Raw genomic sequence first — 56,242 nt, 5'->3', positions numbered from 1 at the left:
AGATCAAGGCACTGCCCGTGGTGGACGCCCAGCGCCACGTCATCGGCATCGTGACGGTGGCGGACTTCATGCGGCTGGCCAATCTGGACACCCACGAAGGGTTGGGGCAGCGCCTGCGCACGCTGGTCATGGGGCGCGGCGGGCAGCCCCAGACTGTGGGCGAGATCATGTCGCACCCGGTGCAGGTGGCGCGTGCAGGGCAGCACGCGATGGATCTGGTCCCCCTGTTTTCGCAGGGTGGCCACCACCACATCCCCATCGTGGATGACGTGGATCACCTCGTGGGCATCATCACCCAGACCGACCTGGTGCGTACGTTGGCCTCCGCAGTGCAGGCGCGATAGCGGGCGGCAGCTGCTTTCCTGATGAACGGGCGCGGCGCCCACGCCACAGAGGGCCCCGGCCGTGCCATAGGCAACTTACAGGTTGTCGCGGTACAATCGACAGGCTTTGCGCAGCGCTGACGCCTGTTCATTGACGCCGTCTCCCGGCCCTCTGCCTGATCTGCGCCCTGGGTGCAGCGACTCCCACCGCCCGCCATGCACCGTGTGTCGAGTTTCGACAACGCCGCAGCTGCCGTGGTGAATGCAAAAAAACCGCTCAGGCGCCGACCACAGAACATTTGCTTTGAAGAGATAGAGAAACACATGGCCAAAGAAGAACTCATTGAAATGCAGGGCTCCGTCACGGAAGTCTTGCCGGACTCGCGCTTTCGCGTCACGCTGGACAACGGTCACCAACTGATCGCCTACACCGGCGGCAAGATGCGCAAGCACCACATCCGCATCCTGGCGGGTGACAAGGTGTCGCTCGAAATGTCTCCTTATGACCTGACCAAGGGCCGCATCACCTTCCGCCACCTGGCAGGTCGTGGCCCTGGCCCGTCGTCCAGCCGCTGATCGTTTCTTTCCCGGTCCGTGGCAGACCGGGGAAGGTGTTTGATTTTTCTGGTTCGTCTTTCGCCACGTCGCGGCTCTTTGGTCGTGTTCCTTTCATCTCTTCGCCTTGCCACTTTCAAAAAAAGTCAAAAAAGCAGGCGTTGAGTCCAAAACAGGGGATTTGGCGGGTTAGAATACGAGCTGTCGGAGCGTAGCGCAGCCTGGTAGCGCATCTGCTTTGGGAGCAGAGGGTCGCGAGTTCGAATCCCGCCGCTCCGACCAATGTTTGAAGGCCTTGCGGCACATGCTGCAAGGCTTTTTTTCTTGCTCGCTTCAAGGCACCGCGTCGGAACAAACAGGTTCAGTGGCGGCGGATCAAAGCCATGTTCAGCGGGTATGTCGGCAGGCATGCCGAATCTCCGTACCATTGGCTCCATCGCCCACAGACGCCCGTAGACACTCATTTGCACCTGACCCTGCCGTGTACCGCGCACAGGTGCTTGGCCGCTACCCCCATGACCCTTTCCGCGCAATCCAAGGCCGCTGAGGCTTCTGCAACGCAGCCCCATGTGCCTGACTCCCTTGCCATGCGTCGTTACGACACCGTCGATGCATTGCGTGGCGTAGCGATGGTGTGGATGACGGTGTTCCACTTCTGTTTTGATCTGAGCCACTTCGGCCTGTGGCCACAAAACTTTCGTGTGGATCCTTTCTGGACCACGCAGCGCACCTTGATCGTGAGCCTGTTCCTGTTCTGTGCAGGGCTGGGGCAGGCCATCGCCTGGCACCAGGGGCAGGGCTGGCGCAGGTTTGGGCGTCGGTGGATGCAGATCGCCGGGTGCGCATTGCTCGTATCTGCCGGGTCGTTTGTGATGTTTCCAGCCAGCTTCATCTATTTTGGTGTGCTGCACGGCATGGCGGTGATGTTGCTCATCGCTCGCTGTACCGCTGGTTGGGGGCGCTGGCTGTGGCTGGCCGGATTGGTGGCTGTGGCTTTACCGTGGGCTGCGCAGCAGCTTCTGACGGGGGTATGGGCAGATGCCGCGCCCTGGTTCAATGGACGAGCACTGAATTGGCTGGGGCTGGTGTCGCGCAAGCCGTTCACCGAAGACTATGTGCCCGTGTTGCCGTGGCTCGGTGTGCTCTGGTGGGGGCTCGCCGCAGGCCAGTGGGCGGTGCACGCTCGCAAGGGTTGGCTGCAGTGGCGGCTACCCGTCGGGCTCACGCCTTTGGCAACGCTGGGGCGGTGGAGCCTGAGCTACTACATGGTCCATCAGCCGGTGATGATTGGCCTGCTGATGGCCGTGGTGTGGGTGATGGGGCGGACTTGAGCCTTGTGAATTAAGTGGGGATTGCGGCAAAGCCCGAGCCCATAAAAAAACGCGACCGAGGTCGCGTTTTTTGTTTCCAGAACGGCTGAGTGCCCGTTGGCTTATTCCACCTTGGCCTTGGCGCGCAGGTCTTCCTGGAACTTGGCCAGCTTTTGCTGTTGCAGCTGCTGTGCGACTTGTGGCTTCACCTCTTCGAGCTTGGGCAGCTCGGCTTGGCGCACGTCGTCCAGGCGGATGATGTGCCAACCAAACTGGCTCTTCACGGGCGTCTCGGTCATCTTGCCCTTTTCGAGCTTGACCAGCGCTTCGGTGAATTCGCTCACGTAGCTCGATGGGTTGGCCCAGTCGAGGTCGCCGCCTTTGGCGCCGGAGCCTGGGTCCTTGGACTGCTTCTTGGCGATATCTTCAAACTTCGCGCCCTTCTTGATGGACGCGATGATGGCCTTGGCGTCGGCTTCCTTTTCCACCAGGATATGGCGGGCCTTGTATTCCTTGCCGCTGTTGGCAGCCACGAACTTGTCGTATTCGGCCTGGATTTCAGCGTCCGTGACGGGGTTCGTCTTCTGGAAGTCGGCGAACAGTTCGCGGATCAGAATGGCCTGGCGGGCCAGTTCCAACTGGGACTTGTAGTCGGCCGAGGTTTCCAGGCCGCGCTTTTGGGCTTCCTGCATGAAGATTTCACGGGCGATGACTTCTTCCTTGATCTGGCCTTCGATGTCGGGCGTCACAGGGCGGCCCGAGCGTTCCACCTGCTGCTTGAGCGCTTCGACACGCTCCTTGGGAACCGCCTTGCCGTTGACGATGGCGACATTCTGGGCGGAAACGGGCAGGGCCAACGTGCCCAGCACGGCAGCGGCCACCAGGCCGGACAGGAGCTGTTTCTTCATGCGAAATCCAAAAAAATAAGGGGTTTGTTTGCCAGCTGAAATCCGGCAGCTATGGATCTGGGGCCGGTTCAGAGAACTTCAATGGCGAGGGCGTGAACGCCTTGGTCAATAAATTCTTGCAGCGCATCATACACAAGGCGGTGTTGGGCCACGCGGGTGCGTCCTGTAAAGAAAGGTGACGCGATCCGCACCCGAAAATGCGTGCCAAATCCGGTGCCGTTGGCGCCTGCGTGGCCTGCGTGGGCCGCGCTTTCGTCCAGCACCTCCAGGTGACTGGGGGTGAGGCGGTCGGCCAGTGTCTGGTGCATCTGGTCTGCGATGGAGGTCATGGGCTTTGTGCGCTTTCAGGTGGTGGGCTCATCGCCCTTGAGGTGGGGGGCGATATAGATGCCCTGGGCCACCAGGAAGACCAGCGGAAAGACATAGCCCCAGAGCTTGAAGTCCACCCACGCCTCGGTGCTGAAGTTCATCACCACGTAGGCGTTGATGGCCGACATGAACGCGCAATAGACGATCCAGGCCACGTTCAGGCGCTGCCAGACGGCGTCGGGCAAGTCCAGCTGGCTCCCCAACAGCATCTTGAGAAAGTTCTTCTTGAGCGCCCACAGCGCCACCGCCAGGGCCAGCGACATCGCACCGTAGAGCACAGTAGGTTTCCACTTGATGAACCGGTCGTCCTGCAGCACCAGTGTGAGCGTGCCGAACAGCAGGATCAGCACCAGGGTGACCTTGTGCATGGTCTGCAGGCGCCGGTCGATGGCATAGATGATGGCCATCTGCAAGGCCGTGGCCGCCATGAGCACGGCGGTGCCTACGTAGATGCCGTAGAACTTGTAGGCCCCGAAGAACAGCAGGATGGGGAAGAAGTCGATCAGAATTTTCATGGAATCTGCAAGAAATGCCGGGCTTCAGCGGTCTCCGGACTCGAAGTCCAGCGATGCCGAGTTCATGCAATACCGCAGCCCGGTGGGCGCTGGGCCGTCTTCAAACACATGGCCCAGGTGCGCCCCGCATTGTGCACACACCGTTTCGGTGCGGACCATGCCATGGCTGCGGTCCACGATTTCGGTGATGGCGCCGGGGACGGCTTCGGAAAAGCTGGGCCAGCCGCAGCCCGCGTCAAACTTGGTGACCGAGTCGAACAGCTTGGCACCGCAGCAGATGCAGTGGTAGCTGCCGTCGGCCCAGTGGGCTTCGTACTTGCCCGTGAAGGGGCGCTCGGTGGCGGCATGGCGCGTGACCTGGAAGGCCACGGGTTCGGCGCCTTTTTCGCGCAGTACGGCTTGCCATTCGGCATCTGTCTTCTGGATAGGGTGGGTCATGATGAACAGCTGATCTCGATGGAAGACGCCCAGTCGGGCGGGAAGGCGGCGTAGGCGTCGTGCCCGGGGTGCTCGGCAAACGGGCGCTCCAGCAGCCGCTGCAGGGTTTGGAGTTCGCCAAAGTCGCCAAGTTTCGCCGCACGGATGGCCTGTTCGCCCAGGTGGTTGCGCAGCACGAACTTGGGATTGGTTTTGAGCATCAAATCGGCTTGATGCGCTACATCCATATGCCTCGAATGCTCTGAATATTGTAGCAACCATTGGTCAAGGCCGGCGCGGTCTGCAAACAGGTCGCGCACGGGCTCCATGTCTTGGGTGCCCACGGCGTGCGACAGGCGGCGCCAGAAGATGGGGTAGTCCACCCCGTTCTGGGCCAGCAGCAGCAAGATGCCGTCGATGAGTGCGCCATCGCCATCGCCGGCCTCCACCAACCCCAGCTTGGCGCGCATTTGGGCTACGAAGGCTTCTGGGAAGACCGTTTTGTACGACTCCAGCACCTGCTTGGCCAGGTCCTGGTCGCCGATCAATGGCAGCAGCGCCTGCGCCAGGCAAAACAGGTTCCAGTACGCCACATTGGGCTGGCGGTTGTAGGCGTAGCGGCCTTGCGAGTCGCTGTGGTTGCACACGTGGCCGGGCACAAAAGCGTCCAGAAACTGAAAGGGCCCATAGTCAATCGTCAGTCCCAGGATGCTCATGTTGTCGGTGTTCATCACCCCGTGGCAAAAGCCCACGGCCTGCCACTGCGCCATGAGGCGCGCGGTGCGCTCGCTCACCGCCTGCAGCAGGGCGGCGTAGGGGTTGCCTGCCAGGCCGGTGCCGTCCCGGCATTCGGGGTAGTAGCGGTCGATGACGTAGTCGGCAAGCGTTTGCAGCGCGGCTTCCTGGCCGTTGGCTGCAAAGTGTTCAAAGTGGCCAAAGCGCACAAAGCTGCGCGCCACGCGGGTGACGACAGCAGCGGTCTCGATCTCCTCGCGGCGCACTTGCCCTGGGGAGCCAGTGATGCACAAGGCGCGCGATGTCGGCACACCCAGGCCGTGCATGGCTTCGCTGCACAAAAACTCGCGGATGCTGGAGCGCAATACCGCGCGGCCATCGCCCATGCGTGAATAGGGCGTGCGTCCCGCACCCTTGAGCTGGACCTCCCACCCCGAGGCTGTCTCACCGAGCAAGATGGCCCGTCCATCGCCCAGCTGGCCGGCCCAGACGCCAAACTGGTGCCCGCTGTACACGCTTGCTAGGGGGCGGGAACCTGCCAGCAGGCGGTTACCGGTGAAGGCTTGCAGTGCCTCGTCGCTGCGCAGGGCGGCTTCATCCAGCCCCAGCAGTTGCGCCACGGCGGGGCTGGTGCCTACCCAATGGGGCGTGGGCAGAGGGGTGGGGCGCAGTTCGGTGAAAAAGTCGTGGCCCAGCGCGGCAAAGCGGTGGTCCCAGGCGAGGCCGAGGTCGGTACGGGTGTCGCTGTCGGCAGTCAGGGTCATGGGCTGGATTGTCTCGCAGGCCGGATGCCCCGGCGCCCACAGGGCCATGGCAGGGCGGGGATAACCTGAACCGCGACCGCTACAACAATGCTGCCGCCGTCAGGCAGGCCTGGCCTGGCGCAGGCTGCAGCAGCTGCTGGCGGTATTGGCCTGGGGGCATGCCAAACCAGCGCTTGCAGGCCCGAAACAGATTGCTCTGGTCGCTGAACCCCAGTTGGTCGGCCACCTCGGCCAGGCTGCGGCGTGGGTCGGCCAGGTATTGGCGGGCCAGCTCGCTGCGGGTGTCGTCCAGCAGTTGCTGGAAACTCACCGACTCTGCCTGCAGCCGGCGCTGCAGGGTGCGGTCGGTCAGGTGCAGGCGTGCCGCCACGTCCTCGCGGCGCGGCTCGCCCAGGTGCAGCATGCGCGATATCTCGGTGCGCACCTTGGCGCTGACCAGCGACTGACCCAGCGGGCCCAACTGCCCCAGCTCGGCCTCCACCAGTTGTTCGTGCAGCGCCCACAGGCTCGGGTTGTGGGTGGGAATGGGTTGCAGCAGGTCGGCTTCGGCCATCAGAAAGCGGTTCACCGGCTGGCCAAAACGGGGTGGCACGCCGAACGCTGCGCGATGCCGCGTGTCGTCGGCTGGCGCTGGGGTGACCAGTTCTACGGCCAGGGGCGTGAGGTCGCGCCGGGTGAGCCAGTCGCACAGCGTCAGCAGGGTCAGCACCGCAAACTCCACCCGCTGTCGCGGTATGGGGCGTGAGGCGCCGATGTGGTTGAGCACCAACCAGTAACCGCGCGGGTCCCGCTCCATCGAGAACGCGGTGGCGTCTGAGATCAGCGCCATGTGCCGGTCCAGGTGTCTGAAGCCTTCGAGGAGGTTGGGCCCCGAGGCGAGTGCATGGCCCACCAAGTCCAGCTTGCCGTAGCGGGAGGCCAGTTGGCGGTCCAGGCCCAACCCTGGGCGGTCGTAGTGCTGGGCTGCGGCCTCCCACAAGCGGCTGACGCGGTCCACATCCACGCGGGTGTGGGTGTGTTGCAGGCTCTCCAGATCGATGTCGGCCTGCGCGCACAGGGCCTGCACCGGCAGGCCCTCGGCCGCAAACAGCTCGGCAATACCGCGCACCCAGGCGGCAGAGCTGGTGCGCTGCGGCAGCGGGTTCATGGGCAGGCCCCGGTCTCAGGGTTTACGCGCGGGTGGTGTTCTGAAGTCACTGTTTTGGTGTGATTGCGATAGTGGGTTGCAGGCCAGGCGTTTCCACAATCGGTGCCGAGGTCGGGCCCAGGCGCGAGTGTGATGCGTTCTGCAGGCCCACCCCATTCCTGAAAACCCCGAAGGAGACAAACAACATGGCCTATTTTGCAAAGAGCCTGCGCTGGGGCGCAGCCTGTCTCGCCGCCGTGATGACCACGGCGTGTGGTGGCTCTGGCGGTACGCCGCCCGAACTGCGCGAAACCCGCTACGGCATGGTGCGCGGTACGGACGACAGCGCCACCAGCGGCACCTATGCCTGGAAGGGCGTTCCCTACGCCCAACCCCCCGTGGGGCCCCTGCGCTGGCAGCCGCCTGCAGAGCCCGCCGCCTGGATGGGCGAGCGCAGCGCCACCCGATTTGGCAACGCCTGCCTGCAGATGGGCCGCATTTACGGACCAGGGGCCAACAACCGCTTTGACGACACGATTGGTCAGACGCTGAACACGCCGCTGGGCAGCGAAGATTGCCTGACCCTCAACATCTGGCGCCCGGCCACCGCGCAGGACAACCTGCCGGTGCTGGTCTTCATCCATGGCGGCAGTGCCATCTCGGGCTACACCGCTGACCCGGTGTACGACGGCGCGGCGCTGGCCAAGTCAGCCAATGCCATCGTGGTCACGGCCAACTACCGGCTTGATGTGCTGGGGTATCTGCAGTTGCCCGCGCTGCATGCGGGCAACAGTGGCAGTGGAGGCAACGCGGGCAGCAGCGGCTACACCGGCAACTATGCGTTGCTGGACGTAGTGCAGGCGCTGCGGTTCGTGCAGGGCAACATCGCCCGGTTTGGCGGCAATGCAGGCAATGTCACGTTGATGGGGCAGTCGGCGGGGGCCATCAATGCCCTGGCGCTGCTGACGGCGCCGCAGGCCAGCGGGCTGTTTCACAAACTGGTGCCGATCAGCGGGGGCATCTCCCTGGCGACCAACTTGCCCGCCGGGTCCATCCCCACACTCAACCCGCTCTCCCGCTACGCCACACAGGCCAGCCAGCTGCTCGCGCATCTGGCCGTGGCCGATGGCCTGGCGCCCGCATTGCCAGAAGCCCAGGCTTTGGTGGCAGGTTGGCCCCCCGCGCAGGTGGCCAGCTACCTGCGCGGCAAGGATGCGCGGGTCATCTTGCAGACGGTGCTGGCGAAGGGGCTGACAGGCTCCGGTCCCATCCCGGACGGTGTGGTGGTGCCGGCCGATCCGATTGCCGAGATCGGTGCGGGGCGGTATCAGAAGGTGCCCGTGCTGTCCGGCTACACGGCCGAGGAGGGCAAGCTGTTTGCCCCCTTCCTGGTGCTGTTGGGCGGCAAGCCCGGCATGAAGATCAGCGATGCCGACCGCTTCGCGATGATGCAGCGCTTTGACCCCGATGCGCCCACGACCCTGACTGCGGCGGACATTCTGGATGCGTCCTACCTGCCGGTGACGGCCCCAGGCACGGGCTACAACGCACGCACCCAGCTGCTGGGCAATGTGTTCATTGGCGCCAGCCGCGACAACCTGCTGAACGCCCTGCGCAGCCAGCAGAGCAACGTGTGGAACTACCAGTTCAACTGGGCCCAGCAGCCCGCACCGTGGAACGATGTTTACGGCGCGGCCCATGCGTTCGACCTGCCGTTTGTATTTGGCAACTTCGGTCCCTCGGTGTTTGCGAAGGCGACCAACAGCACCGCCAACCAGCCGGGGCGCCTGGCCTTGTCGCGAGCCATGATGGACAGCTTGCGGGCGTTTGTGCACACCGGTGATCCCAACAACGCCACGCTGGGCCAGACCTGGCAGCCCTGGCCCCGCAAGTTCATCTTTGATGCGGACCAGAAGGCGGTGCGCCTGAGCGTTCAATGACCCTCGCGCTGCAGATGCTGAACAGCTCTTGGCCGAATGCGGCTGGTCAGTGTGCGGCCGTGGCGGCGAGGTATGCGTTCAGCGCCTCGTCGTCCACGATGGCCACACGCCCGAAGTCCAGCGACACGATGCCCATGCCCTCCAGCGAGCGCAGCACCTTGTTCACGGTCTGCCGCGACAGGCCCACCAGTTGCCCCAGCTCCTCCTGCGTGAGGTTGAGCCGCCGGGTGCTGCGCCAGAACAGGCGGCTGAGGTACAGCGCCACGCGGTGCTCGGTGGACTGGGTGCGCCCGGCTTCGATGATGGTCATGGCCTGGCCCAGCCGCATGTTCAGATGCAGCACCAGGAACTGGTTGAACGCCAGGCTGGTCTCGCGCAGCGTTGCAAACAGCGGCAGGGGCAGGCACAGCAGGGTGGTGGGGCGCAGTGCCACCACGTGGTACCGGCGGGGCTCGGGCTTCATGGCCGAGCCCTCGCCAAACCATTCACCGTCAGGCACGCCGATGAAGGCGGACGACCGGCCCTTGCTGGTGGGGCTCTGCAGCATCACCAGACCCGACAGCACGGCATGCCAGCCCCGCACGGCGCTGCCGGCGGGCATCATCACCGCGCCCTTGTCGGCCTGCTCGGCAAACACCTCTTTGCGCAGCCGCTCCTGCATGGCGGCAGGCAGGCCCGCGAACCAGGGCTGGGCGGCGATGAAGCGTTGGGCAGAGGGGGCAGCGCAGAGCATGGGCCTGATTGTCGCTGCAGCGGTGCCTGCGGTTCAGGGTATTCCCTTGCCCTTTGTCAGTGGGACGACAAGTGTTGGCAGACATGCCTGTAGGGCGCACACTCCGCAGCGGTTCACGGGGTTCGGCGACGGTGCAGCCGTGCCGCCGCCGATGGCACGCCAGCGCGGTGGTGCGGCGTGCGTGGGTTCATCCCAGTGGCGTGCGGGGGCACGACGCGGGCGACACCCGGACGCCGGTACGCGCGCTACGATGACCGTTCCATTCACTACAACATCCAAGGAGTATTCATGCTGGGCTTGATGCAGAGTCAACCGTTGCTGATTTCGTCGCTGATCGAATTCGCAGAGCGCCACCACGGCGACGCCGAAATCGTGTCCCGACGGGTGGAGGGGGACATCCATCGCTACACGTACCGCGACCTCGCCGCACGTGCCCGCCGCCTGGCCAACGCGCTGGATGACCTGAAGCTCCAGTTCAGTGACCGGGTGGCCACGCTGGCCTGGAACGGCTATCGCCACATGGAGATGTATTTCGGTGTGAGCGGATCGGGCCGCGTGCTGCACACCGTCAATCCACGCCTGCACCCCGACCAGATCGCCTGGATCATCAACCACGCAGAAGACCAGGTGATGTGCTTTGACACCACCTTCCTGCCCCTGGTGCAGGCGGTGCACGTCAAATGTCCCACCGTCAAGAAATGGGTCGCCCTGTGCGATGCCGACAAGCTGCCGGCCGACACCGGCATCCCCGGCCTGACCAGCTACGAAGCCTGGATCGGCGCGCACTCTTCCGACTACGCCTGGCCCGAGTTTGACGAGAACTCCGCATCCAGCATGTGCTACACCAGCGGCACCACGGGTAACCCCAAGGCCGCGCTGTACAGCCACCGTTCCACCACGCTACATGCCTACGCTGCGGCGCTGCCCGATGTCATGTGCCTCTCGGCCCGCGACTCGGTGCTCCCGGTGGTGCCCATGTTCCACGTCAATGCCTGGGGCATTCCGTACTCGGCCGCGCTCACGGGCTGCAAGCTGGTGTTCCCCGGCCCGGCGATGGACGGCAAGTCCATCTACGAACTCATCGAAGCGGAGAAGGTGAGCTATGCCGCAGGCGTGCCCACCGTGTGGCAGATGATGCTGGGCCACATGAAGCCTGCGGGCCTCAAGTTCTCCACACTGCGCCGCACGGTGATCGGCGGATCGGCCTGCCCGCCCGCCATGATCCACGCCTTCAAGGAAGACTACGGTGTGGAGGTGCTGCACGCCTGGGGCATGACCGAGATGAGCCCGCTGGGCACGCTGTGCACGCTCAAGAACAAGCACCTCGTCATGTCCAAGGACGAGCAGATGAAGATCCTGCAAAAGCAGGGCCGTGCGATCTATGGTGTGGACATGAAGATCGTGGGTGGCGACGGCAACGAGCTGCCCTGGGACGGCAAGACCTATGGCGACCTGCTGGTCAAGGGCCCCTGGATCGTGGGCAGCTACTTCAAGGGCGAGGGCGGTGACCCGCTGGTGCGCGACGCGCAGGGCAGGGGCTGGTTCCCCACGGGTGACGTGGCCACCATCGACGCCGACGGCTTCATGCAGATCACCGACCGCAGCAAGGACGTGATCAAGTCGGGTGGCGAGTGGATCAGCTCCATTGACATCGAGAACATTGCGATGGCGCACCCCGCGATTGCCATGGCAGCGTGTGTGGGTATGCCGCACCCCAAGTGGGACGAACGCCCCATCGTGGCCGTGGTCAAGCGCCCCGGTGCGGAGGTCACGCGCGAAGAACTGCTGGCCTTCTACGAAGGCAAGACGGCCAAGTGGCAGATCCCCGATGACGTGGTGTTTGTCAATGCCATTCCGCTGGGTGCCACCGGCAAGATGCTCAAGACCAAACTGCGTGAGCAGCTCAAGGATTACAAGCTTCCCGGCCTGTGATCAGGGTGGGGCAATGCATGTGTGCGCATCGTTTGCGAACGCCATTTTTTGCACTGCCCCAGGCTGGTGCGCGCTCGGGGGAGCGCAGCGCCAGTCACGTGTGCGACGCTGGTAGGGGCAATCCCTGAGCATCGCTTTGTTGCAACGCGGTACGCTGCGTTGTGTCGATTTACAAGGAGACAAAAGCATGAAGTTCGCTATTAAGGCTGTAGCAGCCTCGGTAATCTTGGCAAGCGCTGGCGGGGCCTTCGCTCAAAAGGGCGAGACGGTCAAAATCGCCTGGCTCGACCCCCTGTCTGGCCTGATGGCAGCCGTGGGAACGAACCAGCTCAAGAGCTTCCAGTTCATCGCTGAAGAGTTCAACAAGAAGAACCCTGCCGGCGTCAAATTTGAAATCATCGGCATCGACAACAAGCTCAGCCCGCAGGAAACCACCAGCGCCCTGCGCTCGGCCATGGACCAGGGCGCGCGCTACGTGGTGCAGGGCAATGGCTCTGGCCCGGCCCTCGCCATCATGGACGCGCTGGAAAAGCACAACGCGCGCAATCCCGGCAAGGAAGTTCTCTTCCTGAACTACGCCGCTGTGGACCCAGACCTCACCAACAGCAAGTGCAGCTACTGGCACTTCCGTCTGGACGCAGACACCTCCATGAAGATGGAAGCGCTCACGACCTACATGAAGGACCTGCCAGAGGTCAAGAAGGTCTACCTGATCAACCAGAACTACTCGCACGGCCACCAGGTCTCCAAGTTCGCCAAGGAGATGATGCAGCGCAAGCGCCCCGACGTGCAGTTCGTGGGTGACGACCTGCACCCTCTGGCCCAGGTGCGTGACTTCTCGCCCTACATCGCCAAAATCAAGGCATCGGGCGCTGACAGCGTGATTACCGGCAACTGGGGCTCTGACCTGGCGCTGCTGATCAAGGCCGCGAACGACGCGGGCCTGAACAACGTCAACTTCTACACCTACTACGGCTCCGTCACTGGCAGCCCCACCGCCATGGGCGCTGCTGCCGCAGGCCGCGTGTACATGGTGGCTTACGCCCACATGAACCTGCCTGGCCCGCTGAACCAGATCGTGGTGGACTATAAGAAGAAGTTCAACGACGACATGTACACCGGTGCCGTGTACCACGCCTTCACCATGCTGTCCGAAGGCTTCGTGAAGGCCAAGTCCACCGACCCCGTCAAGGTGGCTGCAGCGTTTGAAGGCATGAAGTTCAAGAGCTTCAACGGTGAAGTCGAGATGCGCAAGACCGACCACCAGCTGCAACAGGGCCTGTTCATTTCCAAGTGGGAAAAAGCCGGCGGCAAGTACCCCATCGACTCGGAAAACACCGGCTACACCTTCGTGCCACTGAAGTACTACGAACCCTACGTGGCCAGCACGCCCACGTCGTGCCAGATGAAGCGCCCCTGATGTGGCGCTGGCGCTGGGACCCTGTTCCCAGCCGTCAGAACTTCGAGGCCCGACGTACTCGGGCCTTTTTTTTCCCTCCGTGATGAAAAATTCCAATGAATCCTGAGTTTTTCGTGATCTCTTTGCTGAACGGCGTGAGCTACGGGCTCCTGCTTTTCATGCTGAGTTCCGGCCTCACGCTGATCTTCAGCATGATGGGCGTGCTCAACTTCGCACACACCAGCTTCTACATGCTGGGTGCCTATTTCGCGTTCACCATCTCCGGGGTGGTGGGCTTCTGGCCAGCGCTGGTGCTGGCTCCGCTCGTGGTGTTTGTGCTGGGCGCTGCATTTGAGCGCTATGCCTTGCGCCGGGTGCACAAGTTTGGCCATGTGCCCGAGCTGCTGGTCACGTTCGGCCTGTCGTACCTGATCCTGGAAGTCGTGCAGCTGGTCTGGGGCCGCTCCACGGTGCCCTATGGCCTGCCCGAGCAACTGCAGGGGCCGCTGTTCTCGCTGTACGGCACGCAGTTTCCCAAGTCGCGTTCGTTTGTGATGCTGGTTGCGCTGTTGATGCTGCTGTCGGTATGGCTGCTGCTCACGCGCACCCGTATCGGGCTGGTGATCCAGGCGGCCCTCAAGTACCCCGAGATGGTGGAGGCGCTGGGCCACAACGTGCCGCGCGTGTTCATGCTGGTGTTTGGCGGCGGTGCCGCGCTGGCGGGCCTGGCAGGCGTGATCGGTGGCAACACCTATGTCACCGAGCCGGCGATGGCTGCATCCGTGGGCTCCATCATCTTCGTGGTGGTGGTGGTCGGCGGCATGGGGTCGCTGGCCGGGGCCTTCATTGCCTCGCTGCTGATCGGTGTGGTGCAGACCTTTGCCGTGGCGCTGGACTACTCGCTGATCCACGTCTTCAAGGCAGTGGGTGTGGCCGTGACCGACCAGACCTTTGGCTACCCCTTGCTCAAGCTCACGATTTCCCAGGTGGCGCCCATCCTGCCGTACCTGTTCCTCGTGCTGATCCTGATCTTCCGCCCCAAGGGCCTGTTGGGCACGCGGGAGGACTGAAGCCATGAATTCAACCACTCATCCTGTTTCTGGTGCCACGTCGCACTACCGGTTCAAGCCCTGGAACGTGGGGCGCTTTGTGATCTGGACGCTGTTTGCTGTCGCACTGATCGTCGCGCCCATGCTGTTTCGCAGCAGCCTGGCGCTGACCATGCTCTCGCAGATCGGCTACCTCATCATCATCTGCCTGTCGTACAACATGTTGCTGGGGCAGGGCGGCATGCTGAGCTTCGGCCACGCGGTGTACACCGGGCTGGGCTCGTTCATTGCCATCCATGCGATGAACATGGCGGGCAAGGGCAGCTTCAGCATTCCCCTCGTGCTCATCCCCATCGTGGGCGGACTGGCGGGGGCGTTCTTTGCGATCTTGCTCGGTTTTGTCACGACCAAGAAGTCGGGCACCACGTTTGCCATGATCACGCTGGGCATTGGCGAGCTGGTGGCCTCGATGGCGCTGATGTTCCCCGAGTTCTTCGGGGGCGAAGGCGGCATCACCACCGACCGCGTGTACGGCCAGTCGTTCTTCGGCATCACCTTCGGCCCTGCGATCCAGGTGTACTACCTGATTGCCGTGTACTGCTTCATTTGCACGGCGGCGATGTTTGCTTTCACCGGCACGCCGCTGGGCCGCATCCTGAATGCCGTGCGCGACAACCCGGAGCGTGTGGAGTTCATTGGCTACAACACGCAGCGGGTGCGCTACTTCGCGTTCATCATCGCGGGCTTCTTTGCCGGCATTGGTGGTGGCCTGGCCACGATCAACTTCGAGATCGTGACTGGTGCCGACAGCCTGAACGTGGTGCGCTCGGGTGGCTACCTGCTGTTCACCTTCCTGGGTGGGGCCACGTTCTTCTTCGGTCCCATCATTGGTGCGGTGTTGCTCGTGCTCGCGTCGGTGCTGCTGTCCGAGCTGTCCAAGGCCTGGCTGCTGTATCTGGGCCTGGTGTTCCTGTTCATGGTGATGTACGCACCCGGCGGCGTGGCCAGCCTGATCATGATGAACCTGCGCCTGGCCAAGTTTGGCAAGCTGCGCCAGCTGTGGACCTCGTACCTGGCCCTGGGCGGTACCGCCCTGGTGGGTGTGATGGGCGCGGCCTGCATGATCGAGATGACCTACCACCTGCAGCTCAATGCAGCGCTGGGGCCAGAGCTGACCTTCCTCGGCGCCACGCTCAACGCCAAGGGCTTCACCAGCTGGTTTGGCGCGGTGTTTGTGATGGTGACGGGCTTTGCCCTGTTTGAACTCTGCCGCCGCCAGTTTGTGCGCCAGTGGAGCCGGATCCAGGAAGAAATAGAACATGAAATCAAGCGTGGGGAGGCTTTGTAACCATGGCGGCTGACAACGCAACCTATGCGCTCGAACTGCGCGACCTGCGCAAGAGCTTTGGCAAGACCGAGATCATCCGCGGCGCCAACCTGGCCGTTGCGCCCGGTGAGCGCGTGGCCATCATCGGCCCCAACGGTGCCGGCAAGTCCACGCTGTTCAATCTGATCAGCGGGCGCTTCGCGCCCACCAGCGGCGACGTGATCCTGAACGGCCAGCGCATCAATGGCATGGCGCCGTACGAGATCAACCGGCGCGGGCTTTCGCGCAGCTTCCAGATCACCAACATCTTTCCCAAGCTGTCGGTGTTCGAGAACCTGCGCTGCGGCGTGCTGTGGAGCATGGGCTACAAGTACACGTTCCTGCGCTTCCTGTCGAACCTGCACGATGCCAATGAGCGCGCCAAGCAGCTCATGGAGATGATCAAGCTTGACAAGAAGCGCGACACGCTGGCCATGAACCTCACCTACGCCGAGCAACGCGCGCTGGAGATCGGCATCACCATCGCGGGTGGTGCCAACGTGATCCTGCTAGACGAGCCTACGGCCGGCATGAGCAAGACCGAAACCTCGCGCTTCATCCACCTCATCAAGGAAGTGACCGAAGGCCGCACGCTGCTCACGGTGGAGCACGACATGGGCGTGGTGTTTGGTCTGGCCGACAAGATCGCCGTGGTCGTGTACGGCGAGGTGATTGCCTTTGACACGCCCGACAAGGTGCGCGCCAACCAGCGCGTGCAAGAGGCCTACCTGGGATCGGTCATCGCGGAAGAGCAGGGGGCGGGACACTGACATGCTGAAAATCGAAAATCTCCACGCCTACTACGGCAAAAGCCATGTGCTGCATGGCGTGACCTTTGACGTGCAGCCGGGTGAAATCGTGGCCCTGCTGGGGCGCAATGGCTCGGGCCGCTCCACCACCGCCAAGGCCATCATGGGCCTGGTGGACTGGGAAGGCACCCTCAACTGGAAGGGGCAGGACCTCAACGGCAAAAAGGCCTACGAGATTGCGCACCTGGGGGTGGGCTACGTGCCGGAAAGCCGCGACGTGTTCCCCAACCTCACCGTGCACCAGAACCTGATGCTCGGCCAGAAGGGCAGTGGCAAGAACAGCCGCTGGTCGTTCGACGACATGTACGAGATGTTCCCCCGCCTCAAGGAGCGCCAGCACACCGAGGCGGGCGTGATGTCCGGCGGTGAGCAGCAGATGCTGACCCTGTGCCGGACGCTCATGGGCGACCCCGACCTGATCATCATCGACGAGCCCACCGAAGGCCTTGCGCCCAAGATCGTCGAGCTGGTGGGGCAGTACCTGCAGACCATCAAATCGCGCGGTATCTCGGTGCTGCTGATCGAGCAGAAGCTGACCATTGCGATGAAGATTTCTGACCGCGCACTGGTAATGGGGCACGGCTCCATCGTGTTCCAGGGCACACCGGACAGCCTGCGGGCCGACAGCTACATCCGCAAAGAGTGGCTTGAAGTTTAGCGGGGCGATCCCCCTGAGGTGCTGCGCGCCTTCCCCCCTTCTCTCGAATCGCTGCGCGATTCGGGAAGGGGGACGCAGCCCTCGCTGCGGGGCGGCCCTTGCTCGGCTGCCCTGGTCTCGGGGCGCGCCAGTTTCTAAGGTCCGGGGCAGGGCGGACGCACTGGAAGGCGCTCCGCCAACTGTGATCTATAGAGGTGCCCGGTCTTCGGTGGCGCCTTTTTTTTGCCTGCCGGAATCTGCTCTTCTGGGGATGTCTGATACCCACTTGTCCCGCCCGGGACAAATTGACACGCCAAATGGTTTTGAAGTCTCTACAATAAAAACGCACGATCGTTCTTTTTCACTTTCCAAGGAACAACAGCACCATGACCGCTGAATACAAAGTCCACGGCTCCGTTGCCGTGATCACCATGACCAACCCTCCCGTCAACGGACTCGGTCTGGCGACCCGCCAGGGCATCGTGGACGGCCTTGGCCGTGCCAATGCCGATGCAGCGGTCACCTCCATCGTGATCACCGGCGCCGGTGGTGCGTTCTCTGGCGGCGCCGACATCAAGGAGTTCGGCACCGACAAGTCGCTGCAAGAACCCAACCTGCTGTCGGTGATTGCCGCCATCGAAAACTCGGCCAAGCCCGTCGTGGCCGCCATGCACAGCGTCGCCATGGGCGGCGGGCTGGAGCTGGCCCTGGGCTGCCACTACCGCATTGCAGCGCCTGGCTGCTCGATCGCACTGCCCGAAGTCAAGCTGGGCCTGATCCCCGGCGCAGGTGGCACGCAGCGCCTGCCCCGCGTGATTGGTGTCGAAGCCGCGCTCAACCTCATCGTGAGCGGCGAGCCCGTCAAGAGCGAAATGATCGGCGCCGTGCCCGGCCAGAAGCTGTTTGACAAGATGGCCGCGTCGGCCGAATCGCTGGCCGCAGAAGCCCTGGCGTTTGCCCAGAGCGTGGCCGATGCCCGTCCTCTGCCCCTGGTGCGCAACCTGCCTTGCAAGCACCCCGAAGGCGATGCGTACTTCCAGTTCGCGCGCAACATGGTCAAGGGCATGGCCAAGAACTTCCCCGCGCCCGCCAAGTGTGTGGACGCTGTTGAAGCTGCCACCAAGAAGAAGTTTGCCGAAGGCATGCTGGTCGAGCGCGAAATCTTCATCAACCTGATGTGGACGCCTGAGTCGCGCGCACTGCGCCACTTGTTCATGGCAGAGCGTGCGGCGAGCAAGATCCCTGACGTCGCATCCGACACCCCCAAGCGCGATATCAAGCTGGTGGGCGTGATTGGCGCCGGCACCATGGGCGGCGGCATTTCCATGAACTTCCTGAACGCGGGCATCCCCGTCAAGATTCTGGAAATGAAGCAGGAAGCCCTGGACCGTGGCGTGGCCACGATCAAGAAGAACTACGAAGCCCAGGTCAAGAAGGGCAAGCTGAAGCAAGACAAGTACGAGCAGCGCATGGCCCTGCTGAGCACCACGCTGAGCTACGACGACCTCAAGGACTGCGACCTGATCATCGAGGCCGTGTTCGAAGAGATGGGCGTGAAGGAAGCGGTGTTCAAGCAGCTCGACGCTGTGGCCAAGCCTGGCGCCATCCTGGCCTCCAACACTTCCACACTCGACGTGGACAAGATCGCCGCCTTCACCAAGCGTCCGCAGGACGTGGTGGGCATGCACTTCTTCAGCCCCGCCAACGTGATGAAGTTGCTGGAAGTGGTGCGTGGCAAGGAGACCGCCAAGGACGTGCTGGCCACCGTGATGGCCATCGGCAAGAAGATCAAGAAGACCTCGGTGGTCTCGGGCGTGTGCGATGGCTTCATCGGCAACCGCATGATCGAGCAGTACAGCCGCCAGGCCGGCTTCCTGCTGGACGAAGGCTGCACGCCGCAGCAGGTGGACAAGGCCATCGAGAAGTTCGGCTTTGCCATGGGCCCGTTCCGCATGGGCGACCTGGCCGGCAACGACATCGGCTGGGCCATCCGCAAGCGCCGCGCCGTCGAGCGCGCCGACATGAAGTACAGCCGCACCGCCGACAAGCTGTGTGAGCTGGGCCGCTTTGGCCAGAAGACCGGCGCAGGCTGGTACGACTACCAGGCCGGCAAGCGCGATGCGATCCCGAGCGACCTGGTCAACAAGATGATCGAAGACCACCGCAAGGAACTCGGCATCACGCCGCGCAAAATTTCGGACGAAGAAATCGTGCAGCGCCTGGTGTTCGCTCTGGTCAACGAAGGTGCGCACATCCTGGAAGACGGCATTGCCAGCAAGTCCGGCGACATCGACATGGTGTACCTGACCGGCTACGGCTTCCCCATCCACCGTGGCGGCCCCATGCACTACGCCAGCGAAGTGGGTCTGTTCAACGTGGTGCAGGCCATGGACCGTTTTGCCAAGAACCCGCTGGACGACGCAGCGTTCTGGAAGCCCGCTCCGCTGCTGGCCAAGCTGGCCGCCGAAGGCAAGGCCTTCCAGTAAGCCGCCCGCGTGCACCCATCTACAGAATCAAAGGAATTCACATGACCTCCGCAGTGATTGTTTCCACCGCCCGCACGCCACTCGCCAAGAGCTGGAAGGGTTCGTTCAACATGACGCACGGCGCCACTCTGGGCGGCCATGCCGTGCAGCACGCCGTGTTGCGCGCCGGCATCGACGGTGCTGACGTGGACGACGTCATCATGGGTTGCGCCACGCCCGAAGGCGCCACGGGCAGCAACATCGCGCGCCAGATCGCGCTGAAGGCCGGCCTGCCCATCACGGCATCGGGCGTGACCGTCAACCGTTTCTGCTCGTCCGGCCTGCAGACCATTGCCATGGCTGCCCAGCGCATCATCGCGGGCGAGGCCGATGTGTTTGTGGCCGGGGGCGTCGAAAGCATCTCCTGCGTGCAGCAAGAGATGAACCTGCACATGATTCAGGACCTGGCCCTGGCCAAGCAAAAGCCTGAGATCTACTGGAGCATGCTGCAGACCGCCGAGCAAGTGGCCAAGCGCTACAACATCGGCCGCGAAGCCATGGACGAATACGGAGCTGCCAGCCAGCAAAAGGCCTGCGCAGCCCAGGCCGCTGGCCTGTTCGACGCCGAAATCGCCCCCATCACCGTGACCGCCGGTGTGGCCGACAAGACCCTGGGCCTGATCACCAAGCAAGTGACGGTGAGCAAGGACGAAGGCACGCGCGAAGGCACGACGGTAGAAGCCATCAGCGGCCTGCGCTCGGCGCTGCCCGGTGGTCTGATCTCGGCCGGCAATGCCAGCCAGTTCTCTGACGGTGCTGGTGCCTGCGTAGTCACCAGCGAAGAGTACGCCAGCAAGAAGGGCCTCAAGCCCCTGGGCCGTTTCCTCGGCTTTGCGGTGGCCGGTTGCGAGCCTGACGAAATGGGCATCGGCCCCGTGTTTGCCGTGCCCAAGGTGCTCAAGAAGCTGGGCCTTACGGTGCAGGACATCGACCTGTGGGAGCTGAACGAAGCCTTTGCTGTGCAGGTGCTGTACTGCCGCGACAAGCTGGGCATTCCGGCCGACCGCCTGAACGTGAACGGCGGCGCCATCGCCCTGGGCCACCCCTATGGTGTGTCGGGCCAGCGCCTCACGGGCCACGCGCTCATTGAGGGCAAGCGCCGTGGCGCCAAGCGCGTGTGCGTGACGATGTGCATTGGCGGCGGCATGGGTGCCGCCGGCATTTTCGAGGTGCTGTAAGCCATGTCCGGGCAGGCCTCGTCGCCACCGCGCACCGACATCCCCGATGTCGTGGTGTCGCCCGAGGTCTTCCTGGCCATGGGGCGTGAGGTACTGGCATCGCAGCCGTTCAGCATCCTGGTGGGGGCGCGGCTGCATGCCTTGTCGCCCGGGCAGTGCGAGCTGCACCTGCCCGTCACGCCCCAGCTGCTGCAACAACATGGTTTTGTGCACGGGGGCGTGCTGAGCTATGTGGCCGACAACGCCCTCACGTACGCCGGGGGCACCGCCATGCGGGTGCCCGTGGTGACGTCCGAGTTCAAGATCAACTACCTGCGGCCCGCGGTAGGCGAACTGCTTATCGCCCGCGCGCAAGCGGTGCACCATGGCCGCGCGCAGGCCGTGTGCCGCTGTGATGTGTTTGTGGTGCAGGCGGGCACCGAAAAGTTGTGCGCCGTGGCGCAAGGCACCATTGCCGCACTGCCACCGCGCGATGGCGCAGCGCCGGCCCCTGCGGGCGCCTGATGGTGGCAAGGGATGGGAGCATGTTTCCCCTCACTCCTGCGCCGTTTACTCCTTATTTGATAGCTGCTGGCGCATGATTTATCTGCGCCTGCGGCCGTTTTAACCCTGAAATGCCATGAGCCTACGTCCCACCGTCGATTTCCTGCTCTACCAGTGGCTGGACGCCGAGAAGCTGCAAGCCCGCGAGCGCTTTGCGGACCACTCCCGCGAAACCTTCGATGCCGTGCTCGACACCTCCGAGCGCATCGCGCGCGAGAAGTACGCGCCCTTCAACCGCGTGGTGGACACCGAAGAACCCCGCACCGAGACCGAGCCCGACGGCACGCTGCGCGTGGTGCTGCCGCAGGCCACCTACGAGGCACGGCGCGCCTATGCAGAATCGGGCCTGCTGAGCGCCGCACAGGACTACGACATTGGCGGCATGCAACTGCCCTACACGGTGGAGGCGGCGGCCAACAGCTTTTTTGCAGCCGCTTCGATCAGCATTGGCTCCAACCTGCTGACCTCGGGCAACGCCAACCTGCTCATGGTGCATGGCACCGACCTGCAAAAGCAGGTGTTTGCGCTCAATGAATTCAACGGCCGCTGGTCGGGCACCATGTGCCTGTCGGAGCCGCAGGCGGGCTCGTCGCTGTCGGATGTCGCCACGCGCGCCGTGCCCGATGGCGAGGGGTTTGAGAGCGACCCCCTCGGGCCGCGCTACCGCCTCAAGGGCAACAAGATGTGGATCAGCTCGGGCGACCATGAGCTGACCGAAAACATCGTGCACCTGGTGCTGGCCAAGATACCGGGGCCAGACGGCAAGCTGGTGCCCGGCACCAAGGGCATCTCCCTCTTCATCGTGCCCAAGAGGCTCGTGGATACCAACGGCCAGTTGACTGGCGTGCGCAACGACGTGGCGCTGGCGGGCCTGAACCACAAGCTGGGCTGGCGCGGCACCACCAACACGCTGCTGAATTTTGGCGAGGGCAAGTACCCCGTGGACGGCCAGGCAGGCGCGGTGGGCTACCTGGTCGGCCAGCCCGGCAAGGGCCTGCACTGCATGTTCCACATGATGAACGAGGCGCGCATCGGCATCGGCATGGCCGCCACCATGCTGGGCCTGGCGGGCTATTACGCCAGCCTGGACTACGCCAAGAACCGCCCCCAGGGCCGCCCCGTGCAGGGCCCCAAGGACGGCGCGGCGGCCGTGGTGAAAGACGCCGCCCAGCCCCAGGTGCGCATCGTGGAGCACGCAGACGTCAAGCGCATGCTGCTGGCGCAAAAGTCGTATGGCGAGGGCGCGCTCGCGCTCAACCTGTTCTGCGCGCGGCTGGTGGACGAGCAACACACGGGCGATGCCGCTGCGGCCGACGAAGCCCGCCTGCTGCTGGAGGTGCTGACCCCCATCGCCAAGAGCTGGCCCAGCGAATGGTGCCTGGAGGCCAACAGCCTGGCCATCCAGATCCATGGCGGTTACGGCTACACGCGCGACTTCCCGGTGGAGCAGTACTGGCGCGACAACCGCCTGAACATGATCCACGAAGGCACCCACGGCATCCAGGCCATGGACCTGCTGGGCCGCAAGGTGCTGATGGAAGGGGGGCGCGGCCTGCAACTGCTGGCCGGGCGCATCAACGCCACCATCGAGCGCGCCATCCAGGTGCCCGCACTCGCTGCCCACGCCAACGCGCTGGGCAAGGCGCTGCAGGACGTGGGCGCCGCCACCAAGGCCGCCTGGGCCACAGGGCAACCGGCCGATGCGCTGGCCAACGCCGTGCCCTACATGCAGGCCTTTGGCCACACGGTGCTGGCCTGGGTGTGGCTGGACGTGGCGCTGGCCACGCTGGCGGCCGATGCCGCGCTGGCGCAGCCCGCCAGCGTGGGCCGCATGGGTGCCATGCGCTTCTTCTTCCATTACGAACTACCCAAGATCGGCGCCTGGCTGCAAGTGGTCAGCACGCGCGACGCGACCTGCGCCAGCTTTCCGGAAGAGGCGTTCTGATGGCGGCTCCGAGCACGTTGCAGCGCTTGCAAAAGCTCATCTGGGTGCTGATCTACGGCGGCCTGCTCACGCTGGTGCTGGGCATTGCCACTGCGCGCACCGACGCATCCACCGGCTGGGTACTGATGGTGGGCGGGGGCGTGGTGGCGGCCGTGGGCGTGGTGCTGATCGCCGTGCGCGCGCGGCTCAAGGCCGACCCCCAGGGCTGACGCTGCGGCACCGCTGCAGCCGCCCGGCTGGCCCACTGCGGAGCGGACGCGGCGGCGACACAATGCAGCCTTCTGGCGCCGCACAATGGCTGCCTGTAATCCACCCCCTGGCTGGCGCATCCCAGCGCCGGGCTGTGGTCTGAGAACATCCATCGACTGGCAAAAATCCAAGGAGACATTTACATGACACGCACCATCCAACAACTGTTTGACCTGACGGGCAAGACCGCCTTGGTGACCGGCGGCTCGCGCGGCCTGGGCCTGCAACTGGCGCATGCGCTGGGCGAGGCGGGCGCCAAGATCGTGCTCAGCTCGCGCAAGGCCTCCGACCTGGAAGAAGCCGCTGCCGACCTGAAGGCCGCCGGCATCGAAGCCAGCTGGATCGCCGCCGACTGCGCCAAGGAAGAAGACATCCGCCGCCTGGCCGACGAGACCCTGCAGCGCCTGGGCCATGTGGACATCCTGGTCAACAACGCCGGTGCCGCCTGGGGCGCCCCGGCCGAAGACCACCCTGTGGAAGCGTGGGACAAGGTGATGAACCTCAACGTGCGCGGCTACTTCATCCTGAGCCAGCACATCGCCAAGCACAGCATGATCGGCCGCCGCAGCGGCAGCATCATCAATGTGGCGTCCATCGCCGGCCTGGGCGGCAACCCCAAGGGCATGAACACCATTGCTTACAACACCTCGAAGGGCGCGGTGATCAACTTCACGCGGGCGCTGGCCGCCGAATGGGGTGCGTACAACATCCGTGTCAACGCGATCTGCCCGGGCTTCTTCCCGAGCAAGATGACGGTGGGCACCCTCAAGGCCATGGGCGAAGAGGCGCTGGCCGCGCACGCCCCGCTGGGCCGCCTGGGCGATGATGAAGACCTGAAGGGCCTGTGCGCGCTGTATGCGTCGGATGCGGGCAAGCACATCACCGGCCAGTGGCTGGCGGTGGATGGCGGGGTGAGTATCGTTACTGGAGGGTGAGCATCCCCCTGAGCGGCTGCGCCGCTTCCCCCTTCTCTCGAATCGCTGTGCGATTCGGGAAGGGGGACGACGCAATCGCTGCGGGGCGGCCCTTGCTCTGCGTCCCTCGCCTGTGCCGCGCCAGTTTTCGAGTTCGTGTACTGAGGAAATCCCTTGAAAAGTTTCGGTGTCGAAATCCCCTTTGTCAGCCACCTCGGCTTCACGCTGCACCGCATGGAGGACGGCGAGTCCGAGCTGCGTTACGAAGCCAAGCCCGAGCACCTGAACTCGTTTGCCGTGACCCACGGTGGCGCGTCGATGACGCTGCTGGACGTGACCATGGCCACGGCCGCGCGCAGCGTGACGCCGGACATGGGTGTGGTCACCATCGAGATGAAGACCAGCTTCATGCAGCCCGCACGCGGGCCGCTGGTGGCCAAGGGGCGGCTGATTCACCGCACGGCCACCATGGCGTTCACTGAGGGCACGGTGTATGACGCCCAGGGCAAGGTGTGCTGCCATGCCACCGGCACGTTCAAGTACGTCAAGCGCCTGCCGGTGGACGGGCGCAATGTGAATGACCTCAAGGTCATCTCCACCGACTGAGTCGGTGGGCGAGGTCACCAGCAGGGTTTAGAGCTTTTTTGCCTGCAAGCGCAATGAATACATGCGCTGTCAGCTATCAAAAACATAGTATTGAATTTTCTGAAGGAGCTTTCCATGCCACGCAACCAACAAATCGTTCTCGACAACCGCCCCCAGGGCGAAGCGGTGGCCAGCAACTTCAAGCTGGTTGCCACCGACACGCCCCCGCTGCAAGACGGCCAGGTGCTGGTGCGCCACCACTACCTGAGCCTGGACCCCTACATGCGTGGCCGCATGAACGAGAGCAAGAGCTACGCGGCGTCGCAGCCGCTGGGCGAAGTCATGATCGGTGGCACCGTGGGTGAGGTGGCCGAGAGCAAGCACCCCAAGTACGCTGTGGGCGACAAGGTGGTGGGCATGGGCGGCTGGCAGGAATACAGCGTGGTCAATGCCGACCAGCCCGGCGCGCTGCGCAAGGTGGACACCACCCATGTGCCGCTGTCGCACTACCTGGGTGCCGTGGGTATGCCCGGCGTGACGGCCTGGTACGGCCTGGTCAAGATCATTGCGCCCAAGGAAGGCGACACCGTGGTGGTGAGCGCCGCCACCGGCGCCGTGGGCAGCGCTTTTGCAGCGCTCGCCAAGGCCCGTGGCTGCCGCGCGGTGGGCATTGCCGGCGGCGCGGACAAGTGCAAGTACGCAGTGGAAGAATTGGGCTTTGACGCCTGCATCGACTACAAGGAACACAGCGACGTGAAGGCGATGTCCAAGGCGCTGAAAGAAGCTTGCCCCAACGGTATCGACGGCTACTTCGAGAACGTGGGCGGCTGGATCATGGACGCGGTGATGCTGCGCATGAACGCCTTCAGCCGCATCGCCCTGTGCGGCATGATCGCTGGCTACGACGGCGCACCGCTGCCCATGGCCAACCCCGCACTCATGCTCATCAACCGCATGAAGGTCGAGGGCTTCATCGTGAGCGAACACATGGAAGTCTGGCCCGACGCGCTCAAGGAGCTGGGCACGCTGGTGGGCACCGGCAAACTGCGCCCGCGCGAAACCATTGCCCAAGGCATTGCGGCTGCACCAGCGGCCTTCCTCGGCCTGCTCAAGGGCAAGAACTTCGGCAAGCAACTGGTCAAGCTGATCTGATGATGCTGAAGTGGACCTGGGCCCGCTTTGATGACCTGGGCGTGCATGCGCTGCATGACGCCCTGGCCTTGCGCTGCAAGGTCTTCATCCTGGAGCAGGGCCCGTACCAGGACCCGGACGGTGCCGACAAGCAGTCCCACCACCTGCTGGGCTATGACGAGGCGGGTGCGCTGCAAGCCTGCCTGCGTGTGGTGGACCCGGGTGTGAACTACCCCGAGCCCTCCATCGGCCGCGTGGTCACCGCCAAGGAGGCTCGTGGCAACGGCACGGGCCGGGCGCTGATGCAGGAGGGCATTGCCCGCTGCAGCCAGGCCTGGCCGGGCCGGGACATCCGCATCAGCGCACAGGCGCACTTGCGGGGCTTTTACGGCAGCCTGGGCTTCGAGGCCGTGTCCGACGAATACCTGGAAGACGATATCCCGCACGTTGAAATGCTGAGAAAGGCGGGCTGACGCCGCCGCAGCCCCCTCGACCATTCACCCCGCCCACCCGTGAAGGAGCCGACATGACCGCACCCCCCGCCACACTGGCGCGTACCCATGAAGTCTTCAACCAGAGCACGCCATGGGCGGACGTGAACCTGTTCACCACCAACCAGCCGCTGCAGGACGCGCTGCGCCTGCATGCACCCGGCCTGGGTGTGGCGGGCCTCACCGCGCTCGGCGCCGAGATGGGCTCGGCCGAGATGCTGACCCACGCGCGTCTGGCCAACACCCACAAGCCCCAGCTGCGCACGCACGACCGCTTTGGCCACCGCACGGATGTGGTGGAGTTCCACCCTAGCTACCACGCGCTGATGGGCGCCGCCTTGCGCCACGGCCTGCACGCCACGCCCTGGTCGCGCCAGGACACAGGCCACGCGCATGTGGAGCGCGCGGCGGGCTTCATGCTGTTTACCGAGGCGGAGCCGTCCATCCTCTGCCCGGTGTCGATGAGCTACGCTGTCACGCCTGCCTTGCGGGGCAACGCCGCCGTGTGGGCCGACTGGAACAAAGGCTTGACCAGCACGCAGTACGACCCGCGCCTGGAGCTGTTCTCGCAGAAGTCCGCGCTCACCATGGGCATGGGCATGACCGAGAAGCAGGGCGGATCGGACGTGCGCGCCAACACGACCCAGGCCGTGCCCGATGGCGACGATGCCTGGGGCGCGCGCTACCGCATCACGGGGCACAAGTGGTTCTTTTCCGCGCCCATGTGCGATGCGTTCCTGATCCTGGCGCAGGCGCCAGGCGGACTCACCTGCTTCTTCCTGCCGCGTGTGCTGCCCGATGACACGGTCAATGCGATCCGCATCCAGCGCCTGAAAGACAAGCTGGGCAACCACGCCAACGCCAGCTCCGAGGTCGAGTTCATCGACGCGATGGCCTGGCGCGTGGGCGAGGAGGGCCGGGGTGTGGCGCAAATCCTGGAGATGGGCACCATGACGCGCCTGGACTGCGCCCTGGGCACCAGCGGCCTCATGCGGCAGGCGCTCAGCATTGCGCTGCACCACACGCGCCAGCGCTCGGCCTTTGGCAAGAAGCTCATCGAGCAGCCGCTGATGCGCAATGTGCTGGCCGATTTGGCGCTGGAGAGCGAAGCCGCCACCGCGCTGTCAATCCGCCTGGCGAGCGCCTTCGACAAGAAGGCCACTAGTGAGCATGAGGCGGTGATGGCCCGCCTGCTCACGCCCGTGGCCAAGTTCTGGGTGTGCAAACGTGGCAGCGTGTTTGCGCAAGAAGCCATGGAATGCCTGGGCGGCAATGGCTATGTCGAGGAGGGCGGCGAGGGCGTGATGGCCCGCATCTACCGCGAGATGCCGCTCAACTCCATCTGGGAAGGCGCGGGCAACATCATGGCGCTGGATCTGATGCGCGCTGTGCGCCGCGCCGATGCCGCCGCCGCGCTCGACGCCGAACTGGCCCCTGCACGCGGCGCCCACCCCGCGCTGGACCGTCTGGCAGGTGCCTTGCCCCTGCGCGTGGACGCCATGACCACCGAGGCCGAGGCCCGGCGCCTTGCGCAAGATGTGGCGCTGGCTGTGCAGGCGGCCCTGCTGCTGCGCAGTGCGCCCGGCGCCGTGTTCCGCGCGTTTTGCGACTCGCGCCTTTCCGGCGACTGGGGCTACAGCTTTGGCACGCTGGGCGCGGGTGTCAACCTTGACGCCATTCTGGCGCGCGCGCTGCCGGCCTGAGCCCTTCCACAGATTTATATGGAGACCCCATGTCCCACCTCATCCTGCACCACTACCCATCGTCCCCGTTTTCCGAAAAGATCCGTGCGGTGCTGGGCTTCAAGCAACTGGCCTGGAAGTCCGTCATCATCCCCAGCGTCATGCCCAAGCCCGATGTGGTGGCGCTGACCGGTGGCTACCGCAAGACGCCGTTCTTGCAGATCGGCGCCGACATCTATTGCGACTCGGCCCTCATCTGCGACGTGCTGGAGCACGAACAGCCCGAGCCCGTGCTGTACCCGCCGCACCTCAAAGGCGTGGCGCGCGTGTTTGCGCAATGGGCCGATTCCACGTTGTTCTGGGCGGCCATGGCCTACAACCTGCAGCCCAAGGGCGCAGCGGTGCTGTTTGCCAATCTGCCGCCCGCCGCTGCGCAGGTGTTTGGCGAGGACCGCCGCGAGATGAGCGCAGGCATGCAGCGCCTGCGCCCGGCCGACGCCACGGCCGCCTACCGTTCGTACCTGCGCCGCATCGCCCACATGGCCGAAGAGCATGAGTTCCTGTTCGGCGCCGAGCCCTGTCTGGCCGACTTTGCGGCCTACCACCCGCTGTGGTTCACGCGCCAGTGCGTGCCGGTGATGGCCGACATCTTTGCCGCCACGCCCGCCGTGCTGGAGTGGATGGACCGCATCGCCGCACTGGGCCATGGCCGCATGGAGAAGTTCAGCGCTGCCGACGCCATCACCGTGGCCGCCGGCATGGAGCCGCTGCCGCTGACCGACGATGTATTCCAGGACGAGCACGGCATACCGCTGGGCAGCCAGGTCACGATTGCCGCCGAGAGCTTTGGCACCGAGCCAACCGAAGGTGAGCTGATTGCCGCCACCCGCACCCGTTACACGCTGCGCCGTACCGATCCGCGCGCAGGTACGGTGCACGTTCACTTTCCCCGCATCGGCTACGTGCTGCGGCCGGTAACGTCGGCTCCCTGAAAAACAGCCGCCTTTTTGATCGCATTGCGCCCGATGCGCTCTGCGCGTTCGGGCGGCGTTGGCCGAAGCTAGGTGTCGGCATCGCAGCCGGCCCGTGTTTCACGACCGCACCCCATCATCCATCGACAACCCTTAGGAGACACACAACATGATCGACAACTTTGCCGGCAAAACCGCCGTCCTCACCGGCGCAGGCTCGGGCTTTGGCCTGGAATGCGCGCGCATTGGCGCCCGCCTGGGCATGAACCTGGTGCTGGTGGATGTGCAGCAGGATGCTCTGGACGCCGCGACGGCCGAGATGCAGGCTGCAGGCGCTCAGGTGCTGGCGCGCAAGGTGGACGTGTCGAACTCCGCGCAAATGGAGCAGCTGGCCGCCGACGTGCAGCAGCGCTTTGGCGCACCGCACCTGGTGTTCAACAACGCGGGCGTGGGCGCGGGCGGCCTGGTGTGGGAGAACTCGGTCAAGGACTGGGAGTGGGTGCTGGGCGTGAACCTGATGGGCGTGGTGCACGGCGTGCGCCTGTTCACACCCATGATGCTGGCAGCCGCCAAGGCCGACCCGGCCTGGCGCGGCCACATCATCAACACCGCCAGCATGGCGGGCCTGCTGGCAGCGCCCAACATGGGCATCTACAACGTGAGCAAACACGCTGTGGTGGCCCTGTCGGAAACGCTGTACCAGGACCTGTCGCTGGTCACCGACCAGATCGGCGCCAGCGTGCTGTGCCCCTTCTTTGTGCCCACCGGCATCAACCAGAGCCACCGCAACCGCCCCGGCGACCTGCCTGCCGAAAAGCCCACCAAGAGCCAGCTCATCGGCCAGGCCATGAGCGACAAGGCTGTGGGCAGCGGCAAGGTGACCGCGGCCGAGGTGGCGCAGAAGGTGTTCGACGCCGCAGCACAAGGCCAGTTCTACATCTACAGCCACCCCAAGGCCCTGGCCTCGGTGCAGACGCGCATGGAAGACGTGATGATGGGCCGCAACCCTACCGACCCGTTTGCCGCCAAGCCCGAGCTGGGCGCACAGCTGCGCGCGGCACTGCGGGCGGACTGACCAGCGCAACGCGCCCACAGACGCCTGGCGACAGGTGTTTGAATAAAAATAGCTGCATGCGCTAGTGCAATATGCGCAAGCAGCTATTAAATACATAGCATATGTCTCCGGATGCTCCGCTGAACGCTGATGCCCACGAGGCCGCATGGGGCCACGCTCTGTTCGACACGGCGCTCGGCCCCTGCGGCATTGCCTGGGGGCCCGGTGGCATTGCGGCAGTGCAATTGCCCGAGGCCGATGCACCGGCCACCCAGGCGCGCCTGCTGCGCGGGCTGCGGCAGGGCACCTATCCGCAGGTATTACCGCCGGCCGTTCCGCCAGCCGTGGTGCGCCATGCCATCGCAGGCATCCAGGGCTTGCTGGCCGGGCAGGCGCTGGACCTGCGGGAGGTGCCGTTGGACATGTCGGGCGTGTCGGCGTTTCACCAGCAGGTGTACGCCATTGCACGGGCCATTCCGCCGGGCCAGACGCGCACGTATGGCGAGGTGGCAGAGCAAATGGGCGGCAAGGGCCTGTCGCGCGCCGTGGGGCAGGCGCTGGGCCTGAACCCGTTTGCGCCCGTCGTGCCCTGCCACCGGGTGCTGGCAGCGGGTGATAAACCCGGCGGCTTTTCTGCCGGGGGCGGCGCGCTGACCAAGATGCGCATGCTAGAGATCGAAGGAGCCTGCCTGGGCGGTACGCGTTCGCTGTTTGGCAGCGCGGACTAGCCCAGCAGACTTGCCCCGCCATGCGGCAGTGATCGGTTGCGGGGAGGGTCGGCGCGGCTGGCTGCACAAGTGTGTTACGGAGTGCTACATTTGTTGAAGCGCCTGTTTTTTGTGCAGTAGCGAGGCGCCTCGCGCTCTGTGCATCAAGGCATCGCGTCCGGGGCTGCAGTGGCTCCACCTTGACCCCCCCATCCCTCCGCTCCCGGCATTCAGGAGAAAGTTGCCCATGTCACCCGAACGCCAACGACTGACCCGCATGCTGTTTGACGAGTACATCGCCATGTATGCGTCGCGCGATGCCCGGTTGGTGGACCGCTTCAGCGAGAACTTCAGCGGCTTTGCGGGCAGCAGCGACAAGCTCATCAAGTCCCGCAGCGAGTGGGTGGACATCACGCGGCTCGACTTTGCGCAGGTGCCCGGGCACATCGGCATCGAGATGCGAGACATCTTCCCCCAGGAGCTCGGTGCCGACGTGCTGGCCGTGACCGCGTTTTTCCACATCCACCTGCCCAACCCTGATCCGCTGTTTGCCAGTGAGACCGCCCGTTTGGTGCTTGTCTTCCGGCAGGAGGGCGACGACTGGAAAATTGCGCACAGCAGCATCTCCATCCCCTACGGCCTCGCGCGCGACGGCGAGGTGTACCCCGCCAGCCGCCTGCAGCAGCGCAACCAAGAACTGCAGGCCCTGGTGGACGAGCGCACGCAGGCGCTGGCCCAGGCCAACAACCAGCTGCAACTGCTCAGCAACACCGACGGCCTGACGGGTATTGCCAACCGCCGCCACTTTGACCAGGCCCTGGCCCATGAATGGGCGCGTGCCCAGCGGGCCCATGGCCCGGTGTCGCTGATCATGCTGGACGTGGACGTGTTCAAGCACTTCAACGACCACTACGGCCATCTCGCGGGCGACGCCTGCCTGAAGTCCCTGGCCCTGACGCTGGCGCAGACCGGGGGACGCCGCGACGGCGACGTGGTGGCACGGTTTGGCGGTGAGGAGTTTGTGGTGCTGCTGCCCGGCGCCGATGCCCCCGCTGCGCTGGAGGTGGCCCAGCACATCCAGCAGGCCATCCAGGCGCTGGCCTTGCCGCACGAGGATGCCCCCCACGGCATCGTGACGGTGAGCTTTGGTGTGGCCACCATGGCGCCCGAGCGCGAGCAACTGGCCGAAGAACTGGTGCGTCGCGCGGACCGCGCGATGTACCGAGCCAAACAGGGCGGGCGCAACCGCATCGAGCAGGCGCCGGAGCCCTAGAGCCGAACGGGGCCTGCCGGAGCGCCGTCGCCTTTATCGGGCCGCCAGCTTTGCGACCTCTTCCGCTACCCCCCGCACCGTGAGCGGCGCGCAGCCCTCTGCGTGGTTGCTGATGGTCACGAAGGCGTTCTGCCCCCGACCCGTGGTGCCCGCGATGACGGCAGCCAGCGCTGCCCGGGTTTCCGGTGCCGGGTGGTGCAGGCGGTCGTATGGCTCGTACAGCCGCTCAGCCTCTTCATAGCCGTAGGGGCCGTGCACGGAGTTCAGGTTCCAGCGACACACCAGCGGGCCGGGCCACAGCGCACGCAACATGGGCAACTGGTCCTGCAGCGGCGGCATCTTGGCATGCAGCCCCAGGCAATAGGTGGCGCCCGCTTCGCGCAGCATGGCCGCAAAGTCCGGCGTCAGCCACTCGGGGTCGCGCACCTCCACGGCAATCACGCCGTCAGGCGCCAGGGGTGCCAACGGGGGCAGGGCCTGCAGCATGGCACGCAGACGATCCAGCAAGGCGGGCATGCGGTCCAGCTGCGCCAGCGGCAGCGGGCTGAGCTGGAACACCAGCGCGCCCAGCTTGTGGCCCAGCCCCTGTAGCGCAGGCTCCACACACTCGCTATGCGCCAGCTCGGGGCTCAAGAACGCCGGGTTGGGCTGGCGGCCCCGACCGTCTTCGCTGCGCACCAGGGCGTCTGTGACTACGCTGGGCGCCTTCACCACAAACCGGAAATCGTCGGGCACCTGCGACGCATAGCGCTCGTACTGGCTCACCGTGAGCGGGCGGTAGAAGCTGCGGTCGATGCTCACCGTGCGCATCAGCGGGTGCTGGGCGTACACGGCCAGCCCTTGTTTGGAAAGCTGTGTGTCGGAATGCTCGCCCTCCCACACCAGGCCTTTCCAGCCGGGGTAGGTCCATGACGACGTGCCCAGGCGCAACCGGTGCGGCAGGGCGGCGGCGAGGGTCGTCAGTGCATCGTCCGGAGCGATGGGCGCCACGGTGCCAGACCGGGTGCGCCGCGTGGGGGCGTCGGTGCCCGGCACGATGGGCGAAGCGGGTGCCGAGGCTGCAGCTTCTGCCGGCGGCGGCTTGGGTAGCGTGTCGCCAAAAAGATCGTCTTGCATGCGCTGGGGTGGGGCGGCTAAGAGCAGAGCGAGGGGGCCAAGGCGCTACGCGCCGCCAAACAGCCCGCTCTCGTCCAGCAGGTCAAACGCGATCTGGGGCTGGGCGTCCATGCTCTTCTTGATGGCCGCCGGAATGGCCTGCCGCGTCTTGCGGCACAGGCCCCGCTGTTCGTGCACCAGGATTGCAATGCCGCGCAGGCTGCGCACCTCGTTCGGGCTTTGGGTGATGGACAGGCGAATGCCCAGTTGTTGCTCCATGCGCTCCTGCATCCTGCGCAGGTCGGCCAGGCTGCCCAGGTTTTCCAGCCGCTCCAGCATCTTCTTTTCTTCGCTGCGCGTGAGCATCAGGATGCGCACATCGCTGCCTGGCGTCTGGAGTAGCGCATCCCGGTCGCACACACAGGTGCCGGGAGGGCATTCAGTGCGGATGGGGAAGGGGGGAAGGGACATGGAACGGCGTGTGAACAGTCCTTCATTCTATGAAGGGCTGGCCGTGCCGAGCGTGCGGCTGCCCGTAAGCCCATGCAGTCCACCAACAAAAAGGGCTCCCAAAAGGAGCCCTTTTTGCCTGCCCGCCCTTGCGGTTCAGTTAACACTCCCCATGGCAGCAGCACCCGCACCGCGCGAAGTGCCACCGCCATGGGAAGTCCCGCAACTGCTTCAATCCAACTCAAGCAGTTGGTCTGCCAAATTACATGACGCTGAATTCACCCGAAGGGATCTGGCCGGTGCGCACAGCTTCGGCAGCCTGGGCACGCACGGCAGCGCGGTCGGCGGTGGACTTGTAGGTCACCACGCGCGAGCCAGCAGGCTCGATGCTGCGTGTTTGTGCCACGGTAGCGGCTTCAGCGGCCACTTCAGCGCGGGTGCGGTTCGTGTCGAACTTCAGGGCGAATTGCGAGCCATCGGCTTCGTCAGCATGGGCGCCAAAGGCGGCGAAAGCGGCAACAGCGGCGACGGAGAGGAAACGGGCGGTCTTGTTCATGATGAAAATCCTTAAAAGCTAAAAAAGCGTCTCAAAAAAGCCGGGTCAAAAACCATTCCTGAACCGGGTTCGGTGAGTCGCCTTGCGGGTTCGGCTCATCGATGGGATGAACTGTACGCCGATGGTGTTCAGAGAAAAACCACTCAGTCGCAAACTAACTGTTCCAGTATTGAGAACAATCCGCCGCCCCGTCTCCGGGCTGCCAAACCGCCTGTGGCAAACTCGCGCGCTTCGCTTTTTTTGTTTGACCGAGTTTCAGAGAGTCCGCCCCACCCATGCAGCAGATCGTTTGGCAGTTGGCCGCAGAAATCAAAGTCAGTGAACAACAGGTGCGCGCAGCGGTGGAGCTGCTGGATGGCGGCGCCACGGTGCCCTTCATCGCGCGCTATCGCAAGGAAGTGACGGGCGGGTTGGACGACATCCAGCTGCGTGAGCTGGAGGCGCGCCTGTCTTACCTGCGCGAGCTGGAAGACCGCCGCGTGGCCGTGCTCAAGGCGATTGACGAGCAGGGCAAGCTGACCGATGCACTGCGTGCCGCCATTGCCGCCGCGCCCACCAAGCAGGAGCTGGAAGACATCTACCTGCCCTTCAAGCAAAAGCGCCGTACCAAGGGCCAGATCGCCCGTGAATTCGGCATCGAGCCGCTGGCCGACAAGCTGTTTGCCGACCCCACGCTGGACCCTACCGTGGAGGCCGCTGCATTCACCAAGCCACCCGAAGTGCTGGACGACGGCAAGCCCGGCGCCGATTTCTCCACCGTGCCTGCCGTGCTCGACGGCGTGCGCGACATCCTCTCCGAGCGCTGGGCCGAAGACCCGGCGCTGGTGCAAAACCTGCGCGAGTGGTTGTGGGCCGAGGGCCTGCTGCGCAGCAAGAAGGTGGACAGCAAGAACGAGAACGACCCCGAGGTCTCCAAGTTCCGCGACTACTTCGACTACGACGAGCCGATTGGCCGCGTGCCCTCGCACCGTGCGCTGGCGGTGTTCCGGGGGCGTGGGCTGGAGATTCTGGAAGCCAAGTTGGTACTGCCGGTGGAGCCCGAACCCGGCAAGCCCAGCATCGCCGAAGGCAAGATCGCCTTGCACCTGGGCTGGAGCCACCAGGGCCGCAAAGCCGATGACCTGATCCGCAAATGCGTGGCCTGGACCTGGCGCGTGAAGCTCAGCCTCTCGACCGAGCGCGACCTGTTCGCCCGCCTGCGCGACGAGGCCGAAAAAGTGGCCATCAAGGTGTTTGCCGACAACCTGCGCGACCTGCTGCTGGCCGCCCCTGCCGGCCCGCGCGTGGTGATGGGGCTGGACCCCGGCATCCGCACCGGTGTGAAGGTGGCGGTGGTGGATGCCACCGGCAAGCTGGTGGAGACGGCCACGGTGTACCCGCACGAGCCCAAGCGCGACTGGGATGGCTCGTTGTTCACGCTGGCCAAGCTCGTGGAAAAACATGGCGTGAACCTGATTGCGATTGGCAACGGCACGGCCAGCCGCGAGACCGACAAACTGGCCGCCGATCTGATCAAGATGGCGGCCAAGGCCGACCGCGCCATCGAGAAGGTGGTGGTGAGCGAGGCGGGTGCCTCGGTGTATTCCGCCAGCGAATACGCATCGCAAGAGATGCCCGATGTGGACGTGAGCCTGCGCGGCGCCGCCTCCATTGCCCGCCGCCTGCAAGACCCGCTGGCCGAGTTGGTCAAGATCGACCCCAAGAGCATCGGCGTGGGCCAGTACCAGCACGACGTGAACCAGAGCGAGCTGGCACGCACCCTGGGCACGGTGGTGGAAGACTGCGTGAACTCTGTGGGTGTGGACCTGAACACGGCTAGCGTGCCGCTGCTGTCGCGTGTGTCGGGCCTGTCGGGCAGCGTGGCCAAGGCCGTGGTGCGCTGGCGCGAGGCCAACGGCGCGTTCAAGAGCCGCAAGCAGCTGATGGAAGTGGCGGGCCTGGGCGCCAAGACCTTTGAGCAGAGCGCGGGCTTCTTGCGCATTCGCGGCGGTGACAACCCGCTGGATATGACGGGCGTGCACCCCGAGACCTACCCGGTGGTCGAGCAGATCATGGAAAAGACCGGCAAGCCGGTGGCCGAGTTGATGGGCCGCGCCGACATGCTCAAGACGCTCAAGCCCGAGTTGTTCGCCAACGAAAAGTTTGGCGTGATCACCGTCAAGGACATCCTGGCCGAGCTGGAAAAGCCCGGCCGCGACCCGCGCCCCGACTTCAAGGTGGCGCGCTTCAACGACGGCGTGGAAGACATCAAGGACCTGAAGGAAGGCATGATCCTCGAAGGCACGGTGAGCAACGTGGCCCAGTTCGGCGCCTTTGTGGACCTGGGCGTTCACCAGGACGGCCTGGTGCATGTGAGCCAGCTGGCGCACAAGTTTGTGAACGACGCGCGCGAGGTGGTCAAGACCGGCGACATCGTCAAGGTCAAGGTCATGGAGGTGGACGTGGAGCGCAAGCGCATCGGCCTGTCGATGAAGCTGGACGCCGCGCCACCCCGGCAGGGCGGCGACCGGGGCGCACCCCGTGACAACCGCTTTGAGGGCGCAGGCCGTGGCTATGCACAACCCCAGCGCCGTGGGCCCGAGCCTGTGCAGCAGTCGGCCATGGCCTCGGCATTTGCGAAGTTGCAACAGGCCAAAGGCCGCTGACGCAGCCCGCTGTGCCGCCGGTGGTTTTTTGGCCGTGCAGGGGCCCATAATCGCCAGCACCTGAACCAACCACCGGCGCCGTACCCCATGGAGTTGAACGCACTGCTGGCCCAACCTGTGGCACTGCCCAGCCTTCCGCGCGCCGTGGCGCTGCTGATGAGCGAGCTGGCCCACGCTGAGCCCAGCCTGCGGCGCCTGAACCAGCTGTTTGGCACCGACCCGGCCCTGGCCGCGCGCCTGCTGGAGTTGGCCAATTCCCCCACCTTTCAGCTTCCCGGGCAGATTGCGGGCATCCCCGAGGCGCTGGCGCTGCTGGGCACCGCACAGCTGCGCACGCTGGTCACCTCGGCGCCGCTGGGCACCACGTCACGCTCGGTGCCCGGGGTGAACATGCAGCAGTTCTGGCGTTACAGCCTCAACACCGCCAAGCTCGCGCGCTCGCTGGCGGGCATCGTCCACCACAACCAAATCGCGGCGTATACCGCCGGTTTGCTGCATGCGCTGGGCGAGCTGGTGATCCACCTGGCCGACCCCGAGAAGGCCCAGTCAGTCAACACCCTGGTGGCGCCATTTGACCTGCGCCGCGACAAGATCGAGCAGCGCATCTTTGGCTACAGCTATGGGCAGGTCACAGCGGGCTGCGCGCGCCGCTGGCAACTGCCCGAGGTGGTGATTGATGCCCTGCAGCACCAGCATGCGCCGTTTGACAACAAGGTGTACGAACCCTTGGCAGGCGTGATCCACCTGGCCGCCTGGCGCGCCCGCGCCCGCGAGGCTGAGCTCAACGAGAAGGAGTTGGCAGTGTCCTTCCCTGGCGAAGTGGGGCTGGCCCTGGGGCTCGACATCGACATGGTGCTGCAGCAAGACCCGATTGACTGGACCGCCCGGCCGGAGGCGGCGGCGGACTTCATCGTCTAGCAGCCCGGTAGCGGGTCAGGCGGTTGCCTTGGGGAGGGCGCTGCGGGGGCGGTCTACGGATTGACTGTGCCGCCCCAGCCGCTTTGCGACAATCGGCGCCATGAAAGCACTGCGCATCCACGCTGGCCCCCGCGCCCGCCAACACCTCGAACAACAGGGCCTGCAGCCCGCTGATGTGGGGGTGATTCCGGCAGCTGCCGGTGGCCCCAAGGGGCTGATCCTGGGGCCGATGGACCGTTTCATCTTTGGGGAATGGCTACCGCGCTCTGACCAGCCCGTGCACCTCGTGGGCGCCTCCATCGGCGCCTGGCGCATGGCAACAGCCTGCCTGCAGCAGTCGGTGGCGGCGTTTGAACGGCTGGAACACGACTACATCCACCAGGACTACGAGTTGCCACCCGGCAAAAAGCGTCCCACGGCTGCCCATGTGAGCGAGCGGTTTGGCCAGAACCTGGAGGCCTTCTATGGCGGGCGGGTGCAGGAGGTGCTGAGCCACCCGCGCTACCGCCTGCACATCGTCACATCCCGGGGCCGCCATGTGCTGGGGCGCGAACATGCGCTGGGTACGCCCCTGGGGTATCTGGGGGCGTTCGTGACCAACACCGTGCACCGCAAGGCGATGGGGGCCTGGCTGGAGCGGGTGGTGTTTTCCTCGTCAGGCGCCGCCTTGCCTTTTGCCACGACCGATTACCGCACCCGGCAGGTGGGGTTGAGCGCAGACAACTTCATGCAAGCGCTGCAGGCCAGCTGCTCGATCCCGTTTGTGTTGCAGGCCGTGCACAACATCCCGGGCGCGCCCCGGGGCGCCTACTGGGATGGGGGCATCACCGACTACCACCTGCATCTTGCCTATGGTCTGCCGAACAGTGGTGCTTCTGAATTGATAGCTGCTCAGGCAATGAGTACTAGCGCTTCCGGCGGAAAAGGCTTCAAAACCGCGTCCGAGCCGTTGCGTGCGGGTGCTGGCGGCATCGTGCTCTACCCCCACTTCCAGCACCGCGTTGTGCCGGGCTGGCTGGACAAGGGGCTGAAGTGGCGCCACAAGGCCACGTCGGCGCTCGACAACATGGTGGTGCTGTCACCCGACCCGGACTGGGTGCGCCGATTGCCCAACGCCAAGCTGCCCGACCGCAACGACTTCACCCACTACGGCACGGACAGCCGTGCCCGGGCGCAGGCGTGGCTGACGGCCACGCGCGCCAGCCAGCAGCTGGTGGATGAGTGGCGCGAATGGCTGGAGCGGCCGGACATGGGCGCGGTGCAGCCGTTGTAGTGCGGCGGGGCCGCAGCGCCATCGTCGCCCGCTGGGACCGCTGCGCTGGCCGAAGGATTCTCAGGTCGAGGCAGACCGGCGCGCTGCCTCTTGCACCGCCCGGGCCGCATGGCGTGCAGCGTGGTCGCGGGCCCAGGGCAGCACATCGGCTGCAGGCATGGGCTTGGCAATGCCGTACCCCTGCGCGCGTTCGCAGCCCAGCTCCAGCAGCTTGGCGCAGTGCTCGGCGGTCTCGACGCCTTCGGCCACCACATGGCGGTGGAACGCAGCTGCCAGCGCCACGATGGCTTTGACGAGGGTGAGGTCGTCGCCGTCCTCCAGAATGCCGCGCACGAACGATTGGTCGATCTTGATCGTCTCGGCGGGCAGGCGCTTGAGATAGGACAGGGACGAAAAGCCGGTGCCAAAGTCGTCCAACGCAAAACGCACGCCCAGGGCCTGGCAGCTTTGCATCATGCGGCGCATGTACTGCATGTCTTCCAGCGCGGCGGACTCCAGGATCTCCAGCTCCAGCCGCGAGGGAGACACCTCCGGGCAGGTGTGCAGGATGTCCTTGAGCCGCTGCACAAAGTTGGGCCGGTGGAAGTGGGGCGCTGCGATGTTGACGCTGACCTCCCAACCCATGCCCGCGTCGCTCCATACCCGCATCTGTGCCAGGGCCTGGCGAAGTACCCATTCGCCCAGCTCGACCTGCAGGTCCGTGTCCTCCACCAGCGGCAGCACGTGCTGCGGGCCCAGCAGCCCCTCCTGCGGGTGTTGCCAGCGCAGCAGGGCTTCCAGCCCGATGATCTCGCCGGTGCGCAGGTTGACCTTGGGCTGATAGTGCAGCACCAGCTCGCCCGCGTGCAGTGCGCGGGCCACCCGGGTCTGGCGGGTGTGCTGGGTCTGCACGGCGTGGTCGTGCTGTACATCGAACACGTGCAGCTGGTTGCGCCCGAAGCTCTTGGCCTGGCACATGGCCTGGTCGGCGTGGCGCAGCAGGGTGTCGGGGTTGGCATCGTCTTGCGGAAACACGGCCACGCCAATGCTGACGGTGATGTTCACCAGGCGGTCGTCAATCGCATAGGGCGCGGCCAGTTGCTGCATCAGCACAGCCAGGCGCGCCTCGATGGCAGGCACATCGGGCTGTTCGCCCAGCAGAAGCACAAACTCGTCGCCGCCCATGCGGGCCACGGCTTCATGGGGAGTGATGAAGGCGCCCAGGCGCCGGGCCACTTCCTTGAGCAGGCGGTCGCCCACGCGCTGGCCAAAGGTGTCGTTCACCGCCTGGAAGTGGTCCAGGTCCAGCATGCACACTGCCAGCAGCAGCTGATGGTTGCGGGCCACAAACAGGGCGTGCGTGAGCTTTTCGGCCAGCGCTGCGCGGTTGTACAGGCCGGTGAGCGCATCGTGGCGCGCATGCCAGGAGATCTGGTGGCGCAGGTTGCGTGTTTCGGTCACGTCGCGGAACACCAGCACGCAGCCTGTGGCGTGGCCGCTGCCCTCGCGGATGGCGGCGGCCGTGTACTCGATGGCGTAGCGCTCGCCCGAGCGGTGGATCAGCACCTCGTAGGTGGCCTGCTGCAGCCCGCCAGGCTGCGTGTCGCGTTCGGCGGCCGCGCTGGCGGTGCGGCTGGCGGGCTCTTCGTACAGGCGAAACACGTCGTCCAGCTGCCGGCCCAGCGCCTGGTCGGCGGTGAAGCCGGTCATGAGCTGTGCGGCCTCGTTGATGGTCTCGATGCGCCCACCCAGGTCGGTGGTGATGACGCCGTCGCCGATGGAGGCGAGGGTGACCTCGGCACGCTCCTTTTCGGCGCGCAGGGCCTCCTGGGCGCGTTTGCGTTCCGTCACGTCCACCAGCGTGCCGATGGTGCCGGCCAGTTCGCCGTTGGTGCTGGTGAAGGGCGCTTCGTAGTAGGCCATGTCCAGCGGGGGCTGGTGGGGCGGGCGGATGCGGATCTCGTTGTCGTGCGCGCTGGCGATGTGGGCCGACCGTTCCGGGGCCAGTTCTGCAGGCAGGCTGGCGCCTGCGGCGCCGTCACCGCCCGGCTGCGACTGGAACAGGCGCTGCCATGCGCGGTTGGCGTCCAGGTAGGTGCCGTCGGCATGGCGCACAAACACGGGCAGGGGCAGGGCATCGATCAACTGGCGGGTGAAGTGCAGTTGCTCGCTTTGCTGGCGCTGCGTTTCATGCAATGACAGCACCAGGGACTGCACCTTGCCCGCCATGTCGTTGAAGGTCTCGGCCATGGCGCGGGACTCCAGCGTGCCGGTGACCTCCATGCGCGTGCTCAGATAGCCCTGGCGAAACGCATCGGTGGCCCGGGCCAGGCGCTGCAGCATGCGAGCATTGGCGCGCAGCAATAGCGTCAGCAAAAAGAAGATGGTGAAGATGTTGAGTGCCGAGATGCGCGCCTGCACCAGCACCGTGGCCCACACCTGGTCTGTCAGGGGCTGCGGATGGGCCGTTACCGTCAGTCGGCCCGATGTGCCATCTGCCAGCGCCAGGCCGGACTGCTGCACCGGGGCAGAGAGGTCCAGCCAGTCGGTAAACCATTTGGGAGCAACGGCGGGGTAGGGAAAGGCGGTGACCTCGATGGCGGGCTGGTCGGCGGCCTGCCATTTGATGGATGCCACTGCCGGCGCGGCCTGCGCCAGCCCCTCGGTCAGGATACGGGTGACACTGTCGGCATCGGGCGCGGGCTCGGCGGCCAGGCGCAGCTGCAACGGGTCGCTGGCGCGTCGCAGTTCCGTGGAGCCTTGCTGCAGGGCTTCGTCAGTTTCTGCAGCCAGCAGGTAGTGGTAGCGCACCCCCGTGACCAGCAGGATGATCGCCACGATGGACACATACAGCCGGGGGTAGGTGCCCCGCAGAAGCCAGGTGGTGAGATTTCCGGTGCGCATTGACGGTGGTCCTCCCCACAACCCCTGTGGTAATGAATGGTTAATTAATTGTTGACAGCGGCGAGTCTATCTTGTGAGAAGTTGTGAGCGCGGTTTTGCGCAGCACCACCGGCTGGGTGTTGCTGATGTGTGACGTTTTGTAAAACTGAGGAGCCGCCGGCGAGCACAAGCTGCTCCTGACAAGGGCACTGGCACACGCTGGTTTCCCGCGCCCTGGGCTGCCGCGCTCAGGTGCACGGCAGTTGCCCCAACGGCGACGCGGCTGGGTTCAGAGCGACTGCGTCAGCATGTCGCGGTATTCCTCGGGCGTGGCGATGCGCGGGTTGGTCTTGTGGCAGTGGTCGGCCATCGCGCCCTTGATGATGTCGTCGAACATCGCCTCGTTCACGCCCATGGCGGCCAGGCCCGTGGGCAGGCCCAGGCGGGCGTTCATGTCGCGGATGGCTTCGGGGATGTCGCCTGCGCTGGCCAGACCCATGGCGTGGGCCATGCGTTTCAGGCGCTTCTCTTTTTGCACCGATTCGGCCTGCGCGTTGAAGCGGATTACTGCGGGCAGGAACATCGCATTGAGCGTGCCGTGGTGCAAGCGCGGGTTCACGCCGCCAAGGCTGTGGCTGAGCGAGTGCACGGCGCCCAGGCCCTTCTGAAAGGCCATGGCACCCTGCATGCTGGCGCTCATCATGTGCAGGCGTGCATCGCGGTCGCTGCCGTTTTTGGTGGCCTGCTCGATGTTCGCCCAGCCGCGTGTGAGGCCGTCCAGCGCAATGCCGTCGGCGGGTGGGTTGAACGCGGCGGACATGAAGGTCTCCATGCAGTGGGCAATCGCATCCATGCCCGTGGCGGCCGTGAGCATGGGGGGCAGGCCCAGCGTGAGCTCGGGGTCGCAGATGGCGGTCTTGGGCACCAGGTTCCACGAGTGAAAGCCGAGCTTGCGGTGGTCGTCCACGATGATGATGGCGCCGCGCGCCACCTCGCTGCCCGTGCCGCTGGTGGTGGGCACAGCGATCAGCGGCGCGGCGCGGTCGGTGATGCGCGGCGAGCCGCCCTCGATGGTGGCGTAGTGGGTGAGGGGGCCTTCGTGCGTGGCGGCAATCGCGATGCCCTTGGCACAGTCTATGGCCGAGCCGCCACCCACGGCAATCAGGCCGTCGCAGCCCTGGGCCTTGTACATGTCCACGGCAGCGCGCACGGCGGCTTCGGTGGGGTTGGACGGGGTCTGGTCAAACACGGCCACCGTCATGCCCGGCAGCGCATCGAGCGCCTTTTGCAGCACCCCTGCGGCCTTCACGCCGGGGTCCGTCACGATCAACGGGCGGGTGATGCCCACGCGCTCGCATTCCTGCTTGAGCAGTTGGACAGCGCCGAATTCAAACTGGATCTGGGTGACGTAGTAGATGAAAGCCATGGTGCAACAGGATGTGTGAATGGGAGTGCCAGCGATTACGATAGCTCGCCAGCCCTTGAAACGAGTTCTGAGCCCACTTTATAAGGAGGAGACAGCCTTGAAAACGAAGCAAACCCTGATGGCGGCCCTGGTAGCCGTCGCATCTGTGACAAGCGCCCAGGCCCAGTGCCTGACGGACGCACAGGCCGCCGACCTGGTGGCCAACTATGTCGCCAAGACCCCCGCCGCCAACCCCGAGAACCTCACGGACGCCGATGGCGCCTGCACACGCGGCAAGGTCAACGCCTTGCTGGCCCAGCGCATGGGCAAGGTGATTGGCTACAAGGCCGGCCTGACCAATCCCGCCGTGCAAAAGCGCTTCAACACCGACAAGCCCGTGTGGGGCAAGCTGTACGAAGGCATGGTGCTGCCCAGTGGCGCCACGGTGGATGCGGCCTTTGGTGCCCGTCCCCTGTACGAGGCCGACATGCTGGTGCGCGTGAAAAGCGCCGCCATCAACCAGGCCAAGACCCCCATGGACGTGCTGGACGCCGTGGACCAGATCATCCCGTTCATCGAGCTGCCCGACCTGATGGTGCAGGCGCCGCCCAAGCTCAACGGTGCGGGCGTGACTGCCATCAACGTGGGTGCGCGCCTGGGTGTGGCGGGTGCCCCGATTGCCGTGCCGGCGTACCGGGGCGAACGTTTTGCGATGCTGAAGGCCCTGGCCGACATGAACGTGTCGCTGACCGATGGCGCGGGTGCGCGCCTGGGTGGCGGCAAAGGCAGCGACATCCTGGACCACCCGCTCAACGCGGTGGTGTGGCTGGCCGGTGCGCTCGCACAAGAAGGCCTGGCCATGCAGCCGGGCGACCTGATCAGCCTGGGCTCGTTCTCTGCATTGCTGCCGCCCAAGGCTGGCTTGTCGGTAACGGCCACCTACGACGGCCTGCCCGGCGCTGCACCCGTGCAACTGAGCTTCAAGTAACCCACCCCTCAGCGGCCCGCCGCCGCGCGGGCCGTTGTCTTTTTTGCCGAGACCCCGACCGTTGACCGACCTGCACATCCACCACACACGCCTGACCCCGCAGATGCGCAGCGTGCTCGAACGCATGGCCCGCGCCGGGCACCCGCCGCTGCACACGCGCACGCCGCAAGAGGCACGCATCGCCTACCAGGCAGGTGCCGACGTGCTGGAGGTGCCCAAGGCCGCGCTGGCGCGGGTGGAAGACCTGCGGATCCCCACCCGCGACGGTGCACAGCTGCCCGCACGGCTGTACGCGCCCAGCACCGACAAGGGCCTGCCGGTGCTGCTGTACACGCACGGCGGCGGCTTCACCATCGGTAACATTGCCACGCACGACATCCTGTGCCGCGAGCTGGCGCGTCTGGCCGGTTGCATGGTGGTCTCGCTGGACTACCGGCTGGCGCCGGAGTACCGCTTTCCCACGGCCAGCAACGATGCGTGGGATGCGTTGCAATGGCTCGCTGCCAACGCTAAGGGCCTGGGCGCTGACCCCCAACGCCTGGCCGTGGGCGGTGACAGCGCAGGCGGCACACTGGCCGCCGTCAACGCCATCCTGGCGCGCGATGCGGGCCTGCCTCTGGCGCTACAGCTGCTGATCTACCCCGGCTGCGCAGCCCACCAGGACACGCCTTCGCACGCCACCTTTGCGCGCGGCCTGGTGCTGGAAGAGCCCGCCATCAGCTGGTTCTTTGGCCACTACGTGACCACGCGCGAGGAGCGCGAAGACTGGCGGTTTGCCCCGCTGCTGGCGCCGGACGTGGAAGGCGTGGCGCCCGCCTGGATCGGCCTGGCCGAATGCGACCCGCTGGTGGACGAAGGCGTGGACTACGCAGACAAGCTGCGCCTGGCGGGCGTGCCCGTGGACCTGGACATCTACCGGGGCGTGACCCACGAATTCATCAAGATGGGCCGCGCCATTCCCGAAGCGCGCAAGGCCCACGCCGACGCAGCCCGTGCGCTGCGGCTGGCTTTTCACCTGGAGTAAACGAACCCATGCAACGCAGTGATTTCCGTTGTTTCCACCGCCTGCGCGTGCGCTGGGCCGAGGTGGACATGCAAAAGATCGTGTTCAACGCGCACTACCTGATGTACGTGGATACCGCCATGTCCGAGTACTGGCGTGCGCTGGCGCTGCCGTACGAGGCGAGCATGCTGGCGCTTGGCGGCGAGATGTATGTGAAGAAGGCCACTGTGGAGTACCACGCCTCGGCGCGGCTGGATGACACGCTGGATGTGGGCCTGAAGTGCGCGCGCATCGGCAATTCGTCGTGCCTGTTCACGGCGGGCATTTTCTGTGGCGACAGGCTGCTGATTTCGGCCGAACTGGTCTATGTGTTTGCCGACCCTGCCACGCAGACCTCCCGCCCCGTGCCGCCCGCATTACGCGCCATCTTCGAAGGCTTTGAAGCGGGCGCCGAAATGGCCGAGGTGCGCACGGGCGACTGGAACACTCTGGGCCGCGATGCCGGCCGCGTGCGCACCGATGTGTTTGTGCACGAGCAGGGCATCCCGGCCGAGGTCGAGGCCGATAGGCATGACATCTCGGCGCGCCACGCTGTGCTGTACAACCGGCTGGGCATGCCCGTCGCTGCGGGCCGCCTGCTGCAGCACGCGCCCGGCGTGGGCCGCATCGGCCGCATGGCGGTGGACCGGTCGGTCCGCGGCGCGCAGTGGGGTCGCCAATTGCTGGATGCGCTGGTGGACGCGGCGCGTGCCCGGGGCGATGCCGAAGTGCAATTGCACGCCCAGCGCAGCGCCGAGGGCTTTTACCGCCGTGCGGGGTTCGCGGTGGTGGGCGAGCCGTACGAAGAGGCGGGCATTGCGCACGTTGCCATGGCCCGCAAGCTCTAAGGGTTTGCTATTAAAAGGAGAGCTGCTCGGGCATGTTCGACTAGCGCATTCGCCCGATTTGGCTCAAATATCGTCCAGCAGCGGGTAGGGCAGGGGCAACAACGACAGCGCCACACCGTCTGCTGCACCCACCTGCAGTGCGCCCTCTTGGGCGGCGCTAATCTGCAGCGACACGATGGTGTCAAACCCACCGCCCGGCGCAGCGGCCACCTGCACCACGGCGCCGCAGGGTTGTTCCAGGTCGCTGGTGCTGAACACCTCGGCGCCCACCGCCACCTCGGCCGCTGCGTGGGCGATGTAGGCGCGGCGCTTGAGCGTGCCCCGGAACTGGCTGCGCGCCACCACTTCCTGGCCGGGGTAGCAGCCTTTCTTGAAGTTCACGCCGCCCACCGATTCATAGTTAAGCATCTGGGGCACAAAGGCTTCGACCACTGGCGTGGTCAACGTGGCGACGCCGCTAGCGACTTCGCTCCAGAGCCACAGCGTGGCATCCAGCGCAGGGCCTGCGGGCGCGGGCTCCGTGGCGGGGGCCACCCACAGGGCGCGCGGGGTGCCGTTGGCGGGGTACAGGTGCACCACCGTTGCAGTGCCTAAATCGGCCTTGGACCAAGCTGGTTGTGCGCTACCAGCTACGGCATTGATAGCGTCTCCAGCGATGCCATACAGCGCAAAGTCACCGGTGGCATCCGTCAACTTGGCCTTGGCGCGCAGTACAAACATCGACAGGCGCTTGAGCGTGGCAGGCAGCAGGTCACGGCTGCAGACCAGCAGCACCTCGGTGGCGCTGCGCTTGAAGCCGATGAAGCTGGCCTGCATGCGGCCCTTGGCCGACAAGAAGGCCGCAAGGCGGGCCTGGTCCATGCCCAGCAGGGCGAAATCCTGGGTGAGCTGGCCGTGCAGAAACTTGGCGGCGTCTTCGCCTTCCACGCGAATCACGCCGAGGTGGGACAGGGGGGCAATGCCATTCAAGGGGTAGGTCATCGCTGAATTATGATGCCCTGATTCATACATATTGGTAGCAGGGTTGTGCGACGTTTACTGGCTTTGATCGTGTTGGTGGGGATCGCACTGGGCGGCGCTGCGTATTGGTGGCTGCACCAGCCGCTGGACTTGGGCCCGGAGCCGCTGGAGCTGGCCATTGAGCCCGGCACCACGCCGCGCGGCGTGGCCCGCGATGTGGTGGCGGCTGGGGTCAAGACGGACGCTCGCCTGCTCTACGCCTGGTTCCGCGTCTCGGGGCAAGACCGCGCCATCAAGGCCGGCAACTACGAACTCCCGCCCGGCACCACGCCCATCAGCCTGCTGCAAAAGCTGGCCCGGGGTGAAGAGGCGCTGCGCGCGCTCACCCTGGTGGAAGGCTGGAACTGGCGCCAGGTGCGCCAGGCGCTGGCCAAGGAAGAGCAGCTCCGACACGACGCTGCCGCGCTGACCGACGAAGCGCTGATGGCCCAGCTGGGCCGCCCCGGCGTGGCGCCCGAGGGGCGGTTCTTCCCGGACACCTATACCTACGCCAAAGGATCCAGCGACATCGCCTTGCTGCGCCGGGCGATGCACGCCATGGACCGCCATCTGGAGGCAGCCTGGGCCCAGCGCGCGGCCGATACGCCGCTCAAGTCAGCGGACGAGGCGCTGACGCTGGCCAGCATCGTGGAAAAGGAAACCGGCAAGGCCAGCGACCGGGGCCAGATTGCGGGCGTGTTCGTCAACCGCCTGCGGGTGGGCATGCTGCTGCAGACCGACCCCACGGTGATCTATGGCCTGGGCGAGAAGTTCGACGGCAACCTGCGCAAGCGCGACCTGCAGACCGACACCCCCTGGAACACCTACACCCGCCCCGGCTTGCCGCCCACGCCCATCGCCATGCCCGGCAAGGCCTCGCTGCTGGCCGCCGTGCAGCCCCAGGCCACGCGCGCGCTCTACTTTGTGGCCAAGGGCGACGGCACCAGCCACTTCAGTGCCTCGCTGGAGGAGCACAACCGCGCCGTCAACCGCTACCAGCGCGGGCAGCAGTAAACCGTTTCTTGAACCAAGGTGCCCATGTCACGACCCGGTCTGTTCATTTCGTTTGAAGGCATCGACGGTGCAGGCAAGTCCTCGCACATCGAGGGCCTGGCTGCGGCGTTCCGTACCCAGGGCCGCACCGTCACCGTGAGTCGCGAACCCGGCGGCACGCCGCTGGCCGAAAAGCTGCGCGAGATGGTCCTGAACGACCCGATGGATGCGCTCACCGAGTCCCTACTGATCTTTGCTGCCCGCCGCGACCACCTGCGCAACGTGATCGAGCCCGCTTTGGCCCGTGGCGACGTGGTGCTGTGCGACCGGTTCACCGACGCCACTTTTGCCTACCAGGGCGCAGGGCGGGGTTTTGATCTCGGGGTGCTATCAACTTTGGAGCGCTTGGCCCAGACGGGACTGGCGCCTGAGGCCAATTTGATGCGTGAGCCCGATCTGACGGTGTGGTTTGACCTGGCGCCCGAGGTGGCGGCCGAGCGCCTGGCGGGTGCGCGGGTACCCGACCGCTTCGAGGCCCAGCCGGTCGAGTTCTTCCGCCGCGTGGCCCAGGGCTATGCCGACCGCGCCGCTGCGGCGCCCCAGCGTTTTGCGCGTCTGGACGCTGCGCAGGAGCGCCACCGCGTGTGGCAGCAGCTGACGAGCGTGTTTGTGCGCAAGGGCTGGCTGGCCATCATGGTGGCGACACAGGGAGGGCCGCAATGAGCGAAGCCGCCGTGGCGCTGGCGCCTTGGATCGCCGCACAGCGCACCAGCCTGCTGGCCCAGCGCGGCCATGCGTGGCTGCTGCAGGGACCGTCGGGCCTGGGGCAGTACGCCCTGGGGCTGGAGCTGGTCCGCGCATGGCTGTGCAATACACCAACGGAGCAGGGCGCCTGCGGCCACTGCGGCAGCTGCCACGCCATCGATGTGCGCACCCATGCCGACTTGTGCGTGCTGATGCCCGAGGTGCAGATGATGGCGCTGGGCTGGCCCCTGTCGGAAAAGGCGCAGGCAGACATCGACGACAAGAAACGCAAGCCCAGCCGCGAAATCCGTGTCGAAGCCATGCGCGATGCGGTGGAGTTTTCGCAGCGCACCTCGGCGCGTGGCAAAGGCAAGGCCGTGCTGGTCTATCCGGCCGAGCAGATGAACCATGTCACGGCCAATGCGTTGCTCAAGACACTGGAAGAACCGCCGGGCGACGTGCGTTTTGTGCTGGCCAGCGAGGCTGCGCACCAGCTGCTGCCCACCATCCGCAGCCGCTGCCTGGGCCACACCATGGTCTGGCCTGTGGAGGCCGACAGCCTGGCCTGGTTGCAGGCCCAGGGCCTGGCCCGGGATGCGGCAGCGTCGTTTCTGCGCGCGGCAGGCGGGCGGCCTGAGGACGCCTTGGCCCTGGCCCAGTCGGGTCGCAGCCCGCAGGCCTGGTCCGCCTTGCCGCAGGCGGTGGCACGGGGCGATGTGACGGCGCTGGGCGACTGGGCTCCGGCCCAGGTGATCGACGCGCTGCAAAAGCTCTGCCACGACCTGCTGGCCGCCAGCGTGGGCGCCGCACCACGCTACTTTGCGCCCGCCGACCTGCCCAAGACGCCGCCGCTGGGTGCTCTCACGCGCTGGTCGCGCGCACTGTCCAAGGCCGCGCGCACGGCGGACCATCCGTTCAATGGCGGGCTCATGCTGGAGGCGCTTGTCGCCCAGGCGCGAAACACCCTACACTCCAGACACTAAGCCGCACCCCCACCCATGAGCAGTCCATCCACCGCGCCCCGTCCCAGCGTCATGCAGCTGGCCATCAAGGAAAAGGCCGCGCTTTATGCCGCCTACATTCCTTTTTTTGCCGAAGGGGGCATCTTTGTGCCCACCCAGCGCGACTACAAGCTGGGCGACGATGTGTATGTGCTGCTGACCTTGCCAGACGACACCCAGCGCTACCCCGTGGCAGGCCGTGTGGCCTGGGTGACGCCCGCACGTGCCGCAGGCAACCGCACCCAGGGCGTGGGCATCCAGTTCCCCAAGGACGAAAAATCCCGCCAGCTCAAGGCCAAGATCGAGGAATTGCTGGGAACTGCGCTGGGCTCCGACCGTCCTACCCAGACGATCTGACCGCGCCGCCGCCGCCCCCGTGCCGACCCGCGCTGGCTGGTCGGCTTTTTTGTTTAGGACTTGCGCAAACAAGGATGAATCGCCGGTTTCCTACATGGAAACCACCTTGCTGAAGCGCGTTTTGCGCAAGTCGCGTTGTTTTGCTATCCCATGTTCACCGATTCGCACTGCCACCTCAACTTCCCGGAACTGGTCAGCCAGTTACCTGCCATCCGCCAGTCCATGGCCGAGGCGCAAGTCACCCGGGCCCTGTGCATCTGCACCACCATGGAAGAGTTCGAGGGCGTGCACGCCCTGGCCCTGGCCCATGACAACTTCTGGAGCACAGTGGGTGTGCACCCCGACAACGAGGGCGTGACGGAACCCAGCGTGCAGGACCTGCTGGACCGCGCCGCTCTGCCCCGCGTGGTGGCGATTGGAGAGACCGGCCTGGACTATTACGGCATGGAAGACCGCAAGGGCGGGCGCAGCATTGCCGACCTGGAATGGCAACGCGACCGTTTCCGCACCCACATCCGCGCGGCGCGGGCCTGCGGCAAGCCGCTCATCATCCACACGCGCAGTGCGTCCGATGACACGCTGGCCATCCTGCGGGAAGAGGGCGAGGATGGCGCAAGCAACCAGGCGGGCGGCGTGTTCCACTGCTTTACCGAGTCGATGCAGGTGGCGCGCGCCGCGCTGGATCGGGGCTACTACATCTCGTTCTCGGGCATCGTCACCTTCAAGAGCGCACAGGAGTTGCGGGACGTGGTGGCCTTTGTGCCGCTGGACCGCATGCTCATCGAGACCGACAGCCCCTACCTGGCCCCGGTACCCTACCGTGGCAAGACCAACAACCCGTCGTATGTACCCCATGTGGCCCGGCAGGTGGCGGAGACCAAGGGGCTGGCGCTGGAGGTGGTGGCAGAGGCCACCAGCCGCAATTTCGATCGCTTGTTCCCGGAGGTAATGGCATGAACCTGCAACGACGTTCTGCCCTGGCCGCTGTGGCGCTGGGCCTGGTGTCTGCCCGGGCCTGGGCGGGTGCCTATGAAGACTTTTTTGTGGCCATCCTGCGCGATGACGGGGATGCAATCACTGCGCTGCTGCGCCGCGGCTTTGATCCGAACACGCGCGACCCCAAGGGGCAGGTGGGGCTCACGATTGCCCTGCAGAATGGAGCAAACAAGGCCGTTGCTGCGCTGCTGGCATCCCGCCGGCTGAATGTAGAGGCCCGCAACGCCAAGGACGAAAGTCCGTTGATGATGGCTGCCATCAAGGGCAACGTGGAGGCCGTCAAGGCGCTCATTGCACGCGATGCCGATGTCAACAAGACGGGTTGGACGCCGCTGCACTATGCCGCATCGGCAGGCTCGCCGCAGCATGCGGTCATCATTTCATTGCTGCTCGAAAACCACGCCTACATCGATGCAGCATCGCCCAACGGCACCACGCCGCTGATGATGGCGGCGCATTACGGCTCTACCGAGGCCGTGCAGTTGCTGCTGGATGAAGGGGCCGACCCTACGCTCAAGAACCAGCTGGGCTTGACCGCTGCCGATTTCGCCTTGCGTGTGAGCCGTACCGAGTCTGCGGAGAGAATCGCCGCGGCCATTCGGAAGCGCCAGCCCAACCGGGGCAAGTGGTAGCCAGGTAGCCAAGGCAGGCGCCAGCCGCACATGGAGGGCTGGTGCAAAGCTGGCCCTGCGGACTGTTGAGAAATCAGCAAAGGCCAGCACCAGTCGTGCCGCGCCTGCTTAGTCAGCGATGGTCCCTGAGCCCGACGCGGCGCGTGTCTGCAGCCGCGCATATAGCCCACCCAGCGCCATCAACTCGCTGTGGGTGCCTTGCTCGGCGATGCGCCCGCGCTCCATCACCACCACGCGGTCGGCATGCTCGATGGTGGAGAGCCGGTGCGCAATGACCAGGGTCGTGCGGCCCTGCATCAGGCGCTGCAGGGCTTCCTGCACCAGGCGTTCCGATTCGGTGTCCAGGGCCGAAGTCGCCTCGTCCAGGATGAGGATGGGAGCGTCCTTGTACAAGGCCCGTGCAATGGCCAGCCGCTGACGCTGCCCACCGGACAACTGCGTAGCGTTGTGCCCCACCACCGTGTGGATGCCCTGAGGCAGACCGGCCACGTGCTCGGCGAGATTGGCGGCAGCGAGGCATTCCAGCACCCGGGTTTCGTTCACGGCCTGGCCCAGAGCCACGTTGGCGGCAATGGTGTCATTGAACATCACCACATCCTGGCTCACCATCGCAAATTGCGATCGGAGGGACGCCAGGTCCCAGTCCTGCAAGGCATGCCCGTCGACGGCGGCGGTGCCGGCAGAAGGCAGCACAAAACGCGGTAGCAGGTTGACCAGTGTGGTCTTGCCTGCCCCGGAGGGACCCACCAGCGCGACGATCTCGCCCGGGGCCACCTGCAGGTTGACCCCATCCAAGGCGGGGGCGTGGTCGGCGCCGAACGATACGGTGACGTTGCTCAGGGTGAGCGCGCCTTGCACCCGGTCCTTGAGGTAGGTGCCGCCGGTTTCCGCGCCGGTGTCACCCAGCAGCCCCAGGCCGCGCTCCAAGGCGGCGACGCCCCGGGTCACGGGGCTGGCCACATCCGCCAGGCGCCGGATCGGCGCGATCAGCATTAGCATGGCCGTAATAAACGACACAAACCCGCCCACGGTCACATCCTTCACATCGACGGCACCCCGGCTCTGCCACAGCGCAATGCAGATCACCACCGACAGCGCGGCGGCGGCCAGCAACTGGGTCAGCGGCGTCATCGCCGCAGAAGCGATGGTGGATTTGATGGCCAGGCGGCGCAGGCTGCGGCTCAGGTCGGCAAAGCGCTGCGCCTGACCGCCTTGTGCGCCATGCAGACGCACCATGCGATGTGCCAGCACGTTTTCTTCGACCACATAGGCCAGCTCGTCCGTGGCCTGCTGGCTGCTTTTGGTGAGGTGGTACAGCCGCCGCGACAAGGTCTTCATGATCCAGGCGACCCCCGGAACAACGACTGCAACGATCAGCGTGAGCTGCCAGTTGAGGTACAGCAAATAGACCAGCAGCGCGACCAGCGTGAACCCGTCACGCGACAGGCCGAGCAGGGCCTGCACCAGCAACGTGGCACCGGTCTGCACTTCATAGACCACTGTATTGGAGAGCGCGCTGGCCGACTGGCGCCCAAACAATCCCATCTCAGCGGCCAGAACACGATCAAACAGCGCCTGGCGCAGTGTCAGCATGCCTTCGTTGGCAATGCGTGCCAGCGCGTACTGGCCCACAAACTGGGCCACGCCACGTACGAAAAAGACCCCCAGAATCGCCAAGGGCACCATCCACAGTTGCAAGGTACCCTGGGTAAAGCCCTTGTCCAGCAGGGGTTGCAGCAGGGCGGGGATCAAGGGCTCCGTGATGGCGCCCACCAGTGTGGCAACAATGGCCAGGCTCCAGGCCATTCGCTGGTCGCCAAAGTACACCGACAGCCGCTTCAGGCGCGCCATCAAGGTTGTGGGGGGATTGGGTGCGGGGGCAGGCGTCGGGCCCGTGTCGGTGGCTTGCATGTCGGCCGGATTCTACGTTTGTGCCATGTGAAGCCTGTCCGGCACGGTGTGTCGCGCACAGTTTGTCACAGGGTGCTCGCCGCTGTGTGTAACATTCGGGTTTGCCCTTTCGGCACTTGTTCGGCCACTGCTGGATGCCAATGACCACAGATCGAATCTCCCAACACCCATCTCCCGCAGCCCCGCTGCTTCCCCTGCGCCGCCAGTTGTTGGCCGCACTCATCGCCTCTCCCTCCATTCCCGCGCTTGCTCAGTTCCGAGTGGAAGTCACCGGCGTCGGGCTGACCCAGTTGCCTATCGCTATCGCTCCATTTCGCGGTGAGGCGCAATCACCACAAAAAATCGCTGCCATCGTCCAGGCCGACCTGGAGCGCAGCGGGCAGTTCCGCGCCATTGATGCCACTGGCGCCGCGCTGGACGAAACCGCACGGCCCGATGTCGCGCTGTGGCGTCAGAAAAGTGCGGATTCGCTGGCCACTGGCAGCGTCACGCGGTTGGCGGATGGGCGCTTTGATGTGCGCTTTCGCCTGTGGGATGTGGTCAAGGGGCAAGACCTGGGTGGGCAGAGTTTTGTCGTTACGCAGGGCGACCTGCGCCTGGTCTCGCACCGCATTGCCGACTTCATCTACGAAAAGCTCACCGGCGAGCGCGGCATCTTCTCGACGCGCATTGCCTATGTGACCAAAACCGGCCCCCGCTACAGCCTGTGGGTGGCAGATGCCGACGGCGAAAACGCCCAGTCCGCACTGTCGAGTCCCGAGCCCATCATTTCGCCCGCGTGGTCCCCCAATGGCGGCCAGCTGGCGTATGTGTCATTCGAGTCGCGCAAGCCGGTGGTGTATGTGCACGATGTGGCCACAGGTCGCAGACGCTTGATCGCGAACTTCCGTGGCTCCAACAGTGCACCAGCCTGGGCACCAGACGGCCGCACGCTGGCAGTGACACTGAGCCGCGACGGTGGTTCGCAGCTGTACACCATCGACGCGAATGGCGGCGAGCCGCGCCGACTGATGCAAAGCTCTGGCATCGATACCGAGCCCATGTTCTCAGGCGACGGCCGCAGCATCTTCTTCGTGAGCGACCGGGGTGGTGCGCCGCAAATCTACAAGGTTGGCGCGTCCGGTGGCAATGCGGAGCGCGTGACCTTTACCGGCACCTACAACATCTCGCCCAGCGTGAGTCCCGACGGTCGCTGGCTGGCCTACATCTCCCGCGTGGGGGGGGCGTTCAAGCTGCATGTGATGGACCTGTCCACGGGCACCGTCAATGCAGTGACTGACACGACGGCCGACGAAAATCCCAGCTTTGCACCCAACAGCCGCCTCATTGTTTACGCCACCCAGCAGCAGGGCCGTGAGGCCCTCATGACCACCACGTTGGACGGCAAGATCAAGGCGCGTCTTGCCGGCCAGGCCGGCGACATCCGCGAGCCGGACTGGGGTCCGTTCCAAAAGCAATGAACTTATTTGCAATTTCAGTTATCAAGCCTTCAGGAGAAATTTGGATGATGAAACGTATTACCCTTGCCCTCACCGTTGCCGCTCTCATGGCGGGCTGCAGTTCTGGCGTGAAGCTGGACGATGTGCCTGTCGAGGACAAAAATGCGACCTCCACCATGGGTGGTGCCAACAACGGCGCCAACTCCGGCAACACGTCGCAAAGCGGCGTGGCTGGCGTGGATCTCGGCCAGTCCGGCCGTGACGGCGCAGGCCCCGTGGGGGTCGCACGCGTCGTGTACTTTGATTACGACAGCTACGTGATCAAACCCGAGTTCCAGTCGATGATCGAAGCACACTCGCGCTTCATCAAGGCAGCCCCCAATCGCAAGGTCATGATCGAAGGCCATACCGATGACCGCGGTGGCCGCGAGTACAACCTGGCACTGGGCCAGAAGCGTGCAGAAGCCGTGCGCCGTTCGCTGGGCTTGCTGGGCGTGCCTGACAGCCAGGTCGAGGCCGTGAGTTTCGGCAAGGAAAAGCCTGCAGCCCAAGGCACCACCGAAGACGCCCGCGCCCAGAACCGTCGCGCTGAGCTGTCGTACCGTTGATGGCCCCCGCTGCACCGGTTTTTTCGCTGCGGGCGCTGGCAATGGCCGCGACGCTCGCCGCGTCGTTGTCTTCCGCCCATGCGGCGATCTTTGAAGACGGCGAGGCGCGGCGCGCCATCTTGGAGATGCGACAACGCGTGGATGGCCTGCAGTTGTCTCAGCAGCGCTCTGCCGAAGAGGTGCGCAAGCTCGGCGAAGAAAACGCTCAGCTGCGCCGCAGTCTGCTGGATTTGCAGACCCAGATCGAGACCCTGCGCGCCGAGCAGGCCAAGCTGAACGGCCAGAACGAGCAGCTGCTGCGCGATGTAGGTGAGCTGCAGCGCCGTCAGAAGGATATTGCTCAAG

Annotated in this window: 53 protein-coding genes and 1 tRNA gene (2 of these 54 cut by a window edge); 40 read left to right on the top strand and 14 right to left on the bottom strand. The window is 65.2% G+C overall.

The genetic code is table 11. The features are described 5' to 3' along the window. From ACODSU_RS13745 to ACODSU_RS13730, 4 genes are all read left to right on the top strand, one after another. A protein-coding gene (locus tag ACODSU_RS13745; protein ID WP_295938588.1) for an HPP family protein crosses the window boundary here: on the top strand, positions 1–344 show its 3' portion. It extends 826 nt beyond the left edge of the window; the window shows 344 of its 1,170 coding nt (coding positions 827–1,170); the start codon falls outside the window, past its left edge; the stop codon is at positions 342–344. Positions 345–647: 303 nt separating this feature from the next. Beyond that, positions 648–899 carry a translation initiation factor IF-1 gene (gene infA, locus ACODSU_RS13740; RefSeq protein ID WP_015014402.1) on the top strand — a complete coding sequence of 84 codons (252 nt, stop codon included), beginning with the start codon at positions 648–650 and terminating at the stop codon, positions 897–899. Between the two features lie 184 nt (positions 900–1,083). Then, a tRNA-Pro gene (locus ACODSU_RS13735) sits at positions 1,084–1,160 on the top strand. Positions 1,161–1,465: 305 nt separating this feature from the next. Continuing rightward, entirely contained in the window at positions 1,466–2,209 is a 744-nt protein-coding gene (locus ACODSU_RS13730; protein ID WP_488842733.1) for an acetyltransferase domain-containing protein, read from the top strand. Between the two features lie 101 nt (positions 2,210–2,310). Here ACODSU_RS13730 and ACODSU_RS13725 read toward each other — a convergent pair whose 3' ends face one another. The 6 genes from ACODSU_RS13725 to ACODSU_RS13700 all read right to left on the bottom strand — a co-directional run bounded on the left by ACODSU_RS13725 (position 2,311) and on the right by ACODSU_RS13700 (position 7,043). Further along, positions 2,311–3,096: a foldase protein PrsA gene (locus tag ACODSU_RS13725; RefSeq protein ID WP_015014400.1), complete on the bottom strand. Its 786-nt coding sequence runs from the start codon at positions 3,094–3,096 to the stop codon at positions 2,311–2,313. 68 nt (positions 3,097–3,164) lie between these two features. After that, positions 3,165–3,425, bottom strand: a complete 261-nt coding sequence (locus ACODSU_RS13720; RefSeq protein WP_060987418.1) for a BolA family protein — start codon at positions 3,423–3,425, stop codon at positions 3,165–3,167. Between the two features lie 15 nt (positions 3,426–3,440). Next, complete coding sequence (locus ACODSU_RS13715; RefSeq protein ID WP_488842705.1) at positions 3,441–3,980, bottom strand: septation protein A; 540 nt, start codon at positions 3,978–3,980, stop codon at positions 3,441–3,443. Positions 3,981–4,004: 24 nt separating this feature from the next. Next, on the bottom strand, positions 4,005–4,418 hold the full coding sequence (gene msrB / locus ACODSU_RS13710; protein WP_060987416.1) for a peptide-methionine (R)-S-oxide reductase MsrB: 414 nt from the start codon (positions 4,416–4,418) through the stop codon (positions 4,005–4,007). After that, on the bottom strand, positions 4,415–5,896 hold the full coding sequence (locus ACODSU_RS13705) for a protein adenylyltransferase SelO (RefSeq protein ID WP_488842704.1): 1,482 nt from the start codon (positions 5,894–5,896) through the stop codon (positions 4,415–4,417). Before ACODSU_RS13705 ends, msrB begins: the two co-directional genes overlap by 4 nt. A 79-nt stretch (positions 5,897–5,975) precedes the next feature. Next, positions 5,976–7,043, bottom strand: coding sequence for an AraC family transcriptional regulator (locus tag ACODSU_RS13700; RefSeq protein ID WP_488842703.1), 1,068 nt, complete (start codon positions 7,041–7,043; stop codon positions 5,976–5,978). A 185-nt stretch (positions 7,044–7,228) separates the two neighbouring features. Between ACODSU_RS13700 and ACODSU_RS13695 the strand changes: the two genes are divergently transcribed. Beyond that, positions 7,229–8,962, top strand: coding sequence for a carboxylesterase/lipase family protein (locus ACODSU_RS13695; protein WP_488842702.1), 1,734 nt, complete (start codon positions 7,229–7,231; stop codon positions 8,960–8,962). A gap of 46 nt (positions 8,963–9,008) precedes the next feature. On the opposite strand, the gene ACODSU_RS13690 is transcribed toward ACODSU_RS13695, so the two are convergent. Continuing rightward, a complete protein-coding gene (locus tag ACODSU_RS13690) occupies positions 9,009–9,695 on the bottom strand; it encodes a Crp/Fnr family transcriptional regulator (protein ID WP_488842701.1) in 687 nt (228 codons plus the stop codon). A 288-nt stretch (positions 9,696–9,983) separates the two neighbouring features. Between ACODSU_RS13690 and ACODSU_RS13685 the strand changes: the two genes are divergently transcribed. From ACODSU_RS13685 to ACODSU_RS13590, 20 genes are all read left to right on the top strand, one after another. Continuing rightward, positions 9,984–11,627, top strand: a complete 1,644-nt coding sequence (locus ACODSU_RS13685; RefSeq protein WP_488842700.1) for a 3-(methylthio)propionyl-CoA ligase — start codon at positions 9,984–9,986, stop codon at positions 11,625–11,627. 187 nt (positions 11,628–11,814) lie between these two features. Beyond that, entirely contained in the window at positions 11,815–13,047 is a 1,233-nt protein-coding gene (locus ACODSU_RS13680) for a branched-chain amino acid ABC transporter substrate-binding protein (RefSeq protein ID WP_060987411.1), read from the top strand. A 95-nt stretch (positions 13,048–13,142) separates the two neighbouring features. Continuing rightward, positions 13,143–14,096 (top strand): branched-chain amino acid ABC transporter permease, encoded by a 954-nt coding sequence (locus ACODSU_RS13675; protein ID WP_056063520.1) that lies wholly within the window; start codon positions 13,143–13,145, stop codon positions 14,094–14,096. A gap of 4 nt (positions 14,097–14,100) precedes the next feature. Continuing rightward, the gene (locus tag ACODSU_RS13670) at positions 14,101–15,423 is read left to right on the top strand and encodes a branched-chain amino acid ABC transporter permease (protein WP_060987410.1); all 1,323 of its coding nucleotides are present in this window, start codon (positions 14,101–14,103) and stop codon (positions 15,421–15,423) included. A gap of 2 nt (positions 15,424–15,425) precedes the next feature. After that, positions 15,426–16,211, top strand: coding sequence for an ABC transporter ATP-binding protein (locus tag ACODSU_RS13665; protein WP_056645290.1), 786 nt, complete (start codon positions 15,426–15,428; stop codon positions 16,209–16,211). Between the two features lies 1 nt (position 16,212). Next, a complete protein-coding gene (locus ACODSU_RS13660; protein ID WP_060987409.1) occupies positions 16,213–16,908 on the top strand; it encodes an ABC transporter ATP-binding protein in 696 nt (231 codons plus the stop codon). Positions 16,909–17,273: 365 nt separating this feature from the next. Continuing rightward, complete coding sequence (locus ACODSU_RS13655) at positions 17,274–19,373, top strand: 3-hydroxyacyl-CoA dehydrogenase NAD-binding domain-containing protein (RefSeq protein ID WP_488842699.1); 2,100 nt, start codon at positions 17,274–17,276, stop codon at positions 19,371–19,373. A 41-nt stretch (positions 19,374–19,414) separates the two neighbouring features. Further along, positions 19,415–20,590, top strand: coding sequence for an acetyl-CoA C-acyltransferase (locus tag ACODSU_RS13650; protein WP_488842698.1), 1,176 nt, complete (start codon positions 19,415–19,417; stop codon positions 20,588–20,590). A gap of 3 nt (positions 20,591–20,593) precedes the next feature. Further along, positions 20,594–21,094: a PaaI family thioesterase gene (locus ACODSU_RS13645; protein WP_238990648.1), complete on the top strand. Its 501-nt coding sequence runs from the start codon at positions 20,594–20,596 to the stop codon at positions 21,092–21,094. Between the two features lie 115 nt (positions 21,095–21,209). Then, positions 21,210–23,078, top strand: coding sequence for an acyl-CoA dehydrogenase (locus ACODSU_RS13640; RefSeq protein WP_488842697.1), 1,869 nt, complete (start codon positions 21,210–21,212; stop codon positions 23,076–23,078). Beyond that, positions 23,078–23,287, top strand: coding sequence for a hypothetical protein (locus ACODSU_RS13635; RefSeq protein ID WP_291442647.1), 210 nt, complete (start codon positions 23,078–23,080; stop codon positions 23,285–23,287). The genes ACODSU_RS13640 and ACODSU_RS13635 overlap by 1 nt, the downstream gene beginning before the upstream one ends. 183 nt (positions 23,288–23,470) lie before the next feature. After that, positions 23,471–24,262, top strand: a complete 792-nt coding sequence (locus ACODSU_RS13630) for an SDR family oxidoreductase (RefSeq protein WP_015014381.1) — start codon at positions 23,471–23,473, stop codon at positions 24,260–24,262. A gap of 153 nt (positions 24,263–24,415) precedes the next feature. Next, the gene (locus tag ACODSU_RS13625) at positions 24,416–24,847 is read left to right on the top strand and encodes a PaaI family thioesterase (protein WP_108625350.1); all 432 of its coding nucleotides are present in this window, start codon (positions 24,416–24,418) and stop codon (positions 24,845–24,847) included. Positions 24,848–24,961: 114 nt separating this feature from the next. Then, positions 24,962–25,978 (top strand): NADP-dependent oxidoreductase, encoded by a 1,017-nt coding sequence (locus ACODSU_RS13620; RefSeq protein WP_488842696.1) that lies wholly within the window; start codon positions 24,962–24,964, stop codon positions 25,976–25,978. Then, entirely contained in the window at positions 25,978–26,430 is a 453-nt protein-coding gene (locus ACODSU_RS13615; RefSeq protein WP_343734621.1) for a GNAT family N-acetyltransferase, read from the top strand. The genes ACODSU_RS13620 and ACODSU_RS13615 overlap by 1 nt, the downstream gene beginning before the upstream one ends. 53 nt (positions 26,431–26,483) lie before the next feature. Beyond that, the gene (locus tag ACODSU_RS13610; RefSeq protein WP_488842695.1) at positions 26,484–28,151 is read left to right on the top strand and encodes an isovaleryl-CoA dehydrogenase; all 1,668 of its coding nucleotides are present in this window, start codon (positions 26,484–26,486) and stop codon (positions 28,149–28,151) included. Between the two features lie 29 nt (positions 28,152–28,180). Then, positions 28,181–29,122 carry a glutathione S-transferase family protein gene (locus ACODSU_RS13605; RefSeq protein ID WP_476016852.1) on the top strand — a complete coding sequence of 314 codons (942 nt, stop codon included), beginning with the start codon at positions 28,181–28,183 and terminating at the stop codon, positions 29,120–29,122. 148 nt (positions 29,123–29,270) lie between these two features. Then, positions 29,271–30,176, top strand: coding sequence for an SDR family oxidoreductase (locus ACODSU_RS13600; RefSeq protein ID WP_476016851.1), 906 nt, complete (start codon positions 29,271–29,273; stop codon positions 30,174–30,176). Between the two features lie 101 nt (positions 30,177–30,277). Next, positions 30,278–30,883 carry a methylated-DNA--[protein]-cysteine S-methyltransferase gene (locus tag ACODSU_RS13595; RefSeq protein ID WP_110958506.1) on the top strand — a complete coding sequence of 202 codons (606 nt, stop codon included), beginning with the start codon at positions 30,278–30,280 and terminating at the stop codon, positions 30,881–30,883. A 226-nt stretch (positions 30,884–31,109) separates the two neighbouring features. Further along, a complete protein-coding gene (locus ACODSU_RS13590) occupies positions 31,110–32,135 on the top strand; it encodes a diguanylate cyclase domain-containing protein (protein WP_488842694.1) in 1,026 nt (341 codons plus the stop codon). Between the two features lie 33 nt (positions 32,136–32,168). Here the strand turns inward: ACODSU_RS13590 and ACODSU_RS13585 are convergent, their stop codons facing one another. From ACODSU_RS13585 to ACODSU_RS13575, 3 genes are all read right to left on the bottom strand, one after another. Then, complete coding sequence (locus ACODSU_RS13585) at positions 32,169–33,251, bottom strand: DUF72 domain-containing protein (protein WP_488842693.1); 1,083 nt, start codon at positions 33,249–33,251, stop codon at positions 32,169–32,171. 45 nt (positions 33,252–33,296) lie between these two features. Next, positions 33,297–33,701 carry a hypothetical protein gene (locus tag ACODSU_RS13580; protein ID WP_476016847.1) on the bottom strand — a complete coding sequence of 135 codons (405 nt, stop codon included), beginning with the start codon at positions 33,699–33,701 and terminating at the stop codon, positions 33,297–33,299. A gap of 241 nt (positions 33,702–33,942) precedes the next feature. Beyond that, complete coding sequence (locus tag ACODSU_RS13575) at positions 33,943–34,236, bottom strand: DUF4148 domain-containing protein (protein WP_488842692.1); 294 nt, start codon at positions 34,234–34,236, stop codon at positions 33,943–33,945. 275 nt (positions 34,237–34,511) lie between these two features. On the opposite strand from ACODSU_RS13575, the gene ACODSU_RS13570 reads away from it, so the two are divergent. The 3 genes from ACODSU_RS13570 to ACODSU_RS13560 all read left to right on the top strand — a co-directional run bounded on the left by ACODSU_RS13570 (position 34,512) and on the right by ACODSU_RS13560 (position 39,072). Continuing rightward, positions 34,512–36,881: a Tex family protein gene (locus tag ACODSU_RS13570; protein WP_488842691.1), complete on the top strand. Its 2,370-nt coding sequence runs from the start codon at positions 34,512–34,514 to the stop codon at positions 36,879–36,881. 87 nt (positions 36,882–36,968) lie between these two features. Next, positions 36,969–37,799, top strand: a complete 831-nt coding sequence (locus ACODSU_RS13565) for an HDOD domain-containing protein (protein WP_015013848.1) — start codon at positions 36,969–36,971, stop codon at positions 37,797–37,799. Between the two features lie 100 nt (positions 37,800–37,899). Next, positions 37,900–39,072, top strand: a complete 1,173-nt coding sequence (locus ACODSU_RS13560) for a patatin-like phospholipase family protein (protein ID WP_209819494.1) — start codon at positions 37,900–37,902, stop codon at positions 39,070–39,072. 60 nt (positions 39,073–39,132) lie between these two features. Here the strand turns inward: ACODSU_RS13560 and ACODSU_RS13555 are convergent, their stop codons facing one another. Beyond that, entirely contained in the window at positions 39,133–41,955 is a 2,823-nt protein-coding gene (locus tag ACODSU_RS13555; protein WP_488842690.1) for an EAL domain-containing protein, read from the bottom strand. 268 nt (positions 41,956–42,223) lie between these two features. Next, positions 42,224–43,360, bottom strand: a complete 1,137-nt coding sequence (locus ACODSU_RS13550; RefSeq protein ID WP_488842689.1) for an iron-containing alcohol dehydrogenase — start codon at positions 43,358–43,360, stop codon at positions 42,224–42,226. A gap of 97 nt (positions 43,361–43,457) precedes the next feature. Between ACODSU_RS13550 and ACODSU_RS13545 the strand changes: the two genes are divergently transcribed. The 3 genes from ACODSU_RS13545 to ACODSU_RS13535 all read left to right on the top strand — a co-directional run bounded on the left by ACODSU_RS13545 (position 43,458) and on the right by ACODSU_RS13535 (position 46,217). Continuing rightward, positions 43,458–44,327: a 2-keto-4-pentenoate hydratase gene (locus tag ACODSU_RS13545; protein WP_295938501.1), complete on the top strand. Its 870-nt coding sequence runs from the start codon at positions 43,458–43,460 to the stop codon at positions 44,325–44,327. A 61-nt stretch (positions 44,328–44,388) separates the two neighbouring features. Further along, the gene (locus tag ACODSU_RS13540) at positions 44,389–45,351 is read left to right on the top strand and encodes an alpha/beta hydrolase (protein ID WP_488842688.1); all 963 of its coding nucleotides are present in this window, start codon (positions 44,389–44,391) and stop codon (positions 45,349–45,351) included. Between the two features lie 8 nt (positions 45,352–45,359). Continuing rightward, positions 45,360–46,217 (top strand): YbgC/FadM family acyl-CoA thioesterase, encoded by an 858-nt coding sequence (locus ACODSU_RS13535; RefSeq protein ID WP_488842687.1) that lies wholly within the window; start codon positions 45,360–45,362, stop codon positions 46,215–46,217. A 63-nt stretch (positions 46,218–46,280) separates the two neighbouring features. On the opposite strand, the gene ygfZ is transcribed toward ACODSU_RS13535, so the two are convergent. After that, the gene (gene ygfZ, locus ACODSU_RS13530) at positions 46,281–47,198 is read right to left on the bottom strand and encodes a CAF17-like 4Fe-4S cluster assembly/insertion protein YgfZ (RefSeq protein ID WP_488842686.1); all 918 of its coding nucleotides are present in this window, start codon (positions 47,196–47,198) and stop codon (positions 46,281–46,283) included. Positions 47,199–47,243: 45 nt separating this feature from the next. On the opposite strand from ygfZ, the gene mltG reads away from it, so the two are divergent. The 6 genes from mltG to ACODSU_RS13500 all read left to right on the top strand — a co-directional run bounded on the left by mltG (position 47,244) and on the right by ACODSU_RS13500 (position 51,939). After that, positions 47,244–48,230 carry an endolytic transglycosylase MltG gene (mltG, locus tag ACODSU_RS13525; protein WP_488842685.1) on the top strand — a complete coding sequence of 329 codons (987 nt, stop codon included), beginning with the start codon at positions 47,244–47,246 and terminating at the stop codon, positions 48,228–48,230. Between the two features lie 24 nt (positions 48,231–48,254). Further along, positions 48,255–48,932: a dTMP kinase gene (gene tmk / locus ACODSU_RS13520; RefSeq protein ID WP_056645245.1), complete on the top strand. Its 678-nt coding sequence runs from the start codon at positions 48,255–48,257 to the stop codon at positions 48,930–48,932. Then, complete coding sequence (locus ACODSU_RS13515; RefSeq protein ID WP_488842684.1) at positions 48,929–49,936, top strand: DNA polymerase III subunit delta'; 1,008 nt, start codon at positions 48,929–48,931, stop codon at positions 49,934–49,936. The genes tmk and ACODSU_RS13515 overlap by 4 nt, the downstream gene beginning before the upstream one ends. A gap of 15 nt (positions 49,937–49,951) precedes the next feature. After that, positions 49,952–50,311, top strand: a complete 360-nt coding sequence (locus tag ACODSU_RS13510) for a PilZ domain-containing protein (protein ID WP_015013859.1) — start codon at positions 49,952–49,954, stop codon at positions 50,309–50,311. Positions 50,312–50,461: 150 nt separating this feature from the next. Further along, the gene (locus ACODSU_RS13505) at positions 50,462–51,268 is read left to right on the top strand and encodes a TatD family hydrolase (protein WP_488842683.1); all 807 of its coding nucleotides are present in this window, start codon (positions 50,462–50,464) and stop codon (positions 51,266–51,268) included. Next, entirely contained in the window at positions 51,265–51,939 is a 675-nt protein-coding gene (locus ACODSU_RS13500) for an ankyrin repeat domain-containing protein (RefSeq protein ID WP_309824468.1), read from the top strand. The genes ACODSU_RS13505 and ACODSU_RS13500 overlap by 4 nt, the downstream gene beginning before the upstream one ends. A 108-nt stretch (positions 51,940–52,047) precedes the next feature. On the opposite strand, the gene msbA is transcribed toward ACODSU_RS13500, so the two are convergent. Next, positions 52,048–53,850, bottom strand: coding sequence for a lipid A export permease/ATP-binding protein MsbA (gene msbA / locus ACODSU_RS13495; RefSeq protein ID WP_488842682.1), 1,803 nt, complete (start codon positions 53,848–53,850; stop codon positions 52,048–52,050). Between the two features lie 140 nt (positions 53,851–53,990). Here msbA and tolB point away from each other — a divergent pair, with 140 nt between their 5' ends. The 3 genes in view from tolB to ybgF are tightly spaced (at most 44 nt apart) and all read left to right on the top strand, a layout consistent with a single transcriptional unit that may run on beyond the window. Further along, positions 53,991–55,310: a Tol-Pal system beta propeller repeat protein TolB gene (tolB, locus tag ACODSU_RS13490; protein WP_488842681.1), complete on the top strand. Its 1,320-nt coding sequence runs from the start codon at positions 53,991–53,993 to the stop codon at positions 55,308–55,310. A 44-nt stretch (positions 55,311–55,354) separates the two neighbouring features. Next, positions 55,355–55,897, top strand: coding sequence for a peptidoglycan-associated lipoprotein Pal (gene pal, locus ACODSU_RS13485; protein ID WP_015013864.1), 543 nt, complete (start codon positions 55,355–55,357; stop codon positions 55,895–55,897). Beyond that, positions 55,897–56,242, top strand: the 5' end (the start) of a protein-coding gene (ybgF, locus tag ACODSU_RS13480) for a tol-pal system protein YbgF (protein WP_488842680.1). Its footprint extends 446 nt past the window's final position; the window shows 346 of its 792 coding nt (coding positions 1–346); its start codon is at positions 55,897–55,899; the stop codon falls past the right edge of the window. The genes pal and ybgF overlap by 1 nt, the downstream gene beginning before the upstream one ends.

The organism is Acidovorax sp. FG48, assembly GCF_057809085.1.
The sequence above is the reverse complement of the archived record's forward strand: the minus strand, read 5'-3'. Positions and strand labels throughout refer to the sequence as shown.

What these genes read in the sequence shown, in the direction of transcription:
- ACODSU_RS13670 (WP_060987410.1), top strand. Translation starts at nt 14,101, where the DNA reads ATGAATTCAACCACTCATCCTGTTTCTGGTGCCACGTCGCACTACCGG.
- ACODSU_RS13595 (WP_110958506.1), top strand. Translation starts at nt 30,278, where the DNA reads ATGTCTCCGGATGCTCCGCTGAACGCTGATGCCCACGAGGCCGCATGG.
- ACODSU_RS13690 (WP_488842701.1), bottom strand. Translation starts at nt 9,695, where the DNA reads ATGCTCTGCGCTGCCCCCTCTGCCCAACGCTTCATCGCCGCCCAGCCC.
- ACODSU_RS13665 (WP_056645290.1), top strand. Translation starts at nt 15,426, where the DNA reads ATGGCGGCTGACAACGCAACCTATGCGCTCGAACTGCGCGACCTGCGC.
- ACODSU_RS13630 (WP_015014381.1), top strand. Translation starts at nt 23,471, where the DNA reads ATGACACGCACCATCCAACAACTGTTTGACCTGACGGGCAAGACCGCC.
- ACODSU_RS13645 (WP_238990648.1), top strand. Translation starts at nt 20,594, where the DNA reads ATGTCCGGGCAGGCCTCGTCGCCACCGCGCACCGACATCCCCGATGTC.
- ACODSU_RS13685 (WP_488842700.1), top strand. Translation starts at nt 9,984, where the DNA reads ATGCTGGGCTTGATGCAGAGTCAACCGTTGCTGATTTCGTCGCTGATC.
- ACODSU_RS13635 (WP_291442647.1), top strand. Translation starts at nt 23,078, where the DNA reads ATGGCGGCTCCGAGCACGTTGCAGCGCTTGCAAAAGCTCATCTGGGTG.
- infA (WP_015014402.1), top strand. Translation starts at nt 648, where the DNA reads ATGGCCAAAGAAGAACTCATTGAAATGCAGGGCTCCGTCACGGAAGTC.
- msrB (WP_060987416.1), bottom strand. Translation starts at nt 4,418, where the DNA reads ATGACCCACCCTATCCAGAAGACAGATGCCGAATGGCAAGCCGTACTG.
- ACODSU_RS13730 (WP_488842733.1), top strand. Translation starts at nt 1,466, where the DNA reads ATGCGTCGTTACGACACCGTCGATGCATTGCGTGGCGTAGCGATGGTG.
- ACODSU_RS13680 (WP_060987411.1), top strand. Translation starts at nt 11,815, where the DNA reads ATGAAGTTCGCTATTAAGGCTGTAGCAGCCTCGGTAATCTTGGCAAGC.
- ACODSU_RS13655 (WP_488842699.1), top strand. Translation starts at nt 17,274, where the DNA reads ATGACCGCTGAATACAAAGTCCACGGCTCCGTTGCCGTGATCACCATG.
- pal (WP_015013864.1), top strand. Translation starts at nt 55,355, where the DNA reads ATGATGAAACGTATTACCCTTGCCCTCACCGTTGCCGCTCTCATGGCG.
- ACODSU_RS13615 (WP_343734621.1), top strand. Translation starts at nt 25,978, where the DNA reads ATGATGCTGAAGTGGACCTGGGCCCGCTTTGATGACCTGGGCGTGCAT.
- ACODSU_RS13575 (WP_488842692.1), bottom strand. Translation starts at nt 34,236, where the DNA reads ATGAACAAGACCGCCCGTTTCCTCTCCGTCGCCGCTGTTGCCGCTTTC.
- ACODSU_RS13555 (WP_488842690.1), bottom strand. Translation starts at nt 41,955, where the DNA reads ATGCGCACCGGAAATCTCACCACCTGGCTTCTGCGGGGCACCTACCCC.
- ACODSU_RS13705 (WP_488842704.1), bottom strand. Translation starts at nt 5,896, where the DNA reads ATGACCCTGACTGCCGACAGCGACACCCGTACCGACCTCGGCCTCGCC.
- ACODSU_RS13600 (WP_476016851.1), top strand. Translation starts at nt 29,271, where the DNA reads ATGATCGACAACTTTGCCGGCAAAACCGCCGTCCTCACCGGCGCAGGC.
- ACODSU_RS13560 (WP_209819494.1), top strand. Translation starts at nt 37,900, where the DNA reads ATGAAAGCACTGCGCATCCACGCTGGCCCCCGCGCCCGCCAACACCTC.
- ACODSU_RS13610 (WP_488842695.1), top strand. Translation starts at nt 26,484, where the DNA reads ATGACCGCACCCCCCGCCACACTGGCGCGTACCCATGAAGTCTTCAAC.
- ACODSU_RS13580 (WP_476016847.1), bottom strand. Translation starts at nt 33,701, where the DNA reads ATGTCCCTTCCCCCCTTCCCCATCCGCACTGAATGCCCTCCCGGCACC.
- ACODSU_RS13510 (WP_015013859.1), top strand. Translation starts at nt 49,952, where the DNA reads ATGAGCAGTCCATCCACCGCGCCCCGTCCCAGCGTCATGCAGCTGGCC.
- ACODSU_RS13585 (WP_488842693.1), bottom strand. Translation starts at nt 33,251, where the DNA reads ATGCAAGACGATCTTTTTGGCGACACGCTACCCAAGCCGCCGCCGGCA.
- ACODSU_RS13660 (WP_060987409.1), top strand. Translation starts at nt 16,213, where the DNA reads ATGCTGAAAATCGAAAATCTCCACGCCTACTACGGCAAAAGCCATGTG.
- ACODSU_RS13605 (WP_476016852.1), top strand. Translation starts at nt 28,181, where the DNA reads ATGTCCCACCTCATCCTGCACCACTACCCATCGTCCCCGTTTTCCGAA.
- ACODSU_RS13565 (WP_015013848.1), top strand. Translation starts at nt 36,969, where the DNA reads ATGGAGTTGAACGCACTGCTGGCCCAACCTGTGGCACTGCCCAGCCTT.
- ACODSU_RS13500 (WP_309824468.1), top strand. Translation starts at nt 51,265, where the DNA reads ATGAACCTGCAACGACGTTCTGCCCTGGCCGCTGTGGCGCTGGGCCTG.
- ACODSU_RS13535 (WP_488842687.1), top strand. Translation starts at nt 45,360, where the DNA reads ATGCAACGCAGTGATTTCCGTTGTTTCCACCGCCTGCGCGTGCGCTGG.
- ACODSU_RS13590 (WP_488842694.1), top strand. Translation starts at nt 31,110, where the DNA reads ATGTCACCCGAACGCCAACGACTGACCCGCATGCTGTTTGACGAGTAC.
- ACODSU_RS13715 (WP_488842705.1), bottom strand. Translation starts at nt 3,980, where the DNA reads ATGAAAATTCTGATCGACTTCTTCCCCATCCTGCTGTTCTTCGGGGCC.
- msbA (WP_488842682.1), bottom strand. Translation starts at nt 53,850, where the DNA reads ATGCAAGCCACCGACACGGGCCCGACGCCTGCCCCCGCACCCAATCCC.
- ACODSU_RS13640 (WP_488842697.1), top strand. Translation starts at nt 21,210, where the DNA reads ATGAGCCTACGTCCCACCGTCGATTTCCTGCTCTACCAGTGGCTGGAC.
- ACODSU_RS13650 (WP_488842698.1), top strand. Translation starts at nt 19,415, where the DNA reads ATGACCTCCGCAGTGATTGTTTCCACCGCCCGCACGCCACTCGCCAAG.
- ACODSU_RS13505 (WP_488842683.1), top strand. Translation starts at nt 50,462, where the DNA reads ATGTTCACCGATTCGCACTGCCACCTCAACTTCCCGGAACTGGTCAGC.
- ACODSU_RS13550 (WP_488842689.1), bottom strand. Translation starts at nt 43,360, where the DNA reads ATGGCTTTCATCTACTACGTCACCCAGATCCAGTTTGAATTCGGCGCT.
- ACODSU_RS13515 (WP_488842684.1), top strand. Translation starts at nt 48,929, where the DNA reads ATGAGCGAAGCCGCCGTGGCGCTGGCGCCTTGGATCGCCGCACAGCGC.
- tmk (WP_056645245.1), top strand. Translation starts at nt 48,255, where the DNA reads ATGTCACGACCCGGTCTGTTCATTTCGTTTGAAGGCATCGACGGTGCA.
- ACODSU_RS13620 (WP_488842696.1), top strand. Translation starts at nt 24,962, where the DNA reads ATGCCACGCAACCAACAAATCGTTCTCGACAACCGCCCCCAGGGCGAA.
- ACODSU_RS13570 (WP_488842691.1), top strand. Translation starts at nt 34,512, where the DNA reads ATGCAGCAGATCGTTTGGCAGTTGGCCGCAGAAATCAAAGTCAGTGAA.
- ACODSU_RS13720 (WP_060987418.1), bottom strand. Translation starts at nt 3,425, where the DNA reads ATGACCTCCATCGCAGACCAGATGCACCAGACACTGGCCGACCGCCTC.
- ACODSU_RS13675 (WP_056063520.1), top strand. Translation starts at nt 13,143, where the DNA reads ATGAATCCTGAGTTTTTCGTGATCTCTTTGCTGAACGGCGTGAGCTAC.
- ygfZ (WP_488842686.1), bottom strand. Translation starts at nt 47,198, where the DNA reads ATGACCTACCCCTTGAATGGCATTGCCCCCCTGTCCCACCTCGGCGTG.
- ACODSU_RS13695 (WP_488842702.1), top strand. Translation starts at nt 7,229, where the DNA reads ATGGCCTATTTTGCAAAGAGCCTGCGCTGGGGCGCAGCCTGTCTCGCC.
- ACODSU_RS13725 (WP_015014400.1), bottom strand. Translation starts at nt 3,096, where the DNA reads ATGAAGAAACAGCTCCTGTCCGGCCTGGTGGCCGCTGCCGTGCTGGGC.
- ACODSU_RS13700 (WP_488842703.1), bottom strand. Translation starts at nt 7,043, where the DNA reads ATGAACCCGCTGCCGCAGCGCACCAGCTCTGCCGCCTGGGTGCGCGGT.
- tolB (WP_488842681.1), top strand. Translation starts at nt 53,991, where the DNA reads ATGACCACAGATCGAATCTCCCAACACCCATCTCCCGCAGCCCCGCTG.